Origin of the sequence: Streptomyces sp. NPDC037389, assembly GCF_040636475.1 — a bacterium.
Taxonomy (GTDB): Bacteria; Actinomycetota; Actinomycetes; order Streptomycetales; family Streptomycetaceae; genus Streptomyces; species Streptomyces hesseae.
Map to the genome: position 1 here is coordinate 200,347 of NZ_JBEZUS010000009.1, position 55,841 is coordinate 256,187.

The window sequence follows — 55,841 nt, forward strand, 5'->3', positions numbered from 1 at the left end:
GCTCGTGCATGTGCCCGGTGAGGCGGAGCGGCTGCTCGGTGATGGGGTCGGGGCGCCGACGGTGCCCTACTGGTGGACCGAGGTGCGGGCCTCTACCGCGTTGCCCGAGGCCGCGCCGCTCGCCGGGTCCGTGGCCGGGCGGCTGCGCATGCTGCTCGGCGGTGCGGTGTGGCCCCCGGAGGCCGCGTCGCTCGATGTCGTTCCCGTGCCCGCCGCCACAGGTGCCGACGCCGGTGAGGTCACGGCCACCACCGCCGAGGCCGGGCTCGCCGTCGACGTGCTCACCGATTCCACCGCCGTCGTCCTCGCCGACCGGCCCGTCGTCCCCCTCAACGCCTGGATGTCCGAGATCCTGCGAACCGTCGGCGCCGCCGGGCTCGCCCTCCAGATCGTCACACCGTCCCACGTACGCCTCAGCCTCCCCCTGCGTACCGCGCTCGCCGGTGCGCCCAACCGCTGGGTCGTCCAAGACAGCGGAAACCACTACTACGACGGGCTCTCCGGTGCGGAACTCCGCTGGGAGAACGGCACCTTCACCCCCGCCCGAACGGAAGCCGGCGAGACCCCCGTGGCCAAGGCGTTCTCGGACGCCGACGCCGCTCCCGCCACCGACCGGCAGCTGATCGTCTCCTTCCGCGTCCTGCACGAACACGTCACCGACGACCTCGTACTCGGCAGCGCCCTCCGCACCGCCTGGACCGCACTCACCGGCACAGGCCCCGCAGGCTGGGGCACCGCAGAGCCCGTCAATCTCCCCTGGTCGACCGAGCAGTTGACCGCCCTCGCCCGCGAGCGCTCCCCCGAGCCCACCCACCTCCTCGCCGTCGGCCGGCCCGACCGTCCGGCCCTCGCCACCCTCCGCGTCAGCCGCACCGAGGGCGGCGTGGCCGAGGACGTCACGCTCACCCTCGGCTACGGCCGGGACGAGACCCCGCCCCTCGCCACCGTCGAGCCCCTCGCCCGTACGCTCGCCGACGAGCACGGTCTCGTATCGCTCCTCGTCTCCCTGCGCCGGGGCCGCCGCGACCTCACCGTGCCGCCGCGCTTCGAGGCCCCGCCGATCCCCGTCTCCTTCACCCTGGGCTCCGCCGACGTCCGCCGGACCGGCCTCGACCACGCGCTCCGCCCGCCGCTCGACATCAGCCCCGTACGTCTCGGCCCCGTACGTCTCGGCCCCGTACGCCTCGGGCCCGTACGCCTCGGGCCCGCCGTCCACTATCCGCTCGGCGACGGCACCGACGCCCAGGCGTGGACGGTGCTCCAGCGGCTGTCCGCCCACCTCAAGGCCGCCCGCGCTGATGATTAGGGTGTGCGGACCAGTTCTTGCAGAAAGGCCGAGCAGCCCACGGTGATCGAGTCACGCCCCCACACCCTGTTTTCCTTCGGCACGCTGCTGGACGAACGGGTCCAGAAAGAGCTTTTCGGCCGGTCCGTGCCCACTTCTCCGGCGTCACTGGCCGGATATACGACCCGGCCGATCCAGATCACCGACGAGTCCGTGATCGCTACCAGCGGCCTCGACGTCCACCTGACCCTGGAGCGCAGGATCGGCGCGGCGGTCGAGGGTGCCGTCCTGCACCTCACCGACGCGGACCTCGCCGCCGCCGACGAGTACGAAGTCGACGACTACGCCCGCCGGCGCGTACGTCTCTCCTCCGGGGAGATCTCCTGGGCCTACCTGGACGCGAACCCGCTCCGTCCGGCGGAGCGCATCGTGATCGTGGGCGACAGCATCGCCTACGGACGCTGCGACCCGCAGGGCGGATGGGCGGCCCGGCTTGCGACCACCCACATCGCGCGGAACGAGCTCGCGCACCGGGTCTTCAATCTGGCCATCCCCGGCAGCACGCTGGCCGACGTCAGCGAGCAGACACCCGCGCTGCTGTCCCCCCGCCTGCCCGACACCCTCCTCGTCGCCGCCGGCATCAACGACTCCGCGCTGCCGCACGGGCTGACGCACATCGCGGACAGTCTCGACTCCCTCGCCGCCACGGCTCTGAGCCACAACGCGCGGCTCGTCGTCGCGGGACCGACGTGGCTCGACGAGGAACGCGCGCCCGTTTACGAGGGTCTGTGCTTCACCCAGGCCCGGGCGCTGGAACTGCGCGAGTCCCTGCGTGCCTGGTGCGACGGGAACCACGTCGACTTCCTCGACATGTGGGAGCCGCTGCGCGAGCGGACCGATCTGCTCGTCGACGGCCTCCACCCCGGCGCCGAGGGGCACGAGGCGCTCCATCAGCACCTCAGTGCCCTCGGCGGCTGAGCCCTCGCTCACTCCGAGTGTGCCTCCCGCTGGTGCCGCCCCATGGCGGTCGCCAGCCGGGCGGCCTCGTCACGGTCGCCGACGTCGACGGCCCGGTAACGGCCCTGTTTGATCTCCCAGCAGACCCGGCACCGCGCGGGCGGGGTCACGGGCACGGGGCCCGTCCCGAGCGCGGCCTCGCGGCGGCTCCGTTCGTTGACGTCGGCGACGCGCGCGCGGAGCGCGTCTCCCGTGTCGGCCGGGCGGAGATCGCCCGGCAGCGCCTCCCACTCCCGGCCGCCCCCGGGAGCCCTGAGCAGCACCCGCCCGCCGACGACGGCCATGACCTCGCCGACGCGGTCCCGCCCCGCGTCGAGGACGATCGCCCCGATCTCGGGGCGGTCACCGCGCGCCCTCCGGGAGGGGAACGAAGTTGATGCCGTGTGCCGTGACCACCACGGTGTAGTCCGGCTCCGGTGGATTCCCCGAGGTCTGGACCGTGCGGGCGGCACGGCTCGGACAGGTGCTACGGCTGGTTCGGCTGGATGAGAACACAGCTCTCGCCCAGCCGAACCAACGGAAGATAGAGTTCTCCACGTCGACGCTCCTAGCGCAGCGTTGGCCATGCCCCGGGGTCGTGTCAGCGGCCGCCGGGGCTTCTGGTTTTGGGTACACGCGGGCACCCCATGACCCCACAGCGGCGGTCGGGCCGCCAAGGCGAGGGCACGTGTGACGCAGCATGCCCCTCAGTCAAAGTTGCCGCAACACAATCCAGGGATGTGCATACGCACGAATGAACTCGCAGCGTCGACAGGTGTCTTCATGCGCGACACTGTGCGCCGAAGCCCCTTCGTGACGCCCCAGGAGGCTGGAACATGCCTGCGATCCCCACCATCCGTCGTCGCATGCTCGGAGTTGAACTCCGCGCTCTGCGCGAGGGGCTGGGACACACTGCCGACGAGATGGCCCAACGCCTCGGGTGGCACCAGACGAAGGTGAGCCGCATCGAGAACGGCCGCTCCGGAGTGCGCCTCAATGAGCTGGAAGCGATGCTGGATCTCTACGGGCTCACGGATATCGAGGTGCGGGAGGGCCTCGTCAACCTGGTGAAGGAAGGCAAAGGGCGCATGTGGTGGACGCCCTACGCGGACGTTCTCGCCGAGCGATACGCGTCGTACATCGCATTGGAGACGGAAGCCTCCTCTAAACGAACCTACGAGATGACGTTGATCCCCGGCCTGCTCCAGACGCCGGGGTACACCCGCGCCGTTATCAGCGCGCTCACACCGGGTGCCAGGCCGGAGGTGGTGGATGCCCTGGTGAACGTCCGCCTGGCTCGGCAGAGCGCCACACTACGCCGAGCCGTCCCCCTCAACCTGTGGGCAGTTGTGGATGAGGCAGGCCTGCGACGGTCGATCGGTGGGGCACAAGTCATGCTCAAGCAGCTCCAGCACCTGCTCGAAGCATCAGAGGAACCCAACATCACCGTCCAGGTTCTGCCTTTCGCGTCAGGCGGTCATGCGGGGCTGATGGGGTCGTTCACCATCCTCCAATTCGCCATTCGCAACGACCTCGACGTGGTGTACACCGAGTCCGACGTCAGTAACATCCGGCTTGAGCGGCAATCCGACCTTGCGACCTACAGTCAGGTGTTCGACAAGCTCCATGCGGCGGCGCTGAGTGTGGCGTCGTCACGCAAGTTCATCTTGCACGTGGTGAAGGACCTCCAATGACATACAGCAACTGCTTCTACGTGGACATGCGCTACTTCCCGTGGCGCAAGAGCAGCTACAGCGGCGTCCAGAGTGACTGCATTGAGATAGCCGACGGCATACCCGCCCTCACCCCCGTCCGTGACAGTAAGAACCCTCACGGGCCGGTCCTGCTCTTCGAGGCCGGCGCATGGTCAACGTTCGTCCGCGATCTGAAGGCCGGGTACATCGCCGACCCTCGATAGGGATCGTTGACGGAGCTCGTCAATCCCCTTCGGGGCAGTCGCGGCGACCGCAAGCACCGCCCCTCGGCCATCGGGGCGCGCACTGCGTGTCCCCGAGCCGTACGCTCACTGCCCTCACGGTCCAACCGCCCGCAAGGGGCAGCAGTTTGCGGTCACATCGACCACTCAGGCGCTGGCGAATCCGCGATCGAGAGGGATGACGCATGACCGTACAGCACGCCGAGCAAAACGGTCCTCTCATCCCCAGACCCGCCTTGACTCTGCCCGCCCTGCGCCAGGCCGTAGCCGCCGTGGTCCCCTCACGTCTGCCCGAACTCTTCGAGGACATGCAAAAGGCATTCGTGCAGGCAGGGGAGGACGGCGGCGTCGCCCCCATCCGGATGTTCTACCGGCGCTGGGGCGTAGTCGTGGAGATCGAGCGTCACCCCCACACCGCTCGACGCCTGCACGAGGCGGAACGGGCCTTGGACAGCGGGCACGCCGCCGTACGGGACCAGGCGATCCGTGAGATCGGCGAAATCGTCCGTGCGGCACACCGCGAGGTCGAGAGTGGCTGACTGGCACTGGGAACGCGACCCGGATGACCTCCTGAAGCGGTCACCGAAGTCGAACGTCTCGGCCAGGAGATCGCCACCCGCGACTCCATGATCTTCCTCGATGGCGCCTCCTACGCGGGCCCGGGACCGGGGCTGCGCACCGAGTGCAGGGACCACATCATGATCACCTACCTGACGGACATCCGGGGAGAGCGCATCGTCGTCGTCCAGGTTTCCTGGTTCGGCTGAGCAGCCTGTGGTCGGCCTTTCCAGCCCTCCAAGGGATGCGATCACTATCCGACGGGCGGACCGTGGAAGCAGGGGGAGGGAGAAGGTTTCCCATGGCCACCATGCTCGAACACCGGCCCGCCGAGTCGCATCAGCACACCCATGGGCCGGACTGCGGCCATGACGCGGTCGTCCATGACGATCACGTCGATTACCTGCACGCCGGTCACGCGCATCGTGAGCACCGCACCGATGACGGTACGCACTACGACGAGTGCGACACCTGCCGGTGCACACACTGCGACGATTCGTGCGCGGTATGCGCGTGTACGGACTGCGCCTGCCCGACCTGCAACCACGCCACGTGCTCCTGCGCCTCCTGCAACGGGGACGCGTGCGTCCGCTGCACCTGCCAGAGCTGCACCTGCGCCACCTGCCGGCATCCCGGCTGACACGCCGATCCGGCCAGGGCACCGGACAGGAGGTCCACGGGATGGCGGGATGGACGGACAGGGCGCCGATCGGGCCCTCCGCAGTTGTCCGGGTGGCAGGATGTGACTATGAGCGCTCAGCCCGAGTCATCACCTGCCGCGATCCCTCTGCCTCCGCTGACGCCGGAGGGGCTCCGGGCAGCTATCACACGGCTCGTCCCGTCGCGACTCGAGGAACTGAACGAGCACCTGGTCAAGGCGGCCACCCAAGCGCAAGAGCTGGACAGCACCCTGCCACTCCGGTCGTTCACCGAGTTCTGGGGCATGGTCGTCGCCATAGAGCGGGATCCGGTGCGCGCAGCACGCTTCCACCAGTTGGAGGCCATCGTCGACAGCGGCCTGGACCCCGAGGCCACCCGCGCGGCGATCTCCGAGATCGGAGCCCTCGTCGACGCGGCACGGGCCGAGGTCGCCGCGTGAGCCCCGACTGGACCTGGGAGTACGATCCCAGCGCCGAATTCGTCATCGGCGGCCTCCCTCCGGAAGCCGTTTCCGAAGTCGAACGCATCGCCGCTTCGCTCGCGGTACTGGGCCGGGACACCAGCCATGTGGGCCGTGGACCCGCGCACGGCGGTGGTCTCCGCTCGATCGACCTGTCCGGCGGTCGCGGTTTCCTCCTCTTCATGGCGGACCCGCGCGAACAGCGCATCATCATCGTCCGGGTCATCTGGCACGCATAGCCGGTGCCGGCCGAATCGGCCAGCAAACCCCATTCGTACGCCTACTCGTCCGCCAAGCCCCCTCTGACATACTCATGCACCCTGAAGCTACTTGAGTACGCGGGTGGGGACATGAGTGGGCACGAGACCTACGAGAAGCTGATCTCCCTGCTCGACGAGCACGGCGCCGCCTACCGCCTCATCGAGCACGAGGCCGAGGGCGGGACCGAGGCCGTGAGCCGGTTGCGGGGGCACTCGGCGGCGGAGGCCGCCAAGTGCATCGTCGTCATGGTGAAGCTGGGCAAGAAGGAGAAGCGGTACGTGCTCGCCGTCGTGCCCGGCGACAAGCGCGTCGACCTCGCGGCGATCAAGGGGCTGCTCGGCGGGAGTTACGCCGGGTTCGCCTCGCAGGACGTCGCCGAGCGGCTCTCGCGGTGCGTGAGCGGAACGATCCTGCCGTTCTCCTTCGACCCGGAGCTGGAGCTGATCGTCGACCCGGCGCTGCTCGAGCACCCCGAGTTCTTCTTCAACGCCGCCCGTCTCGACCGCTCGCTCGCCCTCTCCACCAGCGATTACCTCAACATCGCGAAGCCTCGGGTCGAGAGCATCGCTGCCGCCTGAGCCCGCAGGAACATCAACAGGCACACGAAAGCGCCCGGGCCGATCGGCGAACGATCGACCCGGGCGCTCGGCGGCGAGCAGACGAACGGACAGCGGCTACGCCGCGCCCACCACGTCCTTCTCCTCCGCGAAGTGGCACGCCGACTCGTGCGCCGCCGGCGTCGACCTGCCCGCGAAGACCTCCGGCACCGCCAGCAGCGGCACCTCCTCCGCGCACTTGTCCTGCGCCTTCCAGCAGCGCGTACGGAAACGGCAGCCCGACGGCGGGTTGGCCGGGGACGGCACGTCGCCCGTCAGGATGATCCGCTCCCGGCGCTCGCGCGCCTCCGGGTCCGGGACCGGGACGGCGGAGAGCAGCGCCTGGGTGTAGGGGTGCGTCGGGTGGTCGTAGATCTCGGCGTCCGTGCCGATCTCCGCCATCTTGCCCAGGTACATCACGCCCACGCGGTCCGAGATGTGCCGCACGATGGACAGGTCGTGGGCGATGAAGACGTAGGAGAGGTTGAACTCGTCCTGGAGCTTCTCCATCAGGTTGATGACCTGTGCCTGCACCGAGACGTCCAGCGCCGAGACGGGCTCGTCGCAGATGATGATCTCGGGGTTGAGGGCCAGGCCGCGCGCGATGCCGATGCGCTGCCGCTGGCCACCCGAGAACTGGTGCGGATAGCGGTTGATGTACTCGGGGTTGAGGCCCACGACGTCCAGGAGCTCCTGGACCCGCTTGCGGCGGTCGCCCTTGGGGGCCACCTCCGGGTGGATCTCGAAGGGCTCCCCGATGATGTCGCCCACCGTCATACGCGGGTTGAGCGAGGTGTACGGGTCCTGGAAGACCATCTGGATGTTGCGGCGGACTGCCTTCAGCGCGCGCCCGGACAGCTTGGTGATGTCCTGGCCCTTGTAGAAGACCTCGCCGGAGGTGGCCGTCTCCAGCGTCATCAGCAGCTTGGCGACGGTGGACTTGCCACAGCCGGACTCGCCGACGATGCCGAGGGTCTCACCCTGGTAGAGGTCGAAGGAGATCCCGTCGACGGCCTTGACCGCGCCGACCTGCTTCTTGAAGAGGATGCCCTGGGTCAGCGGGAAGTGCTTGACCAGATTGCGCACCTGGAGGATCGGCTCACCGCGCTCGACGGGGGCGTCGAGGACGGCCTCCACCTCCTGGGTCGTGGACGCGTCGCTGACCTGCACCTCGGAGACGTTCGGCGTCGCGTCCACGGCGGCGTCCTTCTTGCTGTCCTCAGCCATGGATCGTCTCCTTCCAGAAGTGGCACGAGCTGCCGCGGCCGGCGAGCTCCGCGCCGTCCCGCTCGGTCACCTGGTGGAGGACCGGGACGTCCGTGCGGCAGGCGTCCTGTGCCATGGGGCAGCGCGGGTTGAACGCGCAACCGGCGGGGATGCGCAGCAGGTTGGGCGGCAGGCCCTTGATCGCGTAGAGCTCCTGGCCCTTCTGGTCCAGGCGCGGGATGGAGTCGAGCAGGCCCTTGGTGTACGGGTGGGCCGGGCGCTTGTAGAGCTCGTGGACCGGAGCGGTCTCGACGATGCGGCCCGCGTACATCACCGCGATCTTGTCGGCGACGTCGGCGACGACGCCCAGGTCATGGGTGATCAGGATCAGGCCCATGTTGAACTCCTGCTGGAGCTCCGCCAGCAGGTCCATCACCTGGGCCTGGACGGTGACGTCCAGGGCGGTGGTCGGCTCGTCGGCGATGATCAGGTCCGGCTCCAGGGCCAGCGCCATCGCGATCATGATGCGCTGACGCATACCGCCCGAGAACTGGTGGGGGTAGTCCCCGACGCGCTCCTTCGCCGCCGGGATGCGGACCCGGTCCATCAGCTCGATGGCCCGGGCCTTGGCCTCCTTCTTGGAGAGGCCCTGGTGCACCCGGTACATCTCGCCGAGCTGGTAGCCGACGCTGAGGACGGGGTTCAGCGAGGACAGGGCGTCCTGGAAGATCATGGCGATCTTCCGGCCGCGGATCTTCCGCCGCTCGTCGGCGGACATGGTGAGCATGTCCTGGCCGCGGAAGAGGATCTGGCCCTGCGGGATCCTGCCGGGGGGCATGTCGAGGATGCCCATGATGGCCTGCGCGGTCACGGACTTGCCGGAACCCGACTCGCCGAGCACGGCGAGGGTCTCACCGGCGTCGACGGTGTAGTTGACGCCGTTGACGGCCTTGGCGACGCCCTCGCGGGTGTGGAACTCCACATGGAGGTCGCGCACTTCGAGCAGCGGGGTGCTCTTGTCGCCGTCCGTCCCCGGCTCGGGAACGTTCGCGGTCTTCTCGGTAGTGGTCACGTACGCCTCCCTCAGCGCAGCTTGGGGTCGAGGGCGTCGCGCACCGCGTCGCCGAGCATGATGAACGCGAGCACGGTGATGCAGAGCATGCCGGCGGGGAAGAACATCACATGCGGGTTGTCCCGGATGGAGTCCTTGGCGTCCGAGATGTCGATGCCCCACGAGATGGTCGGCTCGGAGAGGCCGAGACCGAGGTAGGACAGCGTGGCCTCGGCCGCGATGTAGCCGCCGAGGGCGATCGTGGCGACGACGATGACGGGCGCGATGGCGTTCGGCAGGATGTGCCGGAACATGATGCGCCCGGTGCCCGCGCCCAGCGCCCGGGCGGCGGTGACGTAGTCGGACTGCTTGGTGGTGATCACCGAACCGCGCATCACGCGGGCGATCTGGGTCCAGCCCAGGAAGGCCATGGCGGCGGCCACGACCCACACCTTCCGGTCGGAGAAGCTCACCAGGATGACCATCGAGCCGAGGAAGAAGGGGATGCCGAAGAAGATGTCGGTGACGCGGGAGAGCAGCGAGTCGACCCAGCCGCCGTAGTAGCCGGCGATCATGCCGACCAGGCCGCCGAGGAGCGTCACGGCGATGGTGACGAGCACACCGACGCTGATCGAGGCGCGGGCGCCGTAGACGACACGCGCGTAGATGCTGCGGCCCTGCTTGTCGTAGCCGAACCAGTCGGCCGAGAAGACGTCGCCGTACTCCGGCTTGGTGAGGAAGTGGTGCGTGAGGTCGCCGTTGCGCGGGTTGGTGCTGGTGAACAGCGACGGCCAGACGGCCATCACCAGCAGCAGCACGATCAGCAGCGCGGAGATCACGAAGAACGGGTTGCGGCGCAGGTCGCGCCAGGCGTCGCTCCACAGGCTGCGGGGCTTGCCGGCGGCCGCGGGGGCGGCGGCGACGGCCGCGACGGCGGCTCCGTCCTCGGCGGTGCCGGACGCCGCCGTGCCGGGCGTCTTGGTCACGTCAGGCATACCGGATCCTCGGGTCCAGGACCGCGTAGAGCAGGTCGACGATCAGGCTGGTGAACAGGAAGACGAGGACCAGGACGGTGACGATCCCGACGGTGGTCGTGCCCTCGCCCTGATTGACGGCCCGGTAGAGCTGCTGGCCGACGCCCTGGACGTTGAAGATGCCCTCGGTCACGATCGCGCCGCCCATGAGGGCGCCGATGTCGGTGCCGAGGAAGGTGACCACGGGGATCAGCGAGTTGCGCAGCAGGTGGACACCGACGATCCGGCGCCGGGGCAGGCCCTTGGCGAGCGCGGTGCGCATGTAGTCGGAGCGCAGGTTCTCGCTGATGGTGGTGCGGGTCAGCCGCGCCACGTACGCCAGCGACAGCGAGCCGAGCACGGCGCCCGGCAGGATCAGCTGGCTGATGTCCTCGGAATCCTTGACGTTGGGGGTGACCCAGCCGAGTTCGACCCCGAAGACGGTCTGGAAGATGTAGCCGAGGACGAAGACCGGGACCGAGATCACCAGCAGGGTGAGGATCAGTACGACGGTGTCCAGCGCCTTGCCGGCCTTGAGGCCCGCGAAGACGCCGAGGGTGATGCCGAGGACGACCTCGAAGACGAACGCGACGATCGCCAGCCGGATGGTGACCGGGAACGCCTCGCCCATCACATCGGAGACCTGCCGGCCGCCGAAGGTCTCACCGAACTTGCCCTGGACGAGATCGACCATGTAGTTCCAGTACTGGTGCCACAGCGGCAGGTCGAAGCCGTACTTGTGGCGCAGCGCCTCGACCTGGGCCGGGTCGGGCACCTTGTCGCCCCACAGCGCCCTGATGGGGTCGCCGGGGAGCCAGTGCACCATCAGGAAAATCAGTAGCGTGGTCCCGATGAAAACCGGGATCATCTGGAGCAGTCGCCGCGCGACGTAACGCCCCATCATGCCTCCAAGTCAGTCGCAGCCCGCGACGCCGGACAGCCTGACTTCCCTTGCGTGTGGGGGGAATTGCGGTGCCGGGGATGTGCGGGAGCGCCGGTGCCGCCGACGGGGCGGCGGCACCGGCCTTGCGGGTGTACGAGTACCTGGGCGTTGCCGCCCTCGGGGTTACTTCTGCTTGACCTGGATGGCCCAGAAGAAGGGCTCGCCGTCCTGGCCGTACTTGATCTTGTCGTACACCTTGGTGGACTGACCGGAGTTCACGGCGTAGTACCACAGCGGGATGACGGGAAGCTTCTTGGCGAGGACCTTCTCGGCCTCCTGGTAGAGCTTCACCGACTCGTCCAGGGAGGTGACGTTGTCCGCCTTGGCGGCGAGCTCGTCGAACTCCTTGTTCTCGTAACCACCCTGGTTGCCGTCGGCCTTGGAGCCGTAGAGGTCACGCAGGAAGTTGGCGTTGACCGGGTAGTCGAGGTTCCAGCCGGACCGGTACAGCGACTTGACCTGCTTCTTCTCACGGACGTCGAGGTCCGCCTTGAAGTTGGGCTTGCTGTCGCCGACGCAGTCCACACCGGTGTTGGTGCGGATGCTGTTGCAGACCGCGTCGACCCACGGCTTGTGGTTCAGGTCGGCGTTGTACTGGATGAAGATCTTGTTGCCCGGGACGCCGCCGCCGTCCTTGATGAGCTGCTTGGCCTTCTCCGGGTTGAAGGTGCAGGCCTCGCCGCAGGAGTTGGCCTGGTAGCCCAGCACGCCCTTGGCGACGAAGCTGTTCGCCGGGACACGGGTGCCGTGGAGGGTGTTCTTGGTGATCGTCTCGCGGTCGACCGCCATCGACAGGCCCTGGACGACCTTGTTGTCGATGCTCTTGAACTGGTCGGAGTAGTACGCGATGGCGACGTCCTGGATCGCGGAGTACTCCACCGTGGCGGCGCGGTCGCCCAGGTCCTGCTTGTAGGTGGTGAGCGAGGTGTCCGGGATCTGCTCGACCCAGTCGAGGTTGTCCGAACGCAGGTCGTTGTAGGCGGCGTCGGCGGTGGTGTAGTTCTTGAAGGTGATGCCGCCGTTCTTGGCCTTGTTCGGACCCGTGTAGCCGTCGTTGCGCTTCACGACGATCTTGTCGTTGTGCGCCCAGGAGACGAACGTGTAGGGGCCGTTGCCGACCGGCTTCTCGCCGAAGCCCTTGGGGTCCTTGAAGAAGGCCGTGGGCAGCGGCGCCCAGACGATGTACCCCAGCTTGTAGTTGAAGTACGGGACCTTGTTCTTGAGCGAGATCGTGAACTCGTTGTCGTTGACGACCTTCAGGCCCGACATCTTGTCCGACTTGGGCTCCGCGCCCTTCTCCGCCGGGTGGACGTCGTCGAAGCCCTCGATGTCACTGAACCAGTTCGAGTTGATCTGGTTGTTCTTGGTGTTGGCCGACCAGTTCCAGGAGTCCACGTAGGACTGCGCGGTCACGGTCTCGCCGTTGTGGAACTTCCAGCCCGGCTTGAGCTTGACCGTCCAGTGCTGGGCGTCCGAGGACGTCACCGACTCGGCGTTGACGTTCACGATCTTGGCGGTGCCAGATTCGTACGTCACCAGGGTCGAGAACAGGGTGTTCAGCACCCGGTGCCCCTGGCTCTCCTTGGCATTCGCCGGCTGCAGCGCGTTCTGCGGCTCGGACGTCTGAACGGTGATCGTCCCGTTGGGGTCGACCTTTCCGTCCGTCAGACCGCCGCCACTATCGCTCTTGTCACCGCCACAGGCCGTCGCGGCCAGCGCCACGACTATCGCGCACGTGACCCACTTGGCGCTCCTGGCACCGCGCATGGGTTTGCCTCCTCAAGAGTCCACTTTTCGCTACAAGTGAGGCGCCGGTCCCCCGCTGACACCCCTGACAGCGAAAGACGGAACCGGCACCTCGAGTGTGCTCGTGAGTCGGCGCTCCCCACAGCGCGTGACCCATTGACCCGAGCTCAGTGAACCCAACTATTGAGTACGACCGCCCTTTAAACCACACTTACAGGGTCTCGCTTTGGTCACATCGATCTTCGCCGACACCGGTAAATCCGGACAAAGCAACTACAGACAGACACGCCTGAAACGGACTGTTAACACAACATCCGGACTTGGGGCACCGGCTTCCGGACAACCTCGCCGACAACGGCGATCCGCCCTCAGTACGCGTCGTAGTCGCGCCCCGCGCGCATCCGGAACCATTCCGGCCCGACATACGCGTCGACGGTCCACTCCAGTTGCCCCGCCCCGAGGGCCTGCCGGGCGAGCAGCGGAAGCCGTCCGGCGATCCCCGGCCGGACGCCCGTCAGACGCGGCCCGTCCGGGGTGCGACGGAAGACGCAGTGCGCCGGGCCGGTACGTAATCGGAGGGCGTCGAGCGCGGCGAAGGCGGCGTCCGCGAGCCGGTCCTGCCGGTCCCCCCGCCGGGGGAGCAGCTCCACGTCGCCCTCCGGGTCCCAGACGTCGGCGCCCGGGGGCCGCGGTGCCCACCAGATGTCGCAGATGTGGTGCCGACCGTCCAGGCTGACCGTATTGACATGGAACGTCCCCTCCGCCGGCTCCTCTCCCGGGAGGGGCCCGGCGTCGCGGGCCGCGCTCAGCCGGGTGCCGTTGCCGGCCAGCCCGAGCCCCTCGGAGAGGAGGTCCGCCAGCCCCGCCCCACCCGGGGCGCCGGTGAGCACGGCGACCGGGCGGTGCGCGGCGACGGCCCCGAGGAGTTCCCCGGGGCGTTCGGAGCAGACGAGCTCGGCGGTGAGGTCGCCGTCGTCGAGCTCGTGCGGGGGCGCCTCGGGGCCGCGTATGTGCAGCAGCGCGTAGCCGCGCTCCTTCAGGAGCGGGCCGAGGTGACGGGCGGTGCCATGCGCGTCGACGACGGCGACGACGGGATTCCGGGACATCTCGGCCTCTCCTCCTCCGCCCGGGCCTATGCCCCGGCGACCCTGACGATCATCTTTCCGGTGTTCTCCCCGCGCAGCATGCCGAGGAACGCGTCGACGACCCGGCCGAAGCCGTCGGCCACCGTCTCGTCCGGCACCAGCCGCCCGGAGCGGATGTGGGGTATCAGCGCCTCCTCCATCTCCTCCTGCACGTGCGGGTACTCACGGACCAGGAAGCCCTCCAGGCGGAGGCTCTTGCCGACCACCTCGTAGAGGTTGCGCGGCGCGGCCGGGGGGTGCTCGGGGTCGTTGTAGGTGGAGACCGCTCCGCACCACACGATGCGCCCGTGGGGGCGGACGACGTCGATGGCGGCCTCCAGGTGGTCGCCGCCGACGTTCTCCAAGCAGGCATCCACGCCGTCGGGCGCGGCCTCGCGCAGGAGGGTGGCGACCGGCCCGTCGTGGTAGTCGAAGGCGGCGTCGAAGCCGAGGTCCTCGACGAGGTGACGCACCTTGGCCGGCGACCCGGCGCTGCCGATCACGCGCCCGGCGCCCAGGATCCGGGCGAGCTGCCCGGCGGCGGTGCCGACGCCGCCCGCGGCGGCGGAGATGAACAGGGACTCGCCCTCCTGGAGCCGGGCGATCCGGGTGAGCGCCACATAGGCGCTGAGCCCGGTGCCGCCCAGCACGCTGAGGTAGGCGCTGAGGGGGACGCCCTCGGCCTGCCGGATCACCCGTGCCTCGTCGGCGGTGATCAGTGCGTGGGTGCGCCAGCCCTGCCGGTGGAAGACCAGGTCCCCGACGGCCAGACGGGGGTCCTCGGAGGCGAGGACGCGTCCGACGGAGCGGCCCTCCAGGGGGGCGTTCAGCTCCCAGACCCCGTTCATGCACTCGCGCATATAGGGGTCGACGGACAGATAGAGGTTCTCGACCAGGGCCTGGCCCGCCGCCGGGTCGGGCAGGGTGCCCGTCACGAAGGCGAAGTCGTCCGCCGTCGGCATCCCCTTGGGGGCGGCGACCTGGTGTACGGCGTGAAATGCGGTGGGCATGCTGGGTCCTTAGAAACGGCGTCGGAAACGACGTCGAGAACGACGCCGGAAACGGCGTCTTAGCGACGGGTGGTGGCGGCCGGGGTGACGTCGGCGAGGATGGGCTCCCCGCCCACGGGGTTGACGACCACGCCGCTGACCTTCGACGAGTGGAGCGTCGATCCCTTGACGTACCAGACGGGCATGGCGGGCATGTCCTCGGCGACCAGGTCCTCGGCCTTCTGGTAGAAGGCGATGGCCTCGTCCTGGTTCGCGGCCCGGTTCCCCTGGGCGACGAGCTCGTCGAAGCGGGGGTCGGTCCAGCCGGTGACGGCGGTCGAACCGTTCTTGCCGTAGAGCGGGTTGAGGAAGTTCTCCATGCTCGGGTAGTCGGAGTTCCAGCCGCTGCGGAACATCCCGGTCATGCTATTGGTGTGGATCTTGTCCACGTACTGCGAATACGGCAGATCGGCCTTGACCACGTAGTCGATGCCCAGGTTCTTCTTGAGCTGCTCGCCGAGCGCGGCCATCCACACCTGGTGGTCGGCGCCGGAGTTGGTCCACAGCTCCAGCTTGCCGCCCTGCCAGCCGCCCGCCTCCGCCAGCAGCTTCCGCGCCCGCTCGGGGTCGTACACGCAGTAGCCGCAGGAGTTCCGGGCGCCGGGGAAGACCGGGGAGACGAAGCCCTCCGCCGGCACGTGCGCGCCCTGGTAGAGGTCGTCGACGAGGGCCTTGCGGTCGACGGCCATGGACAGCGCCTGGCGCACCCGCTTGTCCTTGAAGCGCGCGTCGTAGGTGGGGAAGGCGATCCGCTGGAGGGAGGCCATGGGCACCTCGATGAGGCCGTCCGCGTGCTTCTGGCGGGCGTCGCGCAGCTTGTCGCCGGGCAGCAGCTTGCGGATCACGTCGAGCTCACCGCGCTCGAAGGCGGCGTAGCCGTCCGAGACATTCTCCATCAGCTTGAACGTGATGCGCTTGGACTTGCCCTTGGGGCCCTTGTAGCCGTCGAAGCGGACGGTCCGGATGACCTTGTTGTGCTCCCACGACTCCATCCGGTAGGGGCCGTTGCCGATCGGCTTCTCGTCGCAGGCCTTGACGTCGGCCAGGCACGCCTTGGCGAGCGGGTGGAAGCCGATGTAGCCGAGCATCGTCCGGAAGCCGCTGTAGGGCTGGGAGAGGGTGACCGTGAACGTCCGGCGGTCGGTCTTCTTCAGGCCGGAGAGGCTCTTCGCCTTGCCCTGCTGGAGGTCGGGGTAGCCCTGGATGCTGCGGAAGAAGTCGTTGTTGGCCTGCTGGTTGGGGCCGTAGGCGGTGTAGTTCCAGGCCCTGATGTAGGCGTCGGCATCGACCGGCTCGCCGTTGTGGAAGGTCAGGCCCTTCTTGAGCTTGACGGTCCAGACCTTCTGGTCGGCGGACGGAGTGATGGATTCCGCCTGGACGTTCACCGGCTGGAGAGTCTTGGGGTCGTAGCGCACCAGCCCGCTGTAGAGCACCGAGTCGACGATGAGGCTCTCGCTCTGGTCGACGTTGCCGGGCATCAGATGGCCCGGCTCCTCGGCGAAGACGCGCAGCTCCCCGCCGCCCGGACCGGTGGCGCCGGCGGGCGCGGTGGTGCTCACGAGGGCGCATGCGGTGGCCGCGCAGACGGCCAGTCGGGCGAGCGTGGATCTGGTCGGCATCAGTAATCCCTGGCGATAGCGATGGAGTGGGGGGGTGAAGTGGGGGGCAAGTGGGGGGTGGAAAAAATGGGGGGCACGGGCTCAGCCCACGGCCACCCGGGGCCGGAAGCGCGCGGCCACCCAGACGCCGCACACGGCGAAGACCAGCATGATCGCGGCCACCCCGGCATAGCCGGTGCCGAGCGAGATCTTCGCCGCCCGGCCCACGGCCGGCATCAGCAGCACGGAACCCAGACCGATGGCCAGCAGCCGCAGCGAGGCCATCTTGGCCTTGTCCCCCTCGCCCGCATGCTGCTGAAGCGAAGCCAGCAGCCATACGAGGCTGTTGAGGTTGGCGAAGCCGCCCAGAAGAAAGGCCAGGAAGTGCACGGCCGGGGTTCCGCTGGTGGACAGCAGCAGCGCGATCGCCGCCTGCGCCGCCAGCCAGAACGGCAGCAGCTTCTGTTTCGCGGTGCGGGAGGTGAAGAAGGAGGCGGTGACCATGCCCACGCCGAAGGTGGCCTCCAGCGCGGAGACGTACCAGCTCCTGCCCTCGTAGAAGCGGTCGACCAGCGGGACGACCAGGGTGCTCATGCTGTTGGCGAAGAGGAAGTCGGCGGCGCAGGTCACCACCATGGCGAAGACGACGGCCTCGCCCTGGTAGCGGCGGAACATCTGCCCCCAGTCCCCCAGCATGCCCGTCAGCGCGGCGCGCAGCAGGGCCGGGGACAGCGGCTGGGTGTTCTCCGCCTTCTCCAGCCGGACGCCCGAGGCCACCTTGGCGCACAGGGCGGAGGCGACCACGCTCACCAGCAGCGCCCTGGCGGGCGTGCCGAAGGCGAGGACGACGCCGAGCAGTGCCATCCCGATCACCACACCGACCTGGAAGGCCATGCCGGTGACGGCGTTGAACCGCACCGCCAGGCTCCGGTCGATGTGGTGCGCCGTGAACTTGAACAGCGCGGCACGCTCGATGTTGTCGAAGACGGCCAGCAGGACGGCCGCCGCCATGATGAACGGCACCGGGTCGCCGACGGGCGCGGCGGCGAAGCCCGCGATGGCCAGTACGCAGACGGCCTTGCCGAGGGCCGCCGTCACATAGACCCGGGTGGAGCGCAGCGCGTCCACGACCGGCCCGCAGAAGGGCAGGACGCAGATCGCGCCGATCCCCTGCGAGGCCAGGACGGTCACGAACGCTCCGGTGCTGCCGGTGAGTTCGAAGAGGAGCTGGCCGAGCGCGAGGATGTTCAGGCCGAAGCCGAGGCTGGACATCAGGATCGCGCCGAGCATGCGGCGTGCCCTCGGGTCCTGCCAGACGGTTCTCATCTCATCCACCGGCCTTGGCGGTTCCACCGGCCTTGGCAGGTCCACCGGCCTTGGCGGGCTCGACGCGGATCGACCGGACGCACTCCCGCAGGAACGCCCCGAGCTCCTCCGGGTCTTCGTGCGACGCCTCGATGAAGACGGGCACCAGCCACTCGTGGTATGTGACGTGGTCGGGCAGCGGCCGTTCGCGGTCGAGGACGTACAGCGCGTCCACGGCGGGGTGGTCCCGCAGCTCCGGGGGCACGTGGATGGTGTGGCCCGGGGCGGGGTCGAGGTGGTGGCCGGGGACGGCCAGCCAGCCGTGGTGGCGGCCGCTGGGCTCGGCGGGGGCCGGCCGTTCCAGGCCCAGCCGGATGGCGATCTCGTGGGAGGGCAGGTGCACCCCCGTGTGGCGCAGATGGGCGTCCACGACACCGGCGCCGCCCATGCGGTTGGCGACCTCCAGGAAGACGAGCTCGCCCTCCTCGGTCTCGAAGAGTTCCAGGTGGAGGGTGCCGGCCTCGATCTCCAGCGCCTTCACCACGCGCTCGGCGAAGTCCCGGTAGCGGCCGTGGCGGTCGGGGACCTGGTGGGAGGCCAGTGGCGCGCCGCCCAGGTAGTCGACGGGCTTGTTGACGTACCGGCTGACGGCGAGCTCGACGAGCGCGCCGCCGCTCACCAGGCCGTCGGCGTGGAGGATCGCGCCGTCGATGTACTCCTCCAGTTGGAAGTCCGGCCGGTTGTCCAGCTTCCAGTAGGCGGTCAGCGCCTCGCGGGCGGTGTCGTGGACGGTGACGCCCTCGCTGGAGGCGCCCTGCCGCGGCTTGATGACGGTCCGGCCCGTCCAGGGCAGGGCGTCGCAGTGCGCGGGGGCGGCCTCGAAGCGGGGGTAGCGGATGCCGGAGTCGGCCAGGGCCCGCTTCATGCTGACCTTGTCGCGGACCCGTTCGAGGTGCTCCAGAGAGGGGCCGTCCAGGCCGAGGTGGCGGCGGATGTGCCAGGACTCCAGCATGCCGAACTCGGAGAGGGACAGCATCCCTTCGTAGCCGTCGGCCCGGGAGACGCGGGCGGTGACGCCCGCCACCAGCTCCTCGCCGTCGGCGAGCTCGATCCGCCGGCAGCGCAGGTCCGCGGGGAGGTCCGCCATGCGCTCGGGGTGCCCGATGTAGGTGACCTCGTGCCGTTCGTGGTCGAGGCCGAGATGGTAGGAAATCTTGCGGTACGGGACCTGGTGGATAACCAGAATCTTCATGCGTGAAACTCCAAGGCCGTGATCCCCCAGCTGAAGCCCATGGCGCTGCTGGCCAGCAGCACCAGGTCGCCGCGCGCCAGCTTCTTGTCCGTGAGCAGGCCCTGGAGGGCGATCAGGGTGTCGGCTCCGCCCATGTGGCCCAGCCGGTGGTAGTTGAAGACGCTCTTCTCTCGCGGCAGGCCGATGGTCTCCAGCAGCCGCTCGTGCATGTCCTTGTCGCCGTGATTGATCAGGAAGTAGGCGACGTCCTTCAGCTCCTTGCCCAGGGCGTCGAGGGTCTCGTCGACGAGCGCGCCGAAGTTCTCGACGTAGGCGTCGGCGAGGCCCGCGCGGTGCGGGGCCCGCCGGATGACGACCCGGTTCTCCCGGTGCTCGCCGTAGTAGTAGTCCGACCAGGAGGGGTCGGTACGCATCGCCGAGTGGAGCAGGGAGAAGGACAGGTCGCCGCCGGAGAGGAGCACGGCGGCCGCAGCGTCCCCGAAGTTGAACAGCGCCTTCGAGCCGGGGTCGGTGTGGTCGACCATGCGGCTGAGCCGGTCCCCGATGAGCACCAGGGTGTATCCGGTCCGGCCCAGTTCGATGGCGTCGGTCGCGATCCGCAGCGCGGTCATGCCGGCGTTGCAGAAGTTGGCGACCTCGAAGGCGTGCGCCCCCTCGATGCCGAGCGCGTCGGCCACCCGGGCCGCCGGCGACCAGAACGGCTTGTCCCAGTCGCCGGAGCCCGCGTAGATGACCTGCCCGATGTCGGCGGGGCGGACGGCGGTGCGGGCCAGTACGGCCCGCGCCGCCTCGGCCGCGAGTTCCCACGCCTGCTCCCGCTCGCCGAGGACGGGAAAGCCCTCGCCGTGGGTGATCCGGCGGATGCTGTCCTCGGGCACGCCCGAGGAGGCGGACATCTCCCGTACGCCCAGGTACGACGCGGGGAAGCGGACGTCGAAGTCGACTATGCCGCCCACGGCTCACTCACCCGCGTCGATGCTGACCCGGTGGACGGTCCGGGAGACGCCCGGCTCGACGGCGGTGGCCTGGTGGAAGGTCGTCCTGGTCTTCCACACCACGAGGTCCTTCGGGGTCCAGCGGTGGGTGTAGACATGGTCCTCGTCGGCGAGCAGCTCGTCGACGAGCGAGAAGAACTCCTCGTTCTCGTTGTGGTCGAAGCCCAGCACCGAGTCCATGTACTCGCGGGAGCCGTAGAGGTACGGCCGCCCGGTGAACGGGTCGGTGGGCACCAGCGGGTGCTCCACCTTGGGGTGCTCGATGTCGATGAGCGCGCGGAACTCGGCGACCGACAGGCCGACGTGCTCGGGGCGGATGCGCAGCCGCTTGCCGACGGTGTGGACGCCGGTGCGCCCGGCGAGCTTGTCCTTCCACTCCTGGGGCAGCCGGTCGTAGACGTCCAGCGCGCTGGCGTAGAGGGTGTGCCCGCTGGTCTGGGGCACGTTGACACCGTGGAGCATCGTGTAAGGCGCCGGGTCCGCGACGAAGGTGGAGTCCTGGTGCCAGAAGTTGCCGACGCGGGCGACGCCCAGCGGCTTCTCGTTCTTGACCTCGTTGGACGAGATCATGATCTCGGGGTACTCGGGGTGGCGGTACTTCTGGATGACGAACGGCACCGGCCGGCCGAGTCGCGCGGCCAGGGAGATCTGCTGCTCGGGGGTGATGTCCAGCTCGCGTACGACTACGAGCTCATGGCGGTGGAGCCGGTCCACGAGCTCCTGGAACACCTCGGGACGGGTCAGGTCCTCGTAGGTGACGCCGGTGAACTCGGCGCCGATGAACGGGGTGATCTCACGGATCTTCACGGTGTCTCTCTCAGTCCTCTGCCAGGCACTGCTTCAGCGCGCCGACGAATCGATCGATCTGCTCATGGGTGCGGTAGGGCGGAGCGGTGACGCGGAAGCGCTCGCCACCCCGGGGCACCGAGGGGAAGTTGATGGGCTGGACGTAGATCCCGAACTCCGCGAAGAGGCGCTGGGAGATCCGCCGGACGCGGTCGCTGCCCGGGACCATCACGGGCACCAGGTGGCTCTCGGCGTCGATGAAGTCGATGTTCTCGGCCCGCAGCCGGGCCTTGAGGTACTCCGCGTTGGCCATCAGGTCGCGGCGCAGGTCGTTACCGGTCTGGACGAGTTCCAGGCCCCGGAGGGTGGCGTCCATGCCGGCCTTGGGCAGCGCGGTGGTGAAGATGAAGCCGGGGGCGGTGGAGCGTACGTAGTCCATCGCGACGTCGGGGCCCACGACATAGCCGCCGACGGTGCCGATGGCCTTGCCGAACACGCCCTGGATGAAGGTGGCCCGGTGGTCGCCGAGCTGCTCGGAGAGCCCGGCGCCGGTGGCGCCCATGATGCCGATGGCGTGGGTCTCGTCGAGGAACGTCAGCGCGTTGTGGCGCTCGGCCAGGTCGAGGATTTCCGTCAGGGGCGAGCAGTCGCCGTCCATGGAGTACACGGACTCGAAGACGATCAGCTTCGGGCGGTCGTGGCCGTAGGCGGCGAGGGCCGTCTCCAGCGCCTCGACGTCGTTGTGGGGGAAGACGACCTTCTCGCAGCCGCTGCGGACGATGCCCTCGATCAGCGAGCGGTGGTTGAGGGCGTCCGAGAAGACGACCAGGTCCGGGACCGCCGCGATCAGGGTGCTCAGCGTCTCGAAGTTGGCCACGTAGCCGCTGGAGAAGATGAGGGCGCGCTCCTTGCCGTGCCAGTCGGCCAGCCTGGCCTCCAGCTCGACGTGGGTGGAGCTGGTGCCGGCGATGTTGCGCGAGCCGCCGTTGCCGGTGCCGTGGAGGGCGGTCGACTCGGACTGGATCTTGATGAGGTCCTGGTGCTGGCTCATACCGAGGTAGTCATTGCTGCACCAGACCTGCACCCGGCGCCCGTGGTGGAGCGTCTGACCGGGGTCTTCGGCGAGATGGCCGCACGGAATGAATTCCCGGTAGAGGCCGTCGCTCTTCAGCTGGTCTATCTTACGTCGATACACATCGAATACCACGCCGGATTCCATGGCGCGCACAGCCGTCGTCACTTCTTTGTCTCCGATTTCGTCAGCGGTTTACGGACCCGGGGATTCCGCCCGTCAGCCCCAGGCCGAATCGCCCGGAACTGCCGGGGCCGGCGCGGGCTGCGTGGCCTGAGCGGCCTCTCCCGCCGCCACCGGTTCCGTGGCCCCGCCCGTCGGAGCCATCGCGCCAAGTCCCACCACAAGAGCGACCGTGAACGCGCCAATAAATTTCCGCAAAGAATTCGTGAGCCGCATGGCCCCCGTCCCCCTATTCACCGGCGGGGCGTGATCGCCCTCGCTTCGATAAATCGATCCTGCCCAGGAACCGAATCGGAAGACAGCCGTCACTGGCATCATGATCATGCAATTGAGGAACCTGAAGGGGGAGCAGATGTGCACAAAGGGGAGTAATCCCGGTGTAGTCGACCTCGTCGAGGTGTGCCCGGCGGGCCTGGACGCCTATCGGCAGGCCCTGGAGGAGGGCGGGATCGAGGGCGAGGTGCCCGGATGTCTCACCACTCTGGGGCTGCTCAAACCCGTGCCCGGTGCAGTCGGCCGGTTCCTGCCCGTGGCCCCGGACGTCGCGGCGGCCGCGCTGGCCCGCCCCGTCGAGCAGGGCCTCGTGGAGCACCAGCAGGCCCTGACCGCCATCCGGGCCTCGGTCGCCACCGCGGAGGCCGTCCACCGCGCCGCGCGGCCCTGCGGGCACCAGTCGGTCCGGCTGCTCCAGGGGAAGGAGGCGATCAGCGCCGCCCTGGAGCGGGCGGTGGGCGCCTGCCGCGAGGAGATGCTCACGGCCCAGCCCGGCGGCGGCCGGGCGCCGGAACTGCTGGAAGAGGCGCTCCCCCGCGACCTGGGGCTCAGCGAGCGCGGCGTACGGCAGCGGACGCTGTACCAGCACACCGTGCGCAGCCACGGCCCCACCCTCGCCTACATCGAGCGGCTGTCGGCGGCGGGCGCCGAACTGCGCACCCTCAACGAGGTCTTCGACCGGGTGATCGTCTGCGACCGGACGATCGCCTTCATCCCCGATCACCGCTACGAGCGGAGCGGCGCGGCCCTGGCCGTCGAGCATCCGGGGATCATCCGCTTCCTGGTCACCGCCTTCGAGAACGCCTGGGCCCGCGCCGAGCCCATCGTCTACACGCCCAGCCACCAGCGCCCGCAGCTGCTCACCAACGAGACCCGCAGGACGGTCCTGAGCCTGATGGTCAGCGGGTACACCGACGACGCCATCGCCGGCCGCCTGGGCCTGAGCACCCGCACGGTGGCCACCCACATCAAGAAGACCGCCGAGGCCCTGGGCAGCCGCAGCCGGGCGCAGCTCGCCTATCTCGTGGCGCGCTCGGGGCTGTTGGAGGAGGACGAGCCGCCGGTGTCCGGATAGGCCGACGGCCCGGTCCCCCGCGGTGTGCGGGGGCCGGGCCGTCGGTGGGGGCTGCGGGGCGTCAGCGCTTGGCGCGGGAAGCCGTGCGGCCGCGCTCCTTCTGGTCCAGGACGACCTTGCGGATGCGGACGGCCTCCGGGGTCACCTCGACGCACTCGTCGTCGCGGCAGAACTCCAGGGACTGCTCCAGCGACAGCTTGCGCGGCGGGACGATCGCCTCGAAGGAGTCGGCGGAGGAGGAGCGCATGTTGGTGAGCTTCTTCTCCTTGGTGATGTTGACGTCCATGTCGTCGGCGCGGGAGTTCTCGCCGACGATCATGCCCTCGTAGACCTCGGTGCCCGGGTCGGTGAAGAGGACGCCGCGCTCCTGGAGGTTCGTCATCGCGAAGGCGGTGACGGCACCGGCGCGGTCGGCGACCAGCGAACCGTTGTTACGGGTCTGGAGGTTGCCGAACCACGGCTCGTGGCCCTCGTGGATGGAGTGGGCGATACCGGTGCCACGGGTGTTCGTCAGGAACTCCGTACGGAAGCCGATCAGGCCGCGGGACGGGACGACGAACTCCATGCGGACCCAGCCGGAGCCGTGGTTGGACATGTTGTCCATCCGGCCCTTGCGGGTGCCCATGAGCTGGGTGACGGCGCCCATGTGCTCCTCGGGCACGTCGACCGTGAGGCGCTCGACGGGCTCGTGGGTCTTGCCGTCGACCTCCTTGGTGACGACCTGCGGCTTGCCGATGGTCATCTCGAAGCCCTCGCGGCGCATCTGCTCGACCAGGATGGCCAGCGCCAGCTCACCGCGGCCCTGCACCTCCCAGGCGTCGGGGCGCTCGGTGTCCAGGACGCGCAGCGAGACGTTACCGACCAGCTCGCGGTCCAGACGGTCCTTGACCTGGCGGGCGGTGACCTTGCGGTCCTTGACGGCCGCCTTGGCGTCCGCGCCCTTGCCGGTGCCGCCACGGCCGACCAGCGGGGAGGTGTTGGTGCCGATGGTCATGGAGATCGCCGGCTCGTCGACCGTGATCAGGGGCAGCGCGACCGGGTTCTCCGGGTCGGCCAGGGTCTCACCGATCATGATCTCGGGGATACCGGCGACGGCGCAGATGTCACCGGGGCCCGCCACCTCGGCCGGCTTGCGGGTGAGCGCCTCGGTCATCATCAGCTCGGTGATACGGACGTTCTGCATCGAGCCGTCGCGCTTGATCCAGGCCACGGTCTGACCCTTGCGCAGCTCGCCCTGCTCGACGCGGAGCAGCGCGATACGGCCGAGGAAGTTGTCGGCGTCGAGGTTGGTGACGTGCGCCTGGAGCGGCGCGTCCTCCTCGAACGTCGGGGCCGGGACGTGCTCCAGGATGGTGGAGAAGAACGGCTCCAGGCTCTCGCTGTCCGCCGGGACGGTGCCGTCCTCCGGCTTGGTCAGCGAGGCGATGCCGTCACGGCCGCAGGCGTAGACGATCGGGAACTCGATCTGGTCCTCGTCGGCGTCCAGGTCGAGGAAGAGGTCGTAGGTCTCGTTGACGACCTCGTCGATGCGGGAGTCCGGGCGGTCCGTCTTGTTGATGCAGAGGATGACCGGCTTCCGCTGCTGGAGCGCCTTGCGGAGCACGAAGCGGGTCTGCGGCAGCGGGCCCTCGGAGGCGTCGACGAGCAGGACGACCGCGTCGACCATCGACAGACCGCGCTCGACCTCGCCACCGAAGTCGGCGTGGCCGGGGGTGTCGATGATGTTGATCGTGATCGGGGCCCCGCCGTCCTTGGGGTGATACTTCACCGCCGTGTTCTTGGCGAGGATCGTGATGCCCTTCTCACGCTCCAGGTCGTTCGAGTCCATGACGCGGTCGTCGACGGACTCGAGCTGGTGGGCGGCGAAGGCGCCGGCCTGCTTGAGCATGGCGTCGACGATGGTCGTCTTGCCGTGGTCGACGTGGGCGACGATGGCGACGTTACGAATGTCGTGGCGCGTGGGCATACTGGCGGCGCTTCTCCCGGAATCGTGGATGGCGGCGCGTACGGTCCGGTACGCGTGCCTTGCCGGGCAGATCACGCCACGGCCTCACTCCATGGTACGGGGCGCCGCCGCGATTGGCTTTCCGGGACCAGGGTCAGCCCACCTGACCTGCGATTTTATATGCCACAGACAGGGGGCCGGGGCCTCCTCACCGCTCGAAGCCGATGTCCTGGTAGCGCGGACTGGCCAGCCCGAAGGCGCCGGCGTTCACCACGGTCCTGCGGACCCCCACCAGCTCCGGCCGCTGGTACAGCGGCAGCGATGCCGCCACCGCCCAGATCCGCGCGTCCACCCGGCCCACCAGATCACGCGCGGTGTCGGCGTCGAGTTCCGTCGAGGCCTGGTCGAAGAGACGGTCGATCTGGTCGGTGCCGACGCGGGTGTAGTTCTGCTCGACGACCAGGGAGCCGTCGGCCGCGGGCTGGGGCTTGGCGAAGACGGGGCGGGCCTCGGTGGCCGGGAAGGGGCCGGTGGGCCAGCCGTAGAGGGCCAGGTCGAAGTCGCCGGAGGCGATGTGGTCCTTGAAGAAGCCGCCGTCGTCGACGGCGACGAGCTCCGTGCGGACCCCGATGGCGTCGAGCTGGCGGGCGATCCGCTCGCCCACGGCCCGCAGCGGCTCGGCGCCACTGCCCTTGGGGAGGAGGAGGCGCAGGACGAGCTTCTTGCCGTCCTTGAAGCGGGCGGGGGCGGCCCCGGCCTTGCCCCCGTTGTCGTACGCGGCGCCGTGGCCGGCCTTGCCGTCGGCGACGGCGCCCGCGTTGCTCTGGTCGTCACCGCCGCCGCCGTCGCCGTCGTCCTCGTCCCCGTCGTCGCCCTTCCCGTTGCCCGCGCCGGGCATGCCGCCGCCGTCGGCCTTCTTCGCGGGGCCGGCGCCGTGCCCCTCCTTCCAGCCCGCGTCGGTGAGGAGGGCCATGGCGGCGTGGGGGTCGACGGAGCCGACGGCGTCGCTGTTGTCCTCGTAGCCCGGCTGCCCGGCCACCAGGAGGTGGCTGCCGAGCGGCGCGGCGGGCAGGCCCAGCGGGGTCAGGACGTACTCGGCGAGGGCCTTGCGGTCGACGGCCCGGGCGATGGCGCGGCGGACGCGCTCGTCCGCGAGCGGGCCGGAGGCGGCGTTGAGGGCGAGCTGGGTGTAGGCGGGCTCCAGGGACTTGCGGACGACCAGGCCGCGCAGGGCGGTCACGTCGGCGGCGGCGGGCTTGTTCGCCCCGTCCAGCCGGGAGCCGTCGGGGCGGGCCCGGCCGCCCGGCGCGGAGGGGCTGCCGACGACGGAGGGGTGGCCCGCCGGCGGGGTCACGGGCGAGCGGCTCCCGGTGAGCCCCGGCGAGTGGCCGTCCTTGTCGGACTTCTCCTTCGGCGCGGCGGTGACCTTCATGATGCGTTCGGCGGCGGCCGGGGTGAGCTCGGCGAGGTCGGCCCTGCCACTCGCCAGCGCCTCCACGCGCTGCTCGCGCGGCACGGCCCGGAGCACCAGCTTCTCCAGCCGGGCCGGGTCGCCCCACCAGCGGGGGTTGCGGGCGAGGGTGAGCGTGCCCTGTTTGTCGTCCCGGGCCGCGACCTGGAAGGGCCCCGCGGCCTGGGGCGCCTCCTTGCGGAGGGAGTCGTTGAAGGCGCCGCCGCCGGCCATGACCGACTTCGGGTAGAGGGGGGTGAAGAGCGCGGGCCAGTCGGCGAGGCTCTTGGCGAAGGTGACCTTGACCTCGCGGTCGTTCGCGCCGCGCTCGACGCGGTCGATGCGGTCGTAGCCGGCGTTGTGGGCCGCCCAGAAGGCGCTGTCCTTGCCGCGCAGGGCCTTCCACTGGGCCTCGAAGTCGGCGGCGGTGATCGCGTTGCCGTCGCCCCAGACGGCCTTGGGGTTGAGCTTGTAGACGACGACCTGGCGGGGGCGGCGCTGGGTGACGGCGGCGGAGACCAGGTAGTCCGGGTCCCGCTGCGGGCGGCCCCGCTCGTCGAGGGTGAAGAGGGTGGGCAGCACCGCCCCGGCGACCCGCTGGGTGGCCGCGTCCGCGTCGGCCTGGAAGGCGTTGTAGGTGGCGGGCAGCGCGTCGACGGCCCAGGTCAGGGTGGACCGGTCGGCGACCTTGGCGCGGGGGACGGCCGCGATGTCCCGGGGGGCGGGCGGGCCGGCGTCGTCCTCCTCCTCACCGCCGCCGGAGCAGCCCGCGAGCAGCGGCAGGGGCAGCAGCACGGCGGCCGCGAGCAGGACGGCCCCTCTGCGCGGACGGCCGGGACGAGGCGCACGACGGGAGCGGTCGGCGGAAGGGGCGGTACCGGGCCCGGGCGGGGGCGACGGCGGGGACGACATGGGTGCCACGCGTGGCATGGGTGCTCCCTCCGCCGGACCGGTCCGGGATCGTTCGCGGCCGGCGCGGTGGCGCCGCGCCGGGGCGTCTGCTGCCGCCCACTGAAAGCGACGGCCCGTTCGATGCCGTGCCGACACGTCGCCGCCCGGGCCGAGGCCACCCACCCGGCCGAACGATTCGGCAGCCAAAGGGGGTCGGGGTGAACGCGTTCCGCCATTGGCGCGATCGCGGCGGCTATCTTCCCCTCAAGGGGTGTGACGCGCGACACTCTCTGTCGCATGACCGGGCGCCACCCGCCATCACCGAAGCGGAAGGCCACAATCATGTCCGTCAACGATGACTTGAACGCGATCCAGCGCAGCCTGGACGAGCTGGGCCGCTCGGTGGACCGGCTGGAGCGGCAGCTGGGCAAGGGCGGGCTGGAGGTGCGCCGGCTGCGCACCCACTCGGAGCATCTGCGTGACGATCTGGCCCTGCTGCGGGACAGCGCCGGGCGGTCCGGGCGGCAGCAGCCGGACCGGCAGGTCCAGCAGATGGTGCAGGTCCCCGACGCCCCGTACGACGCGTCGCTGTGGCGGGACGCGGACGAGGAGGGGCTCGGCTCCCGGGTCCGGCGCGCGCCCTAGCGGCTCCCGCACAGCGGAGAGTCCACCGTCCACTCCTGACCGGAGTCCCCCTTGGCCACTGGTACCGACCCCGAAACCACCGCCGCCGCGGGCCGGGCGCCCGCGCGCGGCGGCGTCCACCACTCCTCGCGCGCGGCGATCCCGGCTCCTCATCTGCGCGCCGACCGCTGGTGGCTGTCGCCCGCCGTCACGGCCGCCGGGCTGCTCGCCTTCGTCGTGTACTCCACCTGGCGCGCCTTCGCGGGCGCCGACTACTACGCGGCCCCCTATGTCTCGCCGTTCTACTCCCCCTGTCTCGCGGACAATTGCGTGCCGATGAAGGGCGGGGCGGACTGGGGGGTCGTCGGGTCGTGGTGGGGGCTGTCGCCCGCCCTGCTGGTGCTGATCTTCCCGCTGGGCTTCCGGCTGACCTGCTACTACTACCGCAAGGCGTACTACCGGGGGTTCTGGGCCTCTCCCCCGGCCTGCGCGGTGCCCGAGCCGCACAAGAAGTACTCCGGCGAAACACGCTTCCCGCTGATCCTCCAGAACGTCCACCGCTACTTCTTCTACTTCGCGGTGATCGTCGCGGGAATCCTCACCTATGACGCGGTCCTGGGCTTCCGCGACGCGGACGGCGCCTGGGGCCACATGGGCCTCGGCACGCTCGTCCTCCTCGCCAACATCGGGCTGATCTGGGCGTACACCCTGTCCTGCCACTCCTGCCGGCACATCGTCGGCGGCCGGCTGCGCAACTTCTCCAAGCACCCCGTGCGCTACCGCATGTGGGGCTGGGTGAGCGCGCTCAACGCCCGCCACATGCAGCTGGCCTGGGCGTCCCTGGTGAGCGTGGGGGTGGCGGACCTCTACGTCTATCTGGTCGCGAGCGGCGCCTTCAGCGACCCGCGCTTCTTCTGACGCGCGCTTCTTCTGACAAACGAACAAAGGGACCTTCTTTCACATGACTCGGGTGGACCGGCAGTCCTGGGACGTGGTCGTGGTGGGCGCGGGGGGCGCCGGGCTGCGGGCGGCGATCGAGGCGCGCGAGCAGGGGCTGCGCTGCGCGGTGATCTGCAAGTCGCTGTTCGGCAAGGCGCACACGGTGATGGCGGAGGGCGGCATCGCCGCCTCCATGGCCAACGTCAACCACAACGACAACTGGCAGGTGCACTTCCGCGACACCATGCGCGGCGGCAAGTTCCTCAACAACTGGCGGATGGCCGAGCTCCACGCCCAGGAGGCCCCCGACCGGGTGTGGGAGCTGGAGACCTGGGGCGCGGTCTTCGACCGCACCCCGGACGGGCGGATCTCCCAGCGGAACTTCGGCGGCCACGAGTACCCGAGGCTGGCGCACGTCGGCGACCGTACGGGCCTGGAGCTGATCCGCACCCTCCAGCAGAAGATCGTCTCGCTCCAGCAGGCGGACGCGCGGGAGTACGGGGACTACGAGGCGCGGCTGAAGATCTTCCAGGAGTGCACGGTCACACGCGTCCTGAAGGCTCCGTCCATCAGCGGCTCCGCCGCGGGCGGCCGGGTCTCCGGCGTCTTCGGCTACGAGCGCGAGTCCGGCCGTTTCTTCGTCATCGAGGCGCCGGCGGTGGTGCTGGCGACCGGCGGAATCGGCAAGTCCTTCAAGGTGACCTCGAACTCCTGGGAGTACACGGGCGACGGGCACGCGCTGGCGCTGCTGGCGGGGGCCCGGCTGGTGAACATGGAGTTCGTGCAGTTCCACCCGACGGGGATGGTCTGGCCGCCGTCGGTGAAGGGCATCCTGGTCACCGAGTCGGTGCGCGGCGACGGCGGGGTGCTGCGCAACAGCGACGGCAAGCGCTTCATGTTCGACTACGTCCCGGACGTGTTCAAGGAGAAGTACGCCGAGTCCGAGGCCGAGGGCGACCGCTGGTACACCGACCCGGACAACAACCGCCGCCCGCCCGAGCTGCTCCCCCGCGACGAGGTGGCCCGTGCCATCAACGCCGAGGTCAAGGCGGGGCGGGGCTCCCCGCACGGCGGGGTGTTCCTGGACGTGTCGACGCGGATGCCGGCCGAGGCGATCAAGCGGAAACTGCCGTCCATGCACCACCAGTTCAAGGAGCTGGCGGACGTGGACATCACGGCCGAGCCCATGGAGGTCGGCCCGACCTGTCACTACGTCATGGGCGGCGTGGAGGTGGAACCGGACACCGCCGCCGCGGTGGGCGTGCCGGGCCTCTTCGCGGCGGGCGAGGTCGCGGGCGGGATGCACGGCTCCAACCGGCTCGGCGGCAACTCCCTCTCCGACCTGCTGGTCTTCGGGCGGCGCGCGGGGCTGCACGCGGCGCGGTACGCGGCCGGGTTCGCCACGGAGGCGGCGCCCGTCGTGTCGGACGCCGATGTGGAGCTGGCCGAGGCGGAGGCGCTGCGGCCGTTCGGTGCGGAGAGCCCACGGGGCGCCGGGCAGGCCCCGGAGGGCGCGGCCGAGAACCCGTACACCCTCCACCAGGAGCTCCAGCAGGCCATGAGCGACCTGGTCGGCATCATCCGCCGGTCCGGGGAGATGGAGGAGGCGCTGCACCGGCTGTCCGGGCTGCGGGCGCGGGCGCGGCGGGCCGGGGTGGAGGGGCACCGGCAGTTCAACCCGGGCTGGCACCTGGCGCTGGACCTGCGGAACATGCTGCTGGTCAGCGAGTGCGTGGCCCGGGCGGCGCTGGAGCGCGAGGAGAGCCGGGGCGGGCACACCCGGGACGACCACCCGGGGATGGACCGGCGGTGGCGGCGGATCAATCTGGCCTGCCGGCTGGCCGACGAGTCGGCCGAGCCGGCGGCGGCGGACTCGGCGCTGGGGCTGGTCCGGCTGGAGCGGCAGGAGGCCCAGCCGATCCGGCCGGATCTGCTGGAGCTCTTCGAGAAGGAAGAACTGGCGAAGTACCTGACCGACGAGGAGCTCACCTCATGAGTTATCAGGCCCGCTTCAAGGTGTGGCGGGGCGATGCGGACGGTGGCGGCCTCACCGACTTCGAGGTGACCGTCAACGAGGGCGAGGTCGTCCTCGACGTCGTCCACCGCCTCCAGGCGACCGCGGCGCCGGATCTCGCGGTGCGCTGGAACTGCAAGGCGGGCAAGTGCGGCTCGTGCAGCGCGGAGATCAACGGCCGGCCCCGGCTGCTGTGCATGACCCGGATGTCGGTCTTCGACCCGGCGGAGACGGTCACGATCACCCCGCTGCGGGCCTTCCCGGTGCTGCGGGACCTGGTCACGGACGTGTCGTACAACTACGCCAAGGCGCGCGAGGTGCCCTCCTTCGTCCCGCCCGCGGAGCTGGGGCCCGGGCAGTACCGGATGAAGCAGGAGGACGTGAACCGCGTCCAGGAGTTCCGCAAGTGCATCGAGTGCTTCCTGTGCCAGAACACCTGCCATGTGGTGCGGGACCACGAGGAGAACAAGCAGGCGTTCGCCGGGCCGCGCTTCCTGATGCGCGTCGCCGAGCTGGACATGCATCCGCTGGACGCGGCCGCCGAGGCCGGGGTCGACCGCAGGAAGGGCGCCCGGGAGGACCACGGCCTGGGCTACTGCAACATCACCAAGTGCTGCACCGAGGTCTGCCCCGAGCACATCAAGATCACGGACAATGCCCTGATCCCGCTGAAGGAACGGGTCGTCGACCGTTCGTACGACCCGCTGGTGTGGCTGGGGAGCAAAATCGGACGCCGGAAGGGCTAGCCGGAGGGCTGGCCGGAAGGGGCAGCGACCCCTTGGCTGCACCATCCGGCGTAGTCGGAGTACGCCCGAGCGGGCGCACGACACCCGGCGCGCATCGGCGGCGTGCGTGACGGCGGAGGCGCCCGCACATGGGCGTGAACACCCTCCGTATAACCTCGCGCGCCCCCGGTAGCGGGTCAACCAATCCGGTCATACGCTCCAAAACGTGACGCGGCTTTCGTGGGGGTACGGGCCGAGGGCGCCGGGCTGGGCCATGATCTGCGCCCTCGTCGCACTGTGCGCCCTGCTCCTGCCGACCGTGCCCGCCTCGCGCGCCGACACCCCGCTCGATCTGGACGCCGCCGGCCGGATCACCGACACGGTCGGGGCGCTGGGCAAACGGCGCGTCCAGGTCGAGATGGCCCTGGACAGGCTGCACACCGACCACCACGTCCAGCTCTACGTCACCTACGTCCACGACTTCTCCGGCCGCGCGGCCCACGCCTGGGCCGACGCCACGGCCGACCGCAACGGCTTCGGCCCCCACGACATCCTGCTGGCCATCGCCACCCACGGCGGCCAGTACGCCGTCTCGGCCGACAAGACGTCCGGCTTCCGCAAGGAGCAGCTGGAACGGGTCGCCACCGCCGCCATCGCCCCCGCCCTCAAGGAGCACGACTGGGCCGGGGCCGCCATCGGCGCCGCCGACGGCTACCGGGCCGTGCTCCGGGGCGAGCCGGTCCCCGCCCCCGTCATCAAGCCCGGCACCAGCGACCCGGGCGGCGACGGCATGCTCCCCGGCCACCGCGCGGTCTGGGTGCCCATCGCGGGCGGCGCCCTCGTCCTCCTCACCGGCCTCGCCCTGCGCTCCCGGCGCGCCCGCGCCGCCCGCCGCCGCCCCGGGGCGGCCCGCGCCCGCCCGGCCGTCGCCACGAGCACCGAACCGGGCCTGGCCCGGCTGGCACAGCCGCTCACCACGCTGCCCGACCTGGACGCCGAGGCGTCGGCGAACCTCGTCGACACCGACGACGCGGTCCGCACCAGCGCCGAGGAACTCCGCTTCGCCACCGCCCAGCTGGGCACGGCCGCCACCCGGCCCTTCGCCGAGGCCGTGGCCTACGCCCGGGGCGAGCTGGCCGACGCCTTCCGGCTCCGCCAGCACCTGGACGACGCCCCCTACGAGGAGGAACGGATCCGCCGGCACGCCCTGGACGAGATCTGCTCCCGCTGCACCAGCGCCAACCGGCGGCTGGACGCCGAGTCCGAGGCCTTCGACCGGCTGCGGGGCCTCAAGGCCAACGCCGCCGCCATCGTCGACCGCGCCGAGGCCACCGCTCGCGGCCTCAACCCCCGCGTCGCGGCCGCCGAGGCGGCGCTCGCCGCGCTCGCCCACTGCCGCGCCCGCAAGGCCCTCGCCCCCGTCGCGGGCCACCCCGGGGAGGCCCGCGACCGGCTCTCCTTCGCCGACACCGCGCTCGCCGAGGCCCGTACGGCCCTCCTGGTCGCCGACCCCGACCACGCCGCGGTCTCCGTGCGCGCCGCCGAGGCCGCCCTCTCCCAGGCCGCCACCCTCACCGCCGCCGTGCTGCGCCACACCCACGCCCTGACCGCGGCCACGACCCGGCTCCGCGCCGTCCTGGCCGAGGCCTCGGGCCGGCCCGAGGCGGCCCCGGCGCTGAAGGCCGCCCTCCGGGCGATGGCCCACGGCCCCTACGACCCCCGGGAGGTCCTGCGCCTCCTCGACGAGGCCATGACCGGCGAGGCACGCGCCGCGCGCACCGTCCTCACGGCCCGCGCGGAGGTGTCGGCGGCACGCGACTACATCAGCACCCACCGGGGCGCGATCGGCTGCCGCGCGCGGACCCGGCTGACGGAGGCGGAGCGGCACATCGGCCTGTGCCGGGGCCACGACGTGGCGACGGCCGTCGCGGAGGCGACGCGCGCGATGGCGCTCGCGCAGCAGGCGCGGGCGCTGGCCGAGGACGACGTGCTGACGTACGGCACGTCGTACGACGACGAGTCGGCACCGGCGCCGGCCCGGGCGCTGGGTGGGGCGCTGCTCGGGGGGATCATCCTGGCGGGATTGCTGCCCGCGACCTTTGGCGGCGGCGCGACACGGGGACGGTTGGCGGGGTGACGTCGTCTTCCGGGGCTCCGCCCCGGACCCCGGTCCTCAAACGCCGGACGGGCTGAATTCCAGCCCGTCCGGCGTGGGGTCAGTACAGGCTCAGCAAGGCCTCGACCGCGTCGGGCGCCGGCGAGTCCCCGTCCGGGAGGCCGAGCTCGAACCACACCGTCTTGCCGTGCGGGATCCGCCGGCTGCCCCAAGCCGCGCTGAGCAAGCCGACGAGCTGCAACCCCCTCCCCCCCTCGTCCGTGTCCCGCGCCCGCCGCCGCCGCGGCTGGACATGCCCGCTGTCCCAGACCTCGCAGACCAGCGTCCGGTCCAGCAACAGCCGCAGCCGGATCTCGCCCTCGCCGTACCGCAGGGCGTTGGTGACCAGCTCGCTGACCAGCAGTTCCGTGGTGTCGACCAGATCGCCCAGCTCCCAGCCCTCCAGCTGCCGGCGGGCGAGCTCCCGGGCGCGGGCGACCGAGCGGGGCTCGGGCGGGAGGGTCCAGTCGCCGACGCAGCCGGGGCGCAGGCCACGCAGCCGGGCCATCAGCAGGGCGATGTCGTCCTCGCCGTGGTGGGTGTCCAGGGCGCTGAGGACGTGGTCGCAGACGTCCTCCAGGGGCCGCTCGGGGTCGGACAGGGCCTCGCGGAAGGCGTGGAGGCCCTCGTCGAGGGGGTGGTCGCGGGACTCGACGAGGCCGTCGGTGTAGAGGGCGAGCAGCGCCCCGTCCGGGAGCTCGATCTCGGTCTCCTCGAAGGGCTCGCCGCCCACGCCCAGCGGCATGCCGGGCGGCACCTCCAGGAGCATCGCGGGCTCGCCGGCCTCGACGAGGACCGGTGGCAGATGGCCGGCGTTGGCGACCGTGCAGCGCCGGGTGACCGGGTCGTAGACGGCGTAGACGCACGTCGCGAGGTAGACCTCGGAGAGGTCGGCGGGACGGACGCTGCCGCGCACGCCGCGCGAGGCGGACTGCTTGCCGCCGGGGCGGCCGAGGCCGTGGGCGATCTCGTCGAGCGCGGAGAGCACCTCGGCCGGCTCCAGGTCGAGCATGGCCAGGGTGCGGACGGCCGTGCGCAGCTCGCCCATGGCGACGGCGGCCCGCAGCCCGCGGCCCATGACGTCGCCGACGACGAGGGCCGTGCGGTGCCCGGGCAGCTCGATGACGTCGAACCAGTCGCCGCCGACCTCGGTGGCGGCGTTGCCGGGCAGATAGCGGCAGGCGATCTCGACGCCGGCGGCCTCCGGGTCGCCGGGGGGCAGCAGGCTGCGCTGGAGGATCAGGGCGCGCTCGTGCTCGCGGCGGTAGAGGCGGGCGTTGTCGATGCAGACGGCCGCGCGGGCGGCGAGCTCGACGGCGAGGGCCGTGTCCCGTTCGCCGAAGGGCTCGCTGCCCTTCGTACGGGAGAACTGGGCGATGCCCAGCACCGCGTCCCGGGCGACCATCGGCACGGCGAGGGTGGACTGCACGACGGCGCCGAGCCCCCCGTCGCCGTCCTCGCTCTCGCGGCCGGGCACCACCTGGACGTGGGCGGTGCGCAGGGCCTGGGCGCACGGCGAGTGGAACGCGTAGCGGTGGACCTCGCCGACCTGGACGGGCTTGGGGCCGGACCCGGTGACGGGCGCCCCGGAGACGGCGCTGGAGTAGGCCACGCGGCGTAGCTCGGCGCTGCCGTCGGCGAGGCCCGGCGGGGCTTCGTCGCCGACGAGCAGGCCCTGGTAGAGGTCGACGGAGGCCAGGTCGCAGAACTGGGGGACGGCCACGTCGAGGAGCTCGCGGGCGGTCTTCTCCAGGTCGAGGGAGTTGCCGATGCGGGCGCCGGCCTCGTTGAGGAGGGCCAGGTTGCGGCGGACGCCGGCGGCCTCGCGCTCGGCGCGGCGCCGTCCGGTGACATCGGTGGCGATCGCGGCGACCCCGATGGGGCGGCCGCTGCCGCTGTGCAGCCGGTAGAGCGAGACGGACCAGCGGCGGCGTTCGTTGTGGCCGGGCACGGGGCCGACGAGCTGGACGTCCGCCACCGGTTTGCCGGTGTCGAGGACCTGGCGGAGCGCGGCGGTGAGCCGGTCGGCCTCGGTGCGGGGCAGGAAGTCGTGGGGGGTGCGGCCGCGGTGCCAGGCGGAGGGGCGGCCGAAAGTCTGGGCGAAACTCTCGTTGACGCGCAGCAGCCTCAGGTCCGTGCCGAAGAAGAAGAAGCCGAGCGGAGATTGGCCGAAAACGGCTTCGGAGGCGGCGATGTCCGTCTCTATTCCGCGCAGCGCCCGGACGTCGACGGCGACGCAGAGCGCGGCACGGTCGCCCCGGCCGTTCTCACTGGGCATCACATAGATCTCGGCGAGGCCTTCCTGGCGGTCGCCGTCCCGCTGGTAGGGCACCAGGCCCGTCCAGGCCCGGCCGTCGAGGCCGCCCTCGGTGAGGAAGGGCGCGGCGGGGTGCCGCCCGCGCCGGCCGTCCGCCACGGGGGCCAGGATCTCCAGGGGGTCCCGGCCGACGGCCTGCCGGGCACCTATTCCGAAGAGCTCGGCGGCCCGCTCGCTCCACTGGTCGATCCGGCCGTCCGGGCCGAGGGAGAACGACGCCACGCGGATGTGGTCGTACAGGGAGCCGGGCGGACTGTTCTGCCACATCGCCGTGGCGTCCCTGCTCTCTGGCCTGCCCGCCGTACCCGCTGGCTTTTCGCTCACGTGCCCGTCCCCTCCGGCTCTCGTGCTCGCACCGGCATCAGAAGGCCGAGTATCCAGCACAGGGGGCCTTCGGAACACGGACTTCACGATCACAGCACGGTCTCAACCCGCTATGTCTTCCCACCGGGTTACTAACCAGGCAGGGTCAGCTCGAACCACACCGTCTTCCCGGTGTTTCCCGGGCGGGTGCCCCAGCGCCGGGAGGCCAGGGCGACGAGCTGGAGTCCGCGGCCGCCCTCGTCGTCCGGTTCGGCGACGCGTTCGCGGGGCAGGTCGGGCAGCGGGTCGGAGACTTCCACCAGAAGGGTGGGTCCCGCGTGGGAGTACATGCGCACCCCGATGGGGCCGCTGGCGTAGCGCAGGGAGTTGGTGACGAGCTCGCTGACCAGGAGGACCGTCACATCGGTGACGGAGTCCAGGCCCCATTCGCGCAGGGTGTCGCGCACCAGCGTGCGCGCGGTGCGCACGGCCGCGGCGTCGGCGGGAAAGCTCCACTCGGCGAAACCGGGCGTATGCGCCACGGTCCCCGTGCTGTCGCCCACGCCGACCACTTCCCAGACTGCTCCGGCATGTCCCCCTTTGGGGCCAATAATCAGCACATACCCGGTATAGGGGTCGGGCTATCTTCTTCACCCCGGTCCATGGGCACCGGTTGCCGCATTCGGCGTAGCGCTTACGCGTCCGCCCCGGCGCGCAGCCGGGCCGCGGCCTCGGCGACGGCGGGACGGTCCTGCTCCAGCCAGTCGACCTCGTCGACGCCGTCGGGGGCGAGCCAGCGCAGCTCGTCGTGGTCCTCCAGGGGGCGGGGCTCGCCGGCCAGCAGCCGGGCCGTCCACACCTGGAGGACGTAGCCGGGCTTCAGGGGCCATTCTCCGGCGATGCGGTCGACCGGCTCGGCCTCGATGCCGAGTTCCTCGCGGAGCTCCCGTACGAGCGCCTCAGGGGCGCTCTCGCCGGGCTCCAGCTTGCCGCCCGGCAGCTCCCAGCGGCCGGCCAGCTCGGGCGGGGCGCTGCGCCGCGCGGCCAGCAGCCGCCCCTGGTGAAACACCGCTCCAGCCACCACCACGCGCACCGTCGTCATGGGGGTAAAGCGTAGACGCCGGGTGGTACTGATCTCTCAGTACCACCCGGCGTCCGGGAGGCCATGGGCCCAGGGCCTAGGTGACCGTGTGGCCGACCCGTTCGACGACGTAGAGCCTTCGGTCGCCCTCCATGTCGAGCCGGTCGGCGACGCGCTCCGCTTCCGTTCTGGTGGCGTAGCGGCCGACACGGTAGCGGTTGCCGTTCTCGTCCTGGCGGATCACCAGCCAGGGCAGGACCGGTCCGGTGTCAGTCATCGCTCCTGCCCTCCCGTCCCCGCGCGCACCGGCGCACGCCCTTCGGTGACTCCTCCGGGGGTTCCCGAAGAAACCGCAGTACGCATATGCCCGAGCCTACGCCCGACCTTTACGCACCGGATACGGGTTTTCACGAAGAGGTACGCATTCGGCCACCCGTGAGGGTTACTTGACCTTGGCGAGCTCCGGCTCCTCGGGAGCCTCGGCCGCCTCGGCCTCCATGATTTCCTTCTCGACCTGCTCAAGGGTCGGGTTGCGCCACGCGCTGCGCACGCCCCACATGTAGAAGGCCAGCGCGATCAGGACAACCACGACGATGTCCCAGCCCGGGGCCAGGTAACCCTTGCCGCCGAACTCGCTGCCGCCGGCCCACGAGACGAACGCCATGACGAGCAGGTAGGCCACCATCCAGGAGCCGGCCTTCAGGTGCGGCTTGAGCTCGGCCCACGGCTTGCGCAGCTCGTACCAGGCCCAGATCGGCAGACCGATGGCCATGATGAAGATGACCTTGCCCGTCAGCGGCCAGCGGGCCCAGTACATGACCAGCGAGCCGAAGATCATCGCGATGGGGGCGATGACCGGCATGGCCTTCAGCTTGACCGGGCGCTTCATGTCCGGGGCGATGCGGCGCAGCGACATCACGGCGACGGGGCCGGTGATGTACGAGATGACGGTGGCGACACCGACGATCTCGGCGATCGAGCCCCAGCCGCGGAAGACGGCCAGGAAGACGAAGGAGATCGCGAGGTTGAGCAGCAGGGCCGGCTTCGGGACACCGGTCTTGGGGTCGACCTTGCCGAAGACCTTCGGCAGGTGGCCGTTCTCCTGGACGCCGTTGATCATGCGCGAGGTGGTGGCCGCGTAGATCATGCCGGTGCCCGACGGGGAGATGAAGGCGTCCGCGTAGAGCAGCAGGGCGAGCCAGTTCAGGCCCCAGGTGATGGAGAGGTCCGCCAGCGGGGACTTGTAGGCCAGCGTGTTCCAGCCACCGGAGAGGTCGGCGGCCGGGACGGCCATCAGGAAGGCGACCTGGAGCGCGATGTAGATGACCAGCGCGATCAGGATGGAGCCGATGACGGCCTTCGGCAGCGACTTGCCGGGGTTACGGGCCTCGGCGGCCATGTTCAGCGGCGACTGGAAGCCGTTGAAGGCCCAGACGATGCCCGCGACGGCGACGGCGCTGAAGACGGCGCTCCAGCCGTTGGGGGCGAAGCCGCCGTGGGCGGAGCCGACGTTGCTGGTGTCGAAGTGGGCGAAGACCAGGGCGCCCGCGGTGAGCACCGGCACGACGACCTTGAACACGGTGATCGCGTTGTTCGTCTTGGCGAACAGGGTGATCGCGAACCAGTTCAGGAAGAAGTAGAAGACCACCAGGACGCTGGCGGCCGCGAGGCCGGTGCCGGTGAGCTCCTTGCCGTCGAAGAGGTGCTCGGCCCAGCCGAACTTCCACGAGCTCATGTACTGGATCGAGGCGGTGGCCTCACCCGGGATCACGGAGACGATCGCGATCCAGTTGGCCCAGGCGGCCATGTAGCCGGCCAGCGAGCCGTGCGAGAACTGCCCGTACCGCACCATGCCGCCCGCCTTGGGGAACATCGAGCCGAGCTCGGTGTAGGTGAGGGCGATGGTCAGCGCCACGACGGCGCCGATGACCCAGGCGAAGATGGCGGCCGGCCCGGCGAGCACGGCTGCGCGCTCGGCACCGAACAGCCAGCCGGAGCCGATGATCGACCCGAGGCCGACGGCGGTCAGCGCCGTCGTGCCGAGGGTCCGGCGGTAATTCGAGTGGGAACCCTGTTCGGTGCTCAAACCCCGGATCTCCTTTTCTTTCTAACCCCCATGGCAGGACACAAACCGCGCCATCGTACGAGCGATTTGGCCGAGTTGGTTCTGCCAAAAGGCCCTGACCTGGGCCTATGTGAGTTTTGCAACATCGGAAGCCCCTATTTCAAATCGGGGCCAACCTGGACATAGGGGGTAGTTCCTACCGGTCGGTACGGTCCGGGGGTCAGGGTTTTCCAAGATCATGAACTGACTCGGGAGTCAGCAGGGAAATGCTTGACGCGCCGTTCACGCCTACTTCACCGGCAGGTGGTAGGCGACCCGGTACCGCTCGGCGAGCATCACGACGTCGGCCGTCTCGACGGGACAGCCACCCGCGAAGTACGTCCGCGAGACGACCACCACACAGTGGCCGGGCACCCCGCCGAGGGCGAGCGTCTCCCCGGCCAGCCCGGGGCGCGCGCTGACCTCCTCGGTGACGTTGTCCACGACGACGTCGATGGCAGCCATCCGCTCCACCACCCCCCGCCCCGCCAGCGGCCCCTCCTCGGGCAGCATCACCGGGGTGCGCCCGGTGATGGCCAGGGGCTCCCAGGAGGCCGAGAGCATGCACGGCTCGCCCCCGGAGCGGAAGAGGTAGTCCGTGCGCATCACACGGTCACCGGGGCCGATCCGCAGCCGCCGGGCGATTCTCGGCTCGGCCGCGACCTGCTCGCTGCGGGACTCCCAGGTGCCCTTGATCCGGTCGTCGCCCTGCTCCTGCCGGAACGGCGTGGACTCCCCGGCCGCCCGGTACCCCGTACGCACCACGGGGCGCGAGACGGGCTGCTCGCGGACGTACGTACCGGAGCCGGAGCGGCCCTCGACCAGACCCTCGGCCATCAGGACCTTGCGGGCCTCCAGGGCGACGGTGTCGGAGACGCCGTACTGCTCCCGGATGCGCGCCTGGGAGGGGAGCCGGGTGTGCGGCGGCAGCTCGCCGGCGACGATTTTCTGCCGCAGATCACCGGCGACTCGAAGGTATGCGGGCTGGTCACCGAAGGCCACGTCCACTCCCAAGGGGTTGACAGTCCGCAACAGCTTGGCAACCGTAGGTTGCGATCCGCAACCTTAACCCATAGATTCACAGGAAGTAGCGAAGTCCAGCTCAGCGAGGCTGAGTTGAGACCTTCGGGCACATGCGGAGAGCACTCACCCGCGGCATTTCCGCAACTATGCGCAAACCCTCCCTCCCGTTGCGGGGGTACATACGGCCACTTACGGTGATCTTGCGATGCTCCCGGTCATCACTGCCGAAACGGCCCGCCCGAGGTGGCGGTGGGCCGTACTCGCCGTCGCGGCCTTCGCGTGGTGGGCGGCGCAACCGGCGCAGATGCAGGCACAGGCACAGGCCACCGAAGCGACCGGCTGCCCGGCCATCCGGCAGCCCGAGAACGTCGGTCTTCATTACAGGCTCACCTTCGACCAGCACCACATCGGCTTCGTCGAAGTGCGGCAGGTGACGAGCATCGACATCCCGGCACGTCAGTGGGCCCTCGCGAACGACCTGACGCTCAGCACGAACAGCCCCAAGTACCGGAACGCCATGCGCTGCCTCCTGCGCGAGAAGAGGAATCCGGCGGCGAAGTTCGCCGAGTGGCATCCGGAGTGGCGCGCCGTTTCCGAGGCGACCGAGCAGAAGGACGTGGTCGCGGTGCGGTACGAGTCATGGAACCTGATCGACAGCGCCGGCGAGTTCGAAGTGGGTCCCTGGACGATCGACGCCAAACCGGACCAGGACTGGAAAGCCGCCCTCCACTCACCGGACGCCCTGCGCGGAGCCACCCGGAAGACGGTCGAGATCGACCCGGGCGGCCTGGAGATCAACGACGCTCCCGGAGCGCGGAGCGCGAACGAGGCCAGCCGGGTATGGACCACACCCAAGCCGGACACCGAGGCCTCGATCGTGCCACCACGGAAAGTCGCCCAGGTACTGAGCCGCCGCGATCCCTGGATCGCGTATCTGGGCGTCACTTCCTGGTGGGTCTTCGGCTCGGCCTTGATCGCCCTGTCGGCATGGCCCTTCAAGAAGAGCACCGACAGCGACAAAGCAGCCGCCGGCCGCACCGCGAAGGCCGCTGCCAAGACTCTGGCCAACACGGCTCTGCAGTGGGCCGGGCTGAGTGCGGCCCTTGCCCTGACGTTGGTTCTGCTGCTCCAGCTCTACCCCACCACAAGCCGTTGGCGAGCCTTCACCGGAATCTCATCGGGACTTGCTCTCGTCCTCCTCGCACGACCATGGCTTCCCCTCGTGAAGCGCTCCGACGACAGCAAGAAGGAGCTGACGAGACACACGGTGGTCGTCGTCGCCTGCACAGCCGCGGCGATCGGCCTGCTGGTGATCGTGTCTCCGCAGCTCTTCGCCCTCTCGTGGAATCTCACGCCGACAGCCCCGCCTTCGCTCCTGGGGATCGCCGGGTTGGCCCTGCTGGAAATGTCCATGGTGTGGCTGTGGTTTACCGCGATGGCCGCATGGGGCTGGCGTTTCGCACGGGAAGGAAAGCTCGGCGGTTCCTCGGCCGGAAAGGGGCGGAACGCACCCGGCCATCACCTCCGCCGTGTCACGGCGACCGGGGCCGCACTCGCCGTGGTCGCGGCCCTGGTGGTGACCTGCCACGTACTGTCATTCGAATCCAGATGGAGACGTGCCGACTGGCTTGGGGAAGCCGATTCACTCTTCGGCAATGACCACATGGGCATCTTGGGACAGCAGCTGGCGAATTTCCCGTCCTTCGGCCCCAGCCCCCTGTGGGCGTACAGCCACACATCGGTGCTGACGGGAATCGCGCTCGTCGCGTTGCTCCATCTCAGCCACCGGGCCGGTTCCGGAGTCACGTCCCTCGGACCGAAGGGATGGGATCTTCTGCTGGTGGCCGCCATCTTCGCCGTCGTCGCATTGCGAGTGCCCCAGTTCGCGGGAAGCGCGGGGAAACTGTACGGCCTCTGGCTGCCTCTGAACATGCTCGCGCTCTACGCTCTGGTGAAGGCAGGGCGTAGATGGTCGGTGCTGGGCCGAGTGGACCGAAAGGCAGGGACCCATAAGGCGAAGAAACAGCTCGCGACGGACCAGGAGAGTCACGTCGCAGCGGAGCTGGGCACCGCGGCCGGGCACCGGCGACTGATGGGCAAAGCCCGCCGCTGCCGTGATCTGCTCCACCGGCTGCATCTCGTCGATCACGGGCATGCGCAGGAAACCACAAGACGAACACTGGAGAATCAGCTCGGCAAATTGCACCACTGGCAGCCGGCCACATGCAGCCGCGACTGCCTGCCGGACCCCGTGTCCGTGGTCGACGTCGCCCTCAGCTGGGGACCACACCGGCGCTGGTGGCGCAACGCCCTCAATGCCGCGCGCTGGGCCGCCGTCTTCGGCGTCCTCCCGAGCATGGTCACCGTCTGGTACGAGAACGCCTACGACCCCGGTCACTGGGCGCTGATGCTCGACTCGGCCACGGGTGTTCCGGATGTGGTCTGGAGGTTCCTGGCACAGGAGATCTCCTTCGCCGGCGCGGGGCTGGTCCTGGGGGCCTTGTGGCGCGTACTGCCCGGAGAGCGCGGCCCGATGCGGGCTCTGAGCCTGTTCATCGCCTGGCTCATCCCCATCTGCGTGGTCGCCGCCTTCAGCCGCGGCATCGATCGCAAGACGCTGGGCCTGTCCCTCCTCAGCGTCGTCCTGATGCTCATGGTGCTGACCCTGACGAGCATGTGGATGGACACCGACACGTTCAGCCGTGAACGGCCCTACTGGACGAAGCGCCTCGGCCTGCTGGCGTCGATCTACCAGGTGCACGGCCTCTCCGGACAGATCGCCTTCCTGATCATGCAGCTGGCGACCGCGGCGACGATCTGGCGGCAGATCACCGCCGCATAGCGACAAGGGGCCGCCCCCGGCCTCGTCGAGTCGCTACCGTGAAGCCATGACCGCACTCGCCCCAGCGGTCCTGGCACGGCCGCCTCGTCACTTCGCTCACCACCACACTCATGGCGATCGCGCCCGCCGGTTTCGAGATCGAACGGGAAATGACGATCCGTCTTGACCAGCGCAACCGGCCGGAGCCGGATCTGCTCATGACGACCGCTCCTTATGAACCTGGACGTGGCCATCCAGCACCCATCCAGCACGGTGCGGGTTCATCCAGCACATCCAGCACCACGGGAGTGGTGTACACATGGCACACTCGGTACGCTTGAGCGCATGACGCAGCCGTTGCCCATAGAGTCCATCCGCGACGTGCGCGCCCACCTGGCGGAAGTCGTGGAGCGTGCGGACCGCGACGACGTGCCCACGGTCATCACGCGCCGAGGCAAGGAGGTCGCTGCTGTCGTCTCCATCGAGGTGCTGCGCAAGTACCAGGAGTGGGAAGAGCGCGAGATCAACCGGATCATCGACGAGCGCATGGCCAACCCAGCCCCCGGCATCCCGATCGAGGACGTCATGAAGGAGACGCTGGCGCGCGGTGAGTGAGTACCGAACCGTCGTCCGCCCTGAGGCGCAAGCCGAGCTTCGGAAGATCCCTCGCGACATGGCGCTGCGCATCCTGGCCAAGCTGACCGAGCTGGAAACCGACCCTCTCGGCCTCAACACCACCGCACTCGTGTCCCAGCCCGAGCGACGCCGTCTGCGAGTCGGCGACTACCGCGTCGTCTACACGATCGACAACGGAGAGCTGGTGGTCTGGGTCGTTCACGTGGGACACCGGTCCACTGTCTACGAGACCTGATTTCCGCTGACCCCACGTCAGAATATCCAGCACCCATCCAGCACGGTGACGACGAAGGGGTCGGACTCGATAGAGCCCGACCCCTTCTGACCTGCACATTTGCCACGTCATCGACGTGGTGTTATTTCATCCGCTCAGACGTTGAAGCGGAACTCCACGACGTCGCCGTCCGCCATCACATACTCCTTGCCCTCCATGCGGGCCTTGCCGGCGGCGCGGGCCTCGGCGACGGAGCCGGTGGCGACGAGGTCCGCGAAGGAGATGACCTCGGCCTTGATGAAGCCCTTCTGGAAGTCGGTGTGGATGACACCGGCCGCCTCGGGGGCCGTGGCGCCCTTCTTGATGGTCCAGGCGCGGGATTCCTTGGGGCCGGCCGTCAGATAGGTCTGGAGGCCGAGGGTGTCGAAGCCGACGCGGGCCAGCGTGGCCAGGCCCGGCTCCTCGGCGCCGACGGACTGGAGGAGCTCCATGGCGTCCTCCTCGTCCAGCTCGGCGAGGTCCGCCTCCAGCTTGGCGTTGAGGAAGATGGCCTCGGCCGGGGCGACCAGGGCGCGCTGCTCGTCCTTGAAGGCCTCGTCGGTCAGCTCGTCCTCGTCGACGTTGAAGACGTAGAGGAACGGCTTCGTGGTCAGGAGGTGGAGATCGTGGAGGATCTCCGCCTTCTCGGAGCCCTGGACGATGCCGGCGGAGAACAGCGTCTCGCCCTTCTCCAGGATCTCCTTGACCTCCTCGACGGCCGCGACCTTCGGGGCGACGTCCTTCTTGATCCGCGACTCCCTCTGGAGGCGCGGCAGGACCTTCTCGATGGTCTGGAGGTCGGCGAGGATCAGCTCGGTGTTGATGGTCTCGATGTCGTCCTTCGGCGAGACCTTGCCGTCGACGTGGACGACGTTCTCGTCCTTGAAGGCGCGGATGACCTGGCAGATCGCGTCCGACTCGCGGATGTTCGCCAGGAACTTGTTGCCCAGGCCCTCGCCCTCCGAGGCGCCGCGCACGATGCCGGCGATGTCGACGAAGTCGACGGTGGCGGGGAGGATCTTCTGGGAGCCGAAGATCTCCGCGAGCTTGGTGAGGCGCGCATCCGGGACGCCGACGACGCCCACGTTGGGCTCGATGGTGGCGAACGGGTAGTTGGCCGCCAGTACGTCGTTCTTGGTCAGGGCGTTGAACAGGGTCGACTTGCCGACATTCGGCAGACCGACGATTCCGATCGTGAGCGACACGTGACGACTTCCCGTTGTTCCCGTAGTGAAGGCTTCCGCGCCCCGTGACGCGACCGATCCACCAGTCTACGGGTCCGTGCCGCGAACCCGCCCCGGACGGAGGATTCCTCGAACACACGCCCAAGGTGGCGCAAACGGCGTGTCCAACGCGGGATTCCCCGGGGCCGCCTGCCTAGTTTGGTCACGTGGAGCAACCGAGCACGCGCATCCCCCAGGGCAAGGTCCGCCGCGGCTCCCCCGTGCCCCGGCCCGCCGCGCCCCCCGGCCAGCGGCGGGGCGCCACCGCGCGGGGGCCCGCCGCCGGGCGCTCCCCCTCCGCGCTGGACCGCCTGCCGGCCGCCCGGCTGACCGGGCTCGGCAGTGGCCTGCTCACGGCGCTGGGGATGCTCACCATCGGCGGGCTGGACGCGCTGGTGGGCGGCTCGCCCCGGATCTACGGCGTGTTCTTCCTGCTCGGCAGCGCGGCCTGCGCGCTGTGGGTACGCCCGGCGGAGCTGATGACCGCGCCCGTCAGCGTGCCCATCGCCTTCGCGGTGGGGGCGCTGCCGCTGAGCGACGGCACGGGGGGCCTCGGCGGCCGGGTGATGAGCCTGGTGACCCTGCTGTCCCTGAACGCGGCCTGGCTCTACTCCGGCACCCTGCTGGCCGCGCTGATCGCGCTCGTCCGCCGGGTCTTCCTGGTCAGGCTGCGGCAGCGGGAACGGCTCCGGCAGCGGCAGCGGCCATCGCGGCCCCCACGATCCCCGCGTTGTTCTGGAGCTGAGCGGGCACGACCTCGGCGCTGACGCCCTCCAGCAGCGGCAGGAACTTCTCCGCCTTGCGGCTGACACCGCCGCCGATCACGAACAGCTCGGGCGAGAAGAGCATTTCCACATGGGCGAGATAGCGGCTCACCCGCTTGGCCCAGCGGCTCCAGCTGAGGTCCTCTTCCTCCTTGACCCGCGTGGACGCCCGCGTCTCCGCGTCGTGCCCCTGCAGCTCCAGATGCCCGAGCTCGGTATTGGGCACCAGGCTCCCGCCGGTGAAGACCGCGCTGCCGATGCCCGTGCCGAAGGTCAGCACGATCACCGTGCCCGTACGCCCCCGGCCCGCGCCGTGGGCCATCTCCGCGAGCCCGGCGGCGTCGGCGTCGTTGAGCACGGTCACGGGCGCGCCGACGCGCTCGCCGAGCAGGCCGGCGGCGTCCTGGCCGATCCAGCTCTTGTCGACGTTCGCGGCCGTACGGGTCGTCCCCGCGGCCACCACGCCGGGAAAGGTCACGCCGACCGGCCCGACCGACAGCCCGAAGTGGCGGACCACCTCCCGGACGCGGTCGGCGACGGCGTCCGGCGTGGACGGCTTCGGCGTGAGCACTTTGAAGCGCTCTTCCGAGAGCTCACCGCGCGCCAGGTCCACCGGTGCGCCCTTGATGCCCGATCCGCCGATGTCCACGCCGAATACGTCCATGCCCAGCAGCGTAGGCGTGGACGGGGTGGTTCACCCCTCGACGGCCGCCTTGGCCTCGGCCCGCAGGTCGCGGCGGAGCTCCTTGGGGAGGGAGAAGGTGATGGACTCCTCGGCGGCCTTCACGGTCTCGACGTCCTCGAAGCCGCGCTGGGCGAGCCACTCCAGCACACCCTCGACGAGGATCTCGGGAACGGAGGCACCGGAGGTGAGCCCCACCGTGCTCACGCCCTCCAGCCAGGCCTCGTCGATCTCCTCGGCGTAATCCACCAGATGCGCGTCCCGCGCGCCGGCGCCGAGGGCGACCTCGACCAGCCGCACGGAGTTCGAGGAGTTCTTGGACCCCACCACGATCACCAGGTCCGCCTCGGCGCCCATCTGCTTGACGGCGATCTGGCGGTTCTGCGTGGCGTAGCAGATGTCGTCGCTGGGCGGCGACAGCAGATTCGGGAACCGGCCCTTGAGGGCGTCCACCGTCTCCATGGTCTCGTCGACCGAAAGCGTGGTCTGCGACAGCCACACGACCTTGTCGGCGTCGCGCACCTCGACATTGGCCACGTCCTCGGGCCCGTCGACGAGCGTGATGTGATCCGGCGCCTCACCGCTGGTCCCGATGACCTCCTCGTGGCCCTCGTGACCGATGAGGAGGATGTCGTAGTCCTCCTTGGCGTACCGGATGGCCTCCTTGTGGACCTTGGTCACCAGGGGGCACGTGGCGTCGATGGTGGCGAGCTTGCCGCGCTCGGCCTCCTCGTGGACCACGGGGGCGACGCCGTGCGCGGAGAAGATGACGATGTTGCCCTCGGGCACCTCGACCGTCTCGTCGACGAAGATCGCACCCTTCTTCTCCAGGGTCTTCACCACGTACTTGTTGTGCACGATCTCGTGCCGCACATAGACCGGGGCGCCGTACTGCTCCAGCGCCTTCTCGACGGCGATCACGGCACGGTCCACGCCCGCGCAGTAGCCACGGGGGGCGGCGAGCAGAACCTTGCGGGCGGGGGTAGCTGTCATGCGGTCCATCGTAAGGGCCCGCCCCCACCGGCGTGGCCCGGCCGCCGCCCGGTCGGGGCGCCCGAATACTGACCCCATGGCCACCCCTCCCCCCTTCGCCGACGAGGGCACGCTCCACCGCACCCTCACCTTCCGCGACCTCGTGGTCTACGGCCTGCTGTTCATCGCCCCCATGGCACCGGTGGGCGTCTTCGGCACGCTGTCGGCGAAGTCTCACGGGGCGGTGGCGCTGGTCTACGTCGTGGCGACGGTCGCGATGGCCTTCACGGCCCACTCGTACGCGGTCATGGTGCGCGTCGCCCCGCAGGCGGGCTCGGTCTACACGTACGCGCGCGTGGGGCTCGGCGAGGGCCCGGGGTTCATCGCGGGCTGGATGGCGATGCTGGACTACCTGCTGGTCCCGGCGGTCGCCTATCTCTTCTCGGGCATCGCGATGCACGCCCTGGTCCCATCCGTGCCCGCCTGGATATGGACGGCGATCGCGGTGGCCGTGACGACGGCCCTGAACCTGTGGGGGGTCAGGGCGGCGGCGGCCGTGGGCTTCGTCGTCCTGGCGATGGAGCTGGCGGTGCTGGCGGTCTTCGTGGTCACGGCGGTCATCGCCCTGACCCAGGACGGCCCCCGCCGGGGCTGGCTGACCCCCTTCACCGGCGAGGGCGGGTTCGACGCGGGGGCGGTGCTGTCGGCGGTGTCGGTGGCGGTCCTGTCGTACCTGGGCTTCGACGCGATCGCCTCCTTCGCGGAGGAGGCGGCGGGCGGTTCGCCGAAGGTGGCACGGGCGGTCATCACCTGTCTGGTCGTGGCGGGCACCCTCTTCGTCCTCCAGGGCTATCTGGCGGCCCTGCTCGCGCCCCTCTCCCCGGCGGAACTGGCGGCACGGCCGGCGCGCCAGGGCGCGGCGTTCTACGCCACGGTCGACGCGGCGACGGGCCTGTGGCTGCACCACCTGGTGGCGGCGAGCAAGGCGGTCGGCGCGGCCTTCGCCGCGCTGGCGGGCCAGGCGGCGGCGGGCCGCCTCCTCTTCGCGATGGCCCGCGACCGCCGCCTCCCGGGCCGCCTGGCGAAGGTCGACCGCGGCTCCGGCGTGCCCCGGCTCGCCGTCCTCGGCGCGGCGTCGGTGACGCTGCTCGCGGCGGTGTGGGCGGCCCGGCGGGCGGACGGGCTGGACCGGCTGGTTTCGGTGGTGGACGTGGGGGCGCTCGTGGCGTTCGGCTTGCTGCACGTTTCCGTAATGGGGTGGTCCGTACGGGACTCGGGACGCGTCGCCCTGGCCCGGCACCTCGTGGTGCCCCTGCTGGGGCTGGTCGTCGTGATCGCGGTGATCGTGACGGCGGCGACCGCCGCGCAGCTGGTGGGGGCGGTTTGGCTGGGGGTGGGCCTGCTGGTCCTGGCCGGCCAGGGGGCGGGGCGGGGACGGGGTGGGGTGGACGGGCCCTTACGGGGCTGACCTCTTCGCGGTGCCTGGTACTGCGGTGCTGGTTACCCGGAATTTGGCACCAGCGGCGAAGAGCTCTTCACGCCCCTACCAGGGCCCATCCACCCCACCCCGCCCCCTCACGTCACCACCCGGGGGTGCCCCTCAACGCGCGCCCCTTAGCCGCGGAATCCGTTCCGGGCAATCGGGCGGGCAGGTGGGCGAAACCGCGCCGAAGGCGCAAGCACCCCCACCGGCGGGCAGCCGAACGCGCCCGGGGGCAACCGGAACCGGGCGGGACGCCCCCTGTCACCCCCCACCGCTACGCTCGACCGCATGGCCGCCCAAACGTCCCCCGACGCACCCATCCCCGTCGGGGAGGTCTCCCGCCTCATCGGCGGGTGGATCGACCGGCTCGGCGCCGTCTGGGTCGAAGGACAGATCACCCAGCTCTCCCGCCGCCCCGGCGCCGGCGTCGTGTTCCTGACCCTCCGCGACCCCTCCCACGACGTCTCCCTCTCCGTCACCTGCTACCGCGCCGTCTTCGACCGCGTCGCCGACGTCGTCTCCGAGGGCGCCCGCGTCGTCGTGCACGCCAAGCCCGAGTGGTACGCCCCCCGCGGCCAGCTCTCGCTCCGCGCCGCCGAGATCCGCCCGGTGGGCGTGGGCGAACTGCTGGCCCGCCTCGAACAGCTGAAGAAATCCCTCGCCGCCGAAGGCCTCTTCGCCGCCGAGCGCAAGCGCGCGCTCCCCTTCCTCCCCCAGCTCATCGGTCTCGTCTGCGGCCGAGCCTCCGCCGCCGAGCGCGACGTGCTGGAGAACGCCCGCCACCGCTGGCCGGCCGTCCGCTTCGAGGTGCGCAACGTCCCCGTCCAGGGCGTGCACGCCGTGCCGAGCGTCATCGAGGCCGTCCAGGAGCTGGACGCCCACCCCGACGTGGACGTGATCGTCGTGGCGCGCGGCGGCGGCAGCGTCGAGGACCTCCTCCCCTTCTCGGACGAACAGCTCGTCCGCACCGTGGCCGCCTGCCGCACCCCCGTCGTGTCGGCGATCGGCCACGAGCCGGACACCCCGCTCCTCGACCTGGTGGCCGACCTGCGCGCGTCGACGCCCACGGACGCGGCGAAGCGGGTCGTCCCGGACGTGGGCGAGGAGCTCACCCGCGTCCGGCACCTCCGCGACCGCGCGCTGCGCTGCGTCGAGTCGCTGCTGGACCGCGAGGAGCGGGGCCTGGCGGCCGCGCGGGCGCGGCCCTGCATGGAGCACCCGCACCGCATGGTGGACGAGCGGGCGGAGCAGATCGACGCGCTCGCCGCGCGCGGCCGCCGCACGCTGGGCCATCTGCTGGACCGCGCGGCGTCGGAGCTGACGCACACCCACGCGCGCGTGGTGGCCCTGTCCCCGGCGGCGACGCTGCGCCGCGGCTACGCGGTGCTCCAGCACGAGGACGGCCGGGTCGTGCGCACGGCGGAGGAGGTCGGGCCGGAGGAGGAGCTGCGGGCGCGGGTCGCGGAGGGCGAGTTCGCGGTACGGCCCGTGGCACCGGCGCCCGCTGTCACACCGCCCGCCTAGGCTGTGGGCCATGGCGACGACAACGGACGCAACGGACGCGGGCGCGACGGACGCGCTGGGCTACGAGCAGGCGCGGGACGAGCTGATCGACGTGGTGCGCCGGCTGGAGGCGGGCGGCACGACGCTGGAGGAGTCGCTGGCCCTGTGGGAGCGGGGCGAGGCGCTGGCGAAGGTCTGCCGACGCTGGCTGGAGGGCGCCAGGGCGCGCCTGGACGCGGCCCTGGCGGAGGAAGAGACCGGGGAAGCGGCGACGACCACGAAGCCCCCGGCCGAGGACTGACCGCCCACCGCACAACCCTCTCGGATCTGTGAGCCGGCTCTCACCAGCCCTCGATTTAGTTGAACCTTCACCCATCTAGTTGTAGATTCAACTTCGCCAGCCCGCACTACCCCCGAGAAGGTGCACCCCCATGACTCTCGCCCTCGACGCCGCCGCCCAGGACCTGCTCTTCCGCGAGGCCCACACGGCCAACACCTTCACCGACGAGCCCGTCACGGACGAGCAGATCCAGGCCGTCTACGACCTGATCAAGCTCGCCCCCACCGCGTTCAACCAGTCGCCGCTGCGCATCGTGCTGGTCCGCTCGGAGGAGGCCCGCGCCCGCCTCGTGCCGCTGATGGCCGAGGGCAACCAGCCCAAGACGGCCGCCGCCCCGCTGGTCGCGATCCTCGCCGCGGACAACGAGTTCCACGAGGAGCTGCCCACGCTGTTCCCGGCCTTCCCGCAGGCCAAGGACGTGTTCTTCAGCGAGCGCCCGGTCCGTGAGCAGTCGGCCGCGATGAACGCCGCCCTCCAGGCCGCGTACTTCATCCTCGGCATCCGCGCCGCCGGCCTGGCCGCCGGCCCGATGACCGGCCTCGACTTCGCCGCTGTCCAGAAGGAGTTCCTGGACGGCGACCACACCCCGCTGATGGTCGTCAACATCGGCACGCCGGGCGAGGGCGCCTCCTACCCGCGCTCGCCGCGCCTGTCCTTCGAGCAGGCCGTCACGACGGTCTGACGTCGACGCGACGCCGAACGCGACAGCCGCGGCCCGAGGGCCGCGGCTGTCGCGTTCGCCACATTCGGCTAACCCTTGGCGGGAGCCTTGAGCGCCGCCGCCATCTCCTTCAGCCCCGCCGCGCCCGCGGTCCCCGTGACCACGGTCGTCACCCCGGACTCCCGGCGCACGAGCGCGTCGTACTTCGGCCCCTCGTAGCGCTGCCAGACGCTGTCGCCGATCTTCTCCGTGGCGTGGGTCTTCTCCGCGCGCTGGCTCACGTTGTCGATGAAGGGGCCCGCCGGGGCGTCGCTCTGCTCGACCGCCACGTACTGCTTCCGCGGGTCGAGGAAGCCCAGGTGCCAGGCCGAGCCGTCCTTGTCGCCCGCCTTGTACGACACGGACGTCGCGCGCCAGCCGGCGCCGAGCCCCTCGGGGGCGGCCACCGCGTACGGCGCGTCACGCCGGGCGGTGACCAGCTCCACCCGGTAGTCGACCGTCCGGACGGGGTCCTTGTTCTCGTCGTGGGGGATGAAGAGATAGCTGAATCCCGCCACGGGAACCACGACCGCCATCGAGAGCAGCATGTTCCGAGTCGTCTGCGTCTTGCCGTTCCTACCTGCCACGCCCCCATCGTCCTACATGCCACGATGGATCTTGACGGCGACCTGGACGCCCACCGGAAACACCACCCCTGACGCCACCCCTAACGCCGCTCATGCGTGGGGGCCTCTGCTCAATCTGGCAGTCAGCAGATAAAGTCATCATCACCCTCACCCTCCTGACCCAATCGGGGTAAGGAGGGGCCCTACGGCCGCCGCCGTACAGAAAGGTGCGCATCCGATGTCCGATCACCATCTGCCGTCCCAGCTCGAGGTCAGCCCGGAAGCCCCGGACCGCAACCTCGCGCTGGAGCTCGTCCGGGTCACCGAGGCGGGTGCCATGGCCTCGGGCCGCTGGGTGGGCCGCGGTGACAAGAACGGCGCGGACGGCGCCGCCGTACGCGCCATGCGCTCGCTGATCGGCACCGTCTCCATGAACGGTGTCGTCGTCATCGGCGAGGGCGAGAAGGACAACGCCCCGATGCTCTACAACGGCGAGCGCGTGGGCGACGGGACCGGCGCCGAGTGCGACGTCGCCGTGGACCCCGTGGACGGCACCACCCTCACCGCCAAGGGCATGGCCAACGCCGTCTCCGTGATGGCCGTCGCCGAGCGCGGCACCATGTTCGACCCGTCCGCGGTCTTCTACATGGACAAGCTCGTCACCGGCCCGGAGGCCGCCGACTTCGTCGACATCGACGCCCCGGTCGCCGTGAACATCCGCCGGATCGCCAAGGCGAAGCGCTCCGCCGTCGAGGACGTCACCGTCGTCGTCCTGGACCGCCCCCGGCACGAGGGCCTGGTCAAGGAGATCCGCGAGGCGGGCGCCCGGATCAAGTTCATCTCCGACGGCGACGTGGCCGGCGCGATCATGGCCGCGCGCGAGAACACCGGCATCGACCTGCTGCTGGGCGTCGGTGGCACGCCGGAGGGCATCATCGCGGCCTGTGCGATGAAGTGCCTCGGCGGCACCATCCAGGCCAAGCTGTGGCCCAAGGACGACGAGGAGCGCGAGCGCGCCCTCGCCGCCGGCCACGACCTGGACCGCGTCCTCCACACCGACGACCTGGTCAGCGGCGAGAACGTGTTCTTCGTCGCCACCGGCATCACCGACGGCGAGCTGCTGCGCGGCGTCCGTTACCGCGCCGAGACGGCGACGACGCAGTCGCTGGTCATGCGCTCCAAGTCGGGCACGATCCGCCTGATCGACTCCGAGCACCGGCTCTCGAAGCTGCGCGCCTACAGCTCGGTCGACTTCGAGCGCCCCAGCTGACGGTCCCTCCCCGTCCGGCAGCCGCACAACGGGCCGGGCCCCGCCTCCAGTGGGCGGGGCCCGGCCCGTTGTGGCGAGAGGGGCGGGCTAGCCCGCCGCCGCGACGCGCGTGGCGCGCTGGAGCTCGGCCTCACGACGCCGGCGGCGGGCCAGCACGACCCGGCGCTCGGCGGCGGTGAGACCGCCCCACACCCCATAAGGCTCCGGCTGGAGCAGCGCGTGCTCCCGGCACTCCACCATGACCGGGCAACGGGCGCATACGCGTTTGGCGGCCTCTTCACGGGAAAGGCGGGCGGCCGTCGGCTCCTTTGATGGTGCGAAGAAAAGCCCGGCCTCATCCCGGCGGCACACCGCCTCCGAATGCCAGGGGCCGGCCTGTTCCCTGGCGGAAATCCGCTGGGACGGAACGGCGGCTTCCTGCAAGGGCTGATGCGGTAGCAGCACGGTCTACTCCTGACGACGGCTTTGCTTGGCCGATTGAGTCACCTTTGCCCGCCTCGACGCGCACGGCCATTCGCACCCGCAGCCGTACGAGAGACGATGCACCAAGCTTTACCCGCTGTGCGCGAGCTTATTCACACCGTTGCCATGACCGGAATGACGTACGGACGCCGCCGGGCTCGGCGGAGCGCCCGTACCGGAGGTCACCCCGAGATCACCCCGAGGTCACCCCAAGGACTTCCGGAGGTTCTTCAGCCGCTTTCCGCGCTTGGTCTTCGCCTCGACACCGCCGAAGATCGCCACGCCGGTGACCACGACGACCGGGGCGTCCGCGTCCGGGGACTCCGACGTCCTCACATCGAAGGCACCGAAGACCCCGGTGCCGGTGCCGCGCACGGAGACGTTCTCCGGGACCTTGATCTCGACACCGCTGAAGACACAGTTGACGTTGATGACGATCTCCCGCTGCTCGAAGACCGCCTCGGTCAGGTCGATCTCCACCCCGCCGAACAGCGCGAAGACGTTGGTGCGCGGGCGGGGGCGCCAGGACCCCTTGCGGGTGGCGCCGGCGAAGACGGCGACCAGGCTGTCCGCCTCGCCCACGGCGGGGCGCACGGAGGCGTCGTACGGGCGCGTGGGCGCGGGGGCCGCGGTGTGCCGCGCGCCGACGGGCAGATCGCGCACCAGCGGCTCCAGATCGCCGATCGTCTTCGCCTCGTACGCCGCGCCGACCCGCTCGGCGTGCTCCTCGGCCGTGAGCCGGCCCTCGGCCAGCGCCTCACGGAGGATCTCGGCGATACGGTCACGGTCGGCGTCGGAGGCGCGCAGCGCGGCGGGCGGCGCGCCCTCGGGGCCGGCCCCGGGGCCGTTCCCGGCGCTCTTGCTCAGCGACACCCGGTTCTCGGGGGAAGACTCGTCCACGGACAGCAGGGTAAGGCAGACGCGATAGATCGCGACAGTGGTGCGCGGCGGCACCCACTCACGACGAACTGAGCCTTACCTCACAAACTCACCGCGCCGTCCGCCCCCTACCCTGAGAATTGCGCTGTCGACGACGCCAGCCACCGTTTTCCGCAGAGTGAGTGAGGAATCTCCGCGATGTCTGCCGGCCCCGAGTTCGCCTACACCGACCTCCTGCCCCTGGGCGAGGACAACACGCCGTACCGTCTGGTCACCGCCGAGGGCGTGTCGAC

54 protein-coding genes and 1 pseudogene (2 of these 55 only partly in view) are annotated in these 55,841 nt (G+C 70.3%); 26 read left to right on the forward strand and 29 right to left on the reverse strand.

Annotated elements, in window-relative coordinates:
- Together AB0E98_RS21515 and AB0E98_RS21520 are read left to right on the forward strand one after the other, a co-directional pair.
- Nucleotides 1-1,306: the 3' portion of a DUF6177 family protein gene (locus tag AB0E98_RS21515; protein ID WP_361704910.1), read on the forward strand. Its footprint begins 167 nt before the window's first position; 1,306 of the gene's 1,473 nt are visible here — the last part of the coding sequence; its start codon lies off the left edge, out of view; the stop codon is at nt 1,304-1,306.
- Nucleotides 1,307-1,309: 3 nt separating this feature from the next.
- Nucleotides 1,310-2,263: a GDSL-type esterase/lipase family protein gene (locus AB0E98_RS21520; RefSeq protein WP_361704912.1), complete on the forward strand. Its 954-nt coding sequence runs from the start codon at nt 1,310-1,312 to the stop codon at nt 2,261-2,263.
- 8 nt (nt 2,264-2,271) lie between these two features.
- Here AB0E98_RS21520 and AB0E98_RS21525 read toward each other — a convergent pair whose 3' ends face one another.
- Nucleotides 2,272-2,586 carry a hypothetical protein gene (locus tag AB0E98_RS21525; RefSeq protein WP_361704914.1) on the reverse strand — a complete coding sequence of 105 codons (315 nt, stop codon included), beginning with the start codon at nt 2,584-2,586 and terminating at the stop codon, nt 2,272-2,274.
- Nucleotides 2,587-3,117: 531 nt separating this feature from the next.
- Between AB0E98_RS21525 and AB0E98_RS21530 the strand changes: the two genes are divergently transcribed.
- The 4 genes from AB0E98_RS21530 (at nt 3,118) to AB0E98_RS21545 (ending at nt 4,984) form a co-directional block, all read left to right on the forward strand.
- Nucleotides 3,118-3,975, forward strand: coding sequence for a helix-turn-helix transcriptional regulator (locus tag AB0E98_RS21530; RefSeq protein ID WP_361704916.1), 858 nt, complete (start codon nt 3,118-3,120; stop codon nt 3,973-3,975).
- Complete coding sequence (locus AB0E98_RS21535) at nt 3,972-4,199, forward strand: DUF397 domain-containing protein (RefSeq protein WP_361704919.1); 228 nt, start codon at nt 3,972-3,974, stop codon at nt 4,197-4,199. The genes AB0E98_RS21530 and AB0E98_RS21535 overlap by 4 nt, the downstream gene beginning before the upstream one ends.
- Before the next feature lie 203 nt (nt 4,200-4,402).
- A complete protein-coding gene (locus AB0E98_RS21540) occupies nt 4,403-4,756 on the forward strand; it encodes a hypothetical protein (RefSeq protein WP_361704920.1) in 354 nt (117 codons plus the stop codon).
- 87 nt (nt 4,757-4,843) lie between these two features.
- Nucleotides 4,844-4,984 (forward strand): hypothetical protein, encoded by a 141-nt coding sequence (locus tag AB0E98_RS21545; protein ID WP_361704922.1) that lies wholly within the window; start codon nt 4,844-4,846, stop codon nt 4,982-4,984.
- A gap of 44 nt (nt 4,985-5,028) precedes the next feature.
- Here AB0E98_RS21545 and AB0E98_RS21550 read toward each other — a convergent pair whose 3' ends face one another.
- Entirely contained in the window at nt 5,029-5,229 is a 201-nt protein-coding gene (locus tag AB0E98_RS21550) for a hypothetical protein (protein ID WP_361705311.1), read from the reverse strand.
- Between the two features lie 294 nt (nt 5,230-5,523).
- Here AB0E98_RS21550 and AB0E98_RS21555 point away from each other — a divergent pair, with 294 nt between their 5' ends.
- The 3 genes from AB0E98_RS21555 to AB0E98_RS21565 all read left to right on the forward strand — a co-directional run bounded on the left by AB0E98_RS21555 (nt 5,524) and on the right by AB0E98_RS21565 (nt 6,734).
- Entirely contained in the window at nt 5,524-5,874 is a 351-nt protein-coding gene (locus tag AB0E98_RS21555) for a hypothetical protein (RefSeq protein WP_361704925.1), read from the forward strand.
- Entirely contained in the window at nt 5,871-6,134 is a 264-nt protein-coding gene (locus AB0E98_RS21560; RefSeq protein ID WP_361704927.1) for a hypothetical protein, read from the forward strand. The genes AB0E98_RS21555 and AB0E98_RS21560 overlap by 4 nt, the downstream gene beginning before the upstream one ends.
- Nucleotides 6,135-6,245: 111 nt before the next feature.
- The gene (locus AB0E98_RS21565) at nt 6,246-6,734 is read left to right on the forward strand and encodes a YbaK/EbsC family protein (protein WP_361704930.1); all 489 of its coding nucleotides are present in this window, start codon (nt 6,246-6,248) and stop codon (nt 6,732-6,734) included.
- Between the two features lie 96 nt (nt 6,735-6,830).
- Here AB0E98_RS21565 and AB0E98_RS21570 read toward each other — a convergent pair whose 3' ends face one another.
- The 13 genes from AB0E98_RS21570 to hemA all read right to left on the reverse strand — a co-directional run bounded on the left by AB0E98_RS21570 (nt 6,831) and on the right by hemA (nt 22,015).
- Nucleotides 6,831-7,979 (reverse strand): dipeptide ABC transporter ATP-binding protein, encoded by a 1,149-nt coding sequence (locus AB0E98_RS21570; protein ID WP_361704931.1) that lies wholly within the window; start codon nt 7,977-7,979, stop codon nt 6,831-6,833.
- Nucleotides 7,972-9,030, reverse strand: a complete 1,059-nt coding sequence (locus AB0E98_RS21575; RefSeq protein WP_361704933.1) for an ABC transporter ATP-binding protein — start codon at nt 9,028-9,030, stop codon at nt 7,972-7,974. The genes AB0E98_RS21570 and AB0E98_RS21575 overlap by 8 nt, the downstream gene beginning before the upstream one ends.
- Nucleotides 9,031-9,041: 11 nt before the next feature.
- On the reverse strand, nt 9,042-10,004 hold the full coding sequence (locus tag AB0E98_RS21580) for an ABC transporter permease (protein WP_361704935.1): 963 nt from the start codon (nt 10,002-10,004) through the stop codon (nt 9,042-9,044).
- Nucleotides 9,997-10,923: an ABC transporter permease gene (locus tag AB0E98_RS21585; protein WP_361704938.1), complete on the reverse strand. Its 927-nt coding sequence runs from the start codon at nt 10,921-10,923 to the stop codon at nt 9,997-9,999. Before AB0E98_RS21585 ends, AB0E98_RS21580 begins: the two co-directional genes overlap by 8 nt.
- Nucleotides 10,924-11,088: 165 nt before the next feature.
- Nucleotides 11,089-12,732, reverse strand: a complete 1,644-nt coding sequence (locus tag AB0E98_RS21590; RefSeq protein ID WP_361704940.1) for an ABC transporter substrate-binding protein — start codon at nt 12,730-12,732, stop codon at nt 11,089-11,091.
- A gap of 347 nt (nt 12,733-13,079) precedes the next feature.
- Nucleotides 13,080-13,817: a hypothetical protein gene (locus tag AB0E98_RS21595; RefSeq protein ID WP_361704942.1), complete on the reverse strand. Its 738-nt coding sequence runs from the start codon at nt 13,815-13,817 to the stop codon at nt 13,080-13,082.
- A gap of 26 nt (nt 13,818-13,843) precedes the next feature.
- A complete protein-coding gene (locus tag AB0E98_RS21600; RefSeq protein WP_361704945.1) occupies nt 13,844-14,845 on the reverse strand; it encodes an NADP-dependent oxidoreductase in 1,002 nt (333 codons plus the stop codon).
- 59 nt (nt 14,846-14,904) lie between these two features.
- The gene (locus AB0E98_RS21605; protein ID WP_361704948.1) at nt 14,905-16,503 is read right to left on the reverse strand and encodes an ABC transporter substrate-binding protein; all 1,599 of its coding nucleotides are present in this window, start codon (nt 16,501-16,503) and stop codon (nt 14,905-14,907) included.
- Between the two features lie 81 nt (nt 16,504-16,584).
- Nucleotides 16,585-17,808 carry an MFS transporter gene (locus AB0E98_RS21610; RefSeq protein WP_361705283.1) on the reverse strand — a complete coding sequence of 408 codons (1,224 nt, stop codon included), beginning with the start codon at nt 17,806-17,808 and terminating at the stop codon, nt 16,585-16,587.
- Nucleotide 17,809: 1 nt separating this feature from the next.
- The gene (locus AB0E98_RS21615; RefSeq protein ID WP_361704951.1) at nt 17,810-19,039 is read right to left on the reverse strand and encodes an ATP-grasp domain-containing protein; all 1,230 of its coding nucleotides are present in this window, start codon (nt 19,037-19,039) and stop codon (nt 17,810-17,812) included.
- On the reverse strand, nt 19,036-19,995 hold the full coding sequence (locus AB0E98_RS21620; RefSeq protein ID WP_361704954.1) for a 3-oxoacyl-[acyl-carrier-protein] synthase III C-terminal domain-containing protein: 960 nt from the start codon (nt 19,993-19,995) through the stop codon (nt 19,036-19,038). Before AB0E98_RS21620 ends, AB0E98_RS21615 begins: the two co-directional genes overlap by 4 nt.
- Before the next feature lie 3 nt (nt 19,996-19,998).
- Nucleotides 19,999-20,841, reverse strand: coding sequence for a TauD/TfdA family dioxygenase (locus AB0E98_RS21625; RefSeq protein ID WP_361704957.1), 843 nt, complete (start codon nt 20,839-20,841; stop codon nt 19,999-20,001).
- Nucleotides 20,842-20,851: 10 nt separating this feature from the next.
- Nucleotides 20,852-22,015 (reverse strand): 5-aminolevulinate synthase, encoded by a 1,164-nt coding sequence (hemA, locus tag AB0E98_RS21630; RefSeq protein ID WP_361704960.1) that lies wholly within the window; start codon nt 22,013-22,015, stop codon nt 20,852-20,854.
- Nucleotides 22,016-22,397: 382 nt separating this feature from the next.
- Between hemA and AB0E98_RS21635 the strand changes: the two genes are divergently transcribed.
- A complete protein-coding gene (locus tag AB0E98_RS21635) occupies nt 22,398-23,423 on the forward strand; it encodes a helix-turn-helix transcriptional regulator (RefSeq protein WP_361704962.1) in 1,026 nt (341 codons plus the stop codon).
- A 61-nt stretch (nt 23,424-23,484) separates the two neighbouring features.
- Here the strand turns inward: AB0E98_RS21635 and typA are convergent, their stop codons facing one another.
- Together typA and AB0E98_RS21645 are read right to left on the reverse strand one after the other, a co-directional pair.
- Complete coding sequence (typA, locus tag AB0E98_RS21640; protein ID WP_361704965.1) at nt 23,485-25,389, reverse strand: translational GTPase TypA; 1,905 nt, start codon at nt 25,387-25,389, stop codon at nt 23,485-23,487.
- A gap of 187 nt (nt 25,390-25,576) precedes the next feature.
- Complete coding sequence (locus tag AB0E98_RS21645) at nt 25,577-27,748, reverse strand: ABC transporter family substrate-binding protein (protein WP_361704968.1); 2,172 nt, start codon at nt 27,746-27,748, stop codon at nt 25,577-25,579.
- Nucleotides 27,749-28,051: 303 nt separating this feature from the next.
- On the opposite strand from AB0E98_RS21645, the gene AB0E98_RS21650 reads away from it, so the two are divergent.
- From AB0E98_RS21650 to AB0E98_RS21670, 5 genes are all read left to right on the forward strand, one after another.
- Complete coding sequence (locus tag AB0E98_RS21650; RefSeq protein ID WP_361704971.1) at nt 28,052-28,354, forward strand: hypothetical protein; 303 nt, start codon at nt 28,052-28,054, stop codon at nt 28,352-28,354.
- 51 nt (nt 28,355-28,405) lie between these two features.
- Entirely contained in the window at nt 28,406-29,251 is an 846-nt protein-coding gene (locus AB0E98_RS21655) for a hypothetical protein (RefSeq protein ID WP_361704974.1), read from the forward strand.
- 43 nt (nt 29,252-29,294) lie between these two features.
- Nucleotides 29,295-31,268 carry a fumarate reductase/succinate dehydrogenase flavoprotein subunit gene (locus AB0E98_RS21660; protein ID WP_361704976.1) on the forward strand — a complete coding sequence of 658 codons (1,974 nt, stop codon included), beginning with the start codon at nt 29,295-29,297 and terminating at the stop codon, nt 31,266-31,268.
- Nucleotides 31,265-32,032 carry a succinate dehydrogenase/fumarate reductase iron-sulfur subunit gene (locus tag AB0E98_RS21665; protein WP_361704979.1) on the forward strand — a complete coding sequence of 256 codons (768 nt, stop codon included), beginning with the start codon at nt 31,265-31,267 and terminating at the stop codon, nt 32,030-32,032. Before AB0E98_RS21660 ends, AB0E98_RS21665 begins: the two co-directional genes overlap by 4 nt.
- Nucleotides 32,033-32,237: 205 nt before the next feature.
- Nucleotides 32,238-34,148, forward strand: coding sequence for a TPM domain-containing protein (locus tag AB0E98_RS21670; protein WP_361704981.1), 1,911 nt, complete (start codon nt 32,238-32,240; stop codon nt 34,146-34,148).
- Between the two features lie 79 nt (nt 34,149-34,227).
- Here the strand turns inward: AB0E98_RS21670 and AB0E98_RS21675 are convergent, their stop codons facing one another.
- From AB0E98_RS21675 to AB0E98_RS21700, 6 genes are all read right to left on the reverse strand, one after another.
- Nucleotides 34,228-36,750: a SpoIIE family protein phosphatase gene (locus AB0E98_RS21675; protein ID WP_361705285.1), complete on the reverse strand. Its 2,523-nt coding sequence runs from the start codon at nt 36,748-36,750 to the stop codon at nt 34,228-34,230.
- A gap of 188 nt (nt 36,751-36,938) precedes the next feature.
- Nucleotides 36,939-37,358, reverse strand: coding sequence for an ATP-binding protein (locus AB0E98_RS21680; RefSeq protein WP_361704983.1), 420 nt, complete (start codon nt 37,356-37,358; stop codon nt 36,939-36,941).
- A 122-nt stretch (nt 37,359-37,480) separates the two neighbouring features.
- Nucleotides 37,481-37,888, reverse strand: coding sequence for a (deoxy)nucleoside triphosphate pyrophosphohydrolase (locus AB0E98_RS21685; protein WP_361704986.1), 408 nt, complete (start codon nt 37,886-37,888; stop codon nt 37,481-37,483).
- A 76-nt stretch (nt 37,889-37,964) separates the two neighbouring features.
- Nucleotides 37,965-38,144, reverse strand: coding sequence for an SPOR domain-containing protein (locus tag AB0E98_RS21690; protein WP_311616074.1), 180 nt, complete (start codon nt 38,142-38,144; stop codon nt 37,965-37,967).
- 165 nt (nt 38,145-38,309) lie between these two features.
- Entirely contained in the window at nt 38,310-39,953 is a 1,644-nt protein-coding gene (locus AB0E98_RS21695) for an APC family permease (protein ID WP_361704989.1), read from the reverse strand.
- A gap of 267 nt (nt 39,954-40,220) precedes the next feature.
- The gene (locus tag AB0E98_RS21700) at nt 40,221-40,973 is read right to left on the reverse strand and encodes a GntR family transcriptional regulator (RefSeq protein WP_361705288.1); all 753 of its coding nucleotides are present in this window, start codon (nt 40,971-40,973) and stop codon (nt 40,221-40,223) included.
- Nucleotides 40,974-41,199: 226 nt separating this feature from the next.
- Between AB0E98_RS21700 and AB0E98_RS21705 the strand changes: the two genes are divergently transcribed.
- The 4 genes and pseudogenes from AB0E98_RS21705 (at nt 41,200) to AB0E98_RS21720 (ending at nt 44,686) form a co-directional block, all read left to right on the forward strand.
- Entirely contained in the window at nt 41,200-43,836 is a 2,637-nt protein-coding gene (locus AB0E98_RS21705) for a DUF6185 family protein (protein ID WP_361704992.1), read from the forward strand.
- A gap of 56 nt (nt 43,837-43,892) precedes the next feature.
- Nucleotides 43,893-44,057, forward strand: a pseudogene (locus AB0E98_RS21710) (Uma2 family endonuclease); the annotation flags it as partial.
- Nucleotides 44,058-44,160: 103 nt separating this feature from the next.
- Entirely contained in the window at nt 44,161-44,430 is a 270-nt protein-coding gene (locus tag AB0E98_RS21715; protein ID WP_361704995.1) for a type II toxin-antitoxin system Phd/YefM family antitoxin, read from the forward strand.
- On the forward strand, nt 44,423-44,686 hold the full coding sequence (locus AB0E98_RS21720; protein WP_361704997.1) for a type II toxin-antitoxin system RelE/ParE family toxin: 264 nt from the start codon (nt 44,423-44,425) through the stop codon (nt 44,684-44,686). The genes AB0E98_RS21715 and AB0E98_RS21720 overlap by 8 nt, the downstream gene beginning before the upstream one ends.
- A 134-nt stretch (nt 44,687-44,820) precedes the next feature.
- On the opposite strand, the gene ychF is transcribed toward AB0E98_RS21720, so the two are convergent.
- Nucleotides 44,821-45,909 carry a redox-regulated ATPase YchF gene (gene ychF, locus AB0E98_RS21725; protein ID WP_361704999.1) on the reverse strand — a complete coding sequence of 363 codons (1,089 nt, stop codon included), beginning with the start codon at nt 45,907-45,909 and terminating at the stop codon, nt 44,821-44,823.
- Nucleotides 45,910-46,094: 185 nt separating this feature from the next.
- Between ychF and AB0E98_RS21730 the strand changes: the two genes are divergently transcribed.
- On the forward strand, nt 46,095-46,694 hold the full coding sequence (locus AB0E98_RS21730; protein WP_311616063.1) for a DUF6542 domain-containing protein: 600 nt from the start codon (nt 46,095-46,097) through the stop codon (nt 46,692-46,694).
- Here the strand turns inward: AB0E98_RS21730 and ppgK are convergent.
- Both ppgK and AB0E98_RS21740 read right to left on the reverse strand, forming a co-directional pair.
- Entirely contained in the window at nt 46,591-47,355 is a 765-nt protein-coding gene (ppgK, locus tag AB0E98_RS21735; RefSeq protein ID WP_361705002.1) for a polyphosphate--glucose phosphotransferase, read from the reverse strand. The two genes, AB0E98_RS21730 and ppgK, sit on opposite strands and share 104 nt — an antisense overlap.
- 30 nt (nt 47,356-47,385) lie before the next feature.
- Complete coding sequence (locus AB0E98_RS21740) at nt 47,386-48,366, reverse strand: 4-hydroxy-3-methylbut-2-enyl diphosphate reductase (RefSeq protein WP_361705004.1); 981 nt, start codon at nt 48,364-48,366, stop codon at nt 47,386-47,388.
- Nucleotides 48,367-48,442: 76 nt separating this feature from the next.
- Between AB0E98_RS21740 and AB0E98_RS21745 the strand changes: the two genes are divergently transcribed.
- The 4 genes from AB0E98_RS21745 to AB0E98_RS21760 all read left to right on the forward strand — a co-directional run bounded on the left by AB0E98_RS21745 (nt 48,443) and on the right by AB0E98_RS21760 (nt 52,353).
- A complete protein-coding gene (locus AB0E98_RS21745) occupies nt 48,443-49,813 on the forward strand; it encodes an APC family permease (protein ID WP_361705006.1) in 1,371 nt (456 codons plus the stop codon).
- 303 nt (nt 49,814-50,116) lie between these two features.
- Complete coding sequence (gene xseA, locus AB0E98_RS21750) at nt 50,117-51,352, forward strand: exodeoxyribonuclease VII large subunit (protein ID WP_361705008.1); 1,236 nt, start codon at nt 50,117-50,119, stop codon at nt 51,350-51,352.
- A 10-nt stretch (nt 51,353-51,362) separates the two neighbouring features.
- On the forward strand, nt 51,363-51,632 hold the full coding sequence (locus tag AB0E98_RS21755; RefSeq protein WP_361705009.1) for an exodeoxyribonuclease VII small subunit: 270 nt from the start codon (nt 51,363-51,365) through the stop codon (nt 51,630-51,632).
- A 130-nt stretch (nt 51,633-51,762) separates the two neighbouring features.
- Complete coding sequence (locus tag AB0E98_RS21760) at nt 51,763-52,353, forward strand: malonic semialdehyde reductase (RefSeq protein WP_361705012.1); 591 nt, start codon at nt 51,763-51,765, stop codon at nt 52,351-52,353.
- A gap of 68 nt (nt 52,354-52,421) precedes the next feature.
- Here AB0E98_RS21760 and AB0E98_RS21765 read toward each other — a convergent pair whose 3' ends face one another.
- Nucleotides 52,422-52,958 (reverse strand): DUF4245 domain-containing protein, encoded by a 537-nt coding sequence (locus tag AB0E98_RS21765; RefSeq protein WP_361705013.1) that lies wholly within the window; start codon nt 52,956-52,958, stop codon nt 52,422-52,424.
- 217 nt (nt 52,959-53,175) lie between these two features.
- Between AB0E98_RS21765 and glpX the strand changes: the two genes are divergently transcribed.
- Nucleotides 53,176-54,207, forward strand: a complete 1,032-nt coding sequence (glpX, locus tag AB0E98_RS21770; RefSeq protein WP_311613896.1) for a class II fructose-bisphosphatase — start codon at nt 53,176-53,178, stop codon at nt 54,205-54,207.
- A gap of 87 nt (nt 54,208-54,294) precedes the next feature.
- Here the strand turns inward: glpX and AB0E98_RS21775 are convergent, their stop codons facing one another.
- Both AB0E98_RS21775 and AB0E98_RS21780 read right to left on the reverse strand, forming a co-directional pair.
- Nucleotides 54,295-54,651, reverse strand: coding sequence for a WhiB family transcriptional regulator (locus AB0E98_RS21775; RefSeq protein WP_126915815.1), 357 nt, complete (start codon nt 54,649-54,651; stop codon nt 54,295-54,297).
- Nucleotides 54,652-54,873: 222 nt separating this feature from the next.
- On the reverse strand, nt 54,874-55,536 hold the full coding sequence (locus AB0E98_RS21780) for a DUF1707 domain-containing protein (protein WP_361705291.1): 663 nt from the start codon (nt 55,534-55,536) through the stop codon (nt 54,874-54,876).
- Nucleotides 55,537-55,746: 210 nt separating this feature from the next.
- On the opposite strand from AB0E98_RS21780, the gene AB0E98_RS21785 reads away from it, so the two are divergent.
- Nucleotides 55,747-55,841, forward strand: the 5' end (the start) of a protein-coding gene (locus tag AB0E98_RS21785) for a fumarate hydratase (RefSeq protein WP_361705015.1). 1,570 nt of this gene lie beyond the right edge of the window; the window shows 95 of its 1,665 coding nt (coding positions 1-95); the start codon lies at nt 55,747-55,749; its stop codon lies beyond the right edge, outside the window.

What these genes read in the sequence shown, in the direction of transcription:
- AB0E98_RS21650 (WP_361704971.1), top strand. Translation starts at nt 28,052, where the DNA reads ATGTCCGTCAACGATGACTTGAACGCGATCCAGCGCAGCCTGGACGAG.
- AB0E98_RS21690 (WP_311616074.1), bottom strand. Translation starts at nt 38,144, where the DNA reads ATGACTGACACCGGACCGGTCCTGCCCTGGCTGGTGATCCGCCAGGAC.
- AB0E98_RS21535 (WP_361704919.1), top strand. Translation starts at nt 3,972, where the DNA reads ATGACATACAGCAACTGCTTCTACGTGGACATGCGCTACTTCCCGTGG.
- AB0E98_RS21755 (WP_361705009.1), top strand. Translation starts at nt 51,363, where the DNA reads ATGGCGACGACAACGGACGCAACGGACGCGGGCGCGACGGACGCGCTG.
- AB0E98_RS21565 (WP_361704930.1), top strand. Translation starts at nt 6,246, where the DNA reads ATGAGTGGGCACGAGACCTACGAGAAGCTGATCTCCCTGCTCGACGAG.
- AB0E98_RS21615 (WP_361704951.1), bottom strand. Translation starts at nt 19,039, where the DNA reads ATGAAGATTCTGGTTATCCACCAGGTCCCGTACCGCAAGATTTCCTAC.
- AB0E98_RS21645 (WP_361704968.1), bottom strand. Translation starts at nt 27,748, where the DNA reads ATGCCACGCGTGGCACCCATGTCGTCCCCGCCGTCGCCCCCGCCCGGG.
- AB0E98_RS21595 (WP_361704942.1), bottom strand. Translation starts at nt 13,817, where the DNA reads ATGTCCCGGAATCCCGTCGTCGCCGTCGTCGACGCGCATGGCACCGCC.
- AB0E98_RS21570 (WP_361704931.1), bottom strand. Translation starts at nt 7,979, where the DNA reads ATGGCTGAGGACAGCAAGAAGGACGCCGCCGTGGACGCGACGCCGAAC.
- AB0E98_RS21660 (WP_361704976.1), top strand. Translation starts at nt 29,295, where the DNA reads ATGACTCGGGTGGACCGGCAGTCCTGGGACGTGGTCGTGGTGGGCGCG.
- AB0E98_RS21665 (WP_361704979.1), top strand. Translation starts at nt 31,265, where the DNA reads ATGAGTTATCAGGCCCGCTTCAAGGTGTGGCGGGGCGATGCGGACGGT.
- AB0E98_RS21740 (WP_361705004.1), bottom strand. Translation starts at nt 48,366, where the DNA reads ATGACAGCTACCCCCGCCCGCAAGGTTCTGCTCGCCGCCCCCCGTGGC.
- glpX (WP_311613896.1), top strand. Translation starts at nt 53,176, where the DNA reads ATGTCCGATCACCATCTGCCGTCCCAGCTCGAGGTCAGCCCGGAAGCC.
- AB0E98_RS21705 (WP_361704992.1), top strand. Translation starts at nt 41,200, where the DNA reads ATGCTCCCGGTCATCACTGCCGAAACGGCCCGCCCGAGGTGGCGGTGG.
- AB0E98_RS21540 (WP_361704920.1), top strand. Translation starts at nt 4,403, where the DNA reads ATGACCGTACAGCACGCCGAGCAAAACGGTCCTCTCATCCCCAGACCC.
- AB0E98_RS21590 (WP_361704940.1), bottom strand. Translation starts at nt 12,732, where the DNA reads ATGCGCGGTGCCAGGAGCGCCAAGTGGGTCACGTGCGCGATAGTCGTG.
- AB0E98_RS21745 (WP_361705006.1), top strand. Translation starts at nt 48,443, where the DNA reads ATGGCCACCCCTCCCCCCTTCGCCGACGAGGGCACGCTCCACCGCACC.
- AB0E98_RS21545 (WP_361704922.1), top strand. Translation starts at nt 4,844, where the DNA reads ATGATCTTCCTCGATGGCGCCTCCTACGCGGGCCCGGGACCGGGGCTG.
- AB0E98_RS21715 (WP_361704995.1), top strand. Translation starts at nt 44,161, where the DNA reads ATGACGCAGCCGTTGCCCATAGAGTCCATCCGCGACGTGCGCGCCCAC.
- xseA (WP_361705008.1), top strand. Translation starts at nt 50,117, where the DNA reads ATGGCCGCCCAAACGTCCCCCGACGCACCCATCCCCGTCGGGGAGGTC.
- AB0E98_RS21675 (WP_361705285.1), bottom strand. Translation starts at nt 36,750, where the DNA reads ATGTGGCAGAACAGTCCGCCCGGCTCCCTGTACGACCACATCCGCGTG.
- AB0E98_RS21610 (WP_361705283.1), bottom strand. Translation starts at nt 17,808, where the DNA reads ATGAGAACCGTCTGGCAGGACCCGAGGGCACGCCGCATGCTCGGCGCG.
- typA (WP_361704965.1), bottom strand. Translation starts at nt 25,389, where the DNA reads ATGCCCACGCGCCACGACATTCGTAACGTCGCCATCGTCGCCCACGTC.
- AB0E98_RS21600 (WP_361704945.1), bottom strand. Translation starts at nt 14,845, where the DNA reads ATGCCCACCGCATTTCACGCCGTACACCAGGTCGCCGCCCCCAAGGGG.
- AB0E98_RS21605 (WP_361704948.1), bottom strand. Translation starts at nt 16,503, where the DNA reads ATGCCGACCAGATCCACGCTCGCCCGACTGGCCGTCTGCGCGGCCACC.
- AB0E98_RS21635 (WP_361704962.1), top strand. Translation starts at nt 22,398, where the DNA reads ATGCAATTGAGGAACCTGAAGGGGGAGCAGATGTGCACAAAGGGGAGT.
- AB0E98_RS21580 (WP_361704935.1), bottom strand. Translation starts at nt 10,004, where the DNA reads ATGCCTGACGTGACCAAGACGCCCGGCACGGCGGCGTCCGGCACCGCC.
- ppgK (WP_361705002.1), bottom strand. Translation starts at nt 47,355, where the DNA reads ATGGACGTATTCGGCGTGGACATCGGCGGATCGGGCATCAAGGGCGCA.
- AB0E98_RS21685 (WP_361704986.1), bottom strand. Translation starts at nt 37,888, where the DNA reads ATGACGACGGTGCGCGTGGTGGTGGCTGGAGCGGTGTTTCACCAGGGG.
- AB0E98_RS21530 (WP_361704916.1), top strand. Translation starts at nt 3,118, where the DNA reads ATGCCTGCGATCCCCACCATCCGTCGTCGCATGCTCGGAGTTGAACTC.
- AB0E98_RS21760 (WP_361705012.1), top strand. Translation starts at nt 51,763, where the DNA reads ATGACTCTCGCCCTCGACGCCGCCGCCCAGGACCTGCTCTTCCGCGAG.
- AB0E98_RS21525 (WP_361704914.1), bottom strand. Translation starts at nt 2,586, where the DNA reads ATGGCCGTCGTCGGCGGGCGGGTGCTGCTCAGGGCTCCCGGGGGCGGC.
- AB0E98_RS21585 (WP_361704938.1), bottom strand. Translation starts at nt 10,923, where the DNA reads ATGGGGCGTTACGTCGCGCGGCGACTGCTCCAGATGATCCCGGTTTTC.
- AB0E98_RS21555 (WP_361704925.1), top strand. Translation starts at nt 5,524, where the DNA reads ATGAGCGCTCAGCCCGAGTCATCACCTGCCGCGATCCCTCTGCCTCCG.